Here is a 56,664-nt window from a genome sequence, read left to right on the forward strand (position 1 = left end):
TTCGAACAGCCGCGCAAGGGCTACGTGCTCTTCAACGCCGAACCGGAACTCGACGCGGCTAATCCCGCGCAGGCCGTCGCCGCGCTGAAGCAGGCGGAAATGGTCGTGGTGATGTCGCCGTTCAGGCACGGCATGGACTATGCGGACGTGCTGCTGCCGATCGCGCCGTTCACGGAGACGTCGGGCACGTTCGTCAACGCGGAAGGCACTGCGCAGTCGTTCAACGGCGTCGTGCGCGCGCTGGGCGAAACGCGTCCGGGCTGGAAGGTATTGCGCGTGCTGGGCACGATGCTGGGCCTGCCGGGCTTCGAGTTCGACACGGCCGAGGAAGTGCGGGTCGCCGCGCTCGGCACGGGCGAACTCGGCGCGCGTCTGTCGAACAAGACGACCGTCGCTGCGAAGCGCGTTGCATCGAATGTCGCGGTGAAGGGCGGCCTCGAGCGCCTCGCCGACGTGCCGATTTATCACGCCGACCCGCTCGTGCGCCGCGCGCCTTCGCTGCATCTGACCGCAGCGGCGCGCGACGCGAACGTCGCCGGCCTGCCGACGACGCTCTTCGACAAGCTCGGCCTGAAAGAGGGTGACGCCGTGCGCGTGCGCCAGGGCGATCTGTCGGTGGTGATGCCTGCGGTGCGCGACGCGAATCTGGCGGAATCGGTGGTCCGCGTGTCGGCGGCTACCGCGGCTGGCGCCGCGCTCGGCGGCCTGTTCGGTGAACTGGTAGTGGAGAAGGCGTAAATGGGCTTGTTCGATACGATCAACGCAGGCGGCACGCAGCTTCTCGGCGTTGCCTGGCCCACCGTGTGGGCGCTGGTGCGCATCCTCGTGGTTGCGGTTGTGATCCTGCTGTGCGTCGCGTACCTGATTTTGTGGGAACGCAAGCTCATCGGCTGGATGCACGTGCGTGTCGGCCCGAACCGCGTCGGCCCGGCGGGTTTGCTGCAGCCGATCGCGGACGTGCTGAAGCTCCTGCTGAAGGAAGTCATTCAGCCGACGCAGGCGAGCAAATGGATCTACGTGATCGCGCCGATCATGACCGTGGTGCCGGCGTTCGCGGTCTGGGCGGTCATCCCGTTCCAGGCGAAAGCGGTGCTCGGCAACATCAACGCGGGTCTGCTGTATGTCATGGCGATCTCGTCCATCGGCGTGTACGGCGTGATTCTCGCGGGCTGGGCGTCCAACTCGAAGTACGCGTTCCTCGGTGCCATGCGCGCGGCCGCGCAGATGGTGTCCTACGAAATCTCGATGGGCTTCGCGCTCGTCGTCGTGCTGATGGTCGCGGGCACGCTGAACATGTCGGATATCGTTGCCTCGCAGCAGCGCGGCATTTTCGCGGGCTTCGGCGTGAACATCCTGTCGTGGAACTGGCTGCCGCTCCTACCGATGTTCGTCGTGTACTTCATTTCGGGCATCGCGGAAACGAACCGTCACCCGTTCGACGTGGTGGAAGGCGAATCGGAAATCGTCGCGGGTCACATGATCGACTACTCCGGCATGGCGTTCGCGCTGTTCTTCCTCGCCGAGTACATCAACATGATCGTGATCTCGGCGATCGCCACGACACTGTTCCTCGGCGGCTGGGACGCCCCGTTCGGGTTCCTGTCGTTTATCCCCGGCGTGTTCTGGTTCGTGCTCAAGGTCTTCTTCCTGCTGTCGGTCTTCATCTGGGCGCGCGCCACGTTCCCGCGTTACCGCTATGACCAGATCATGCGTCTCGGCTGGAAGGTGTTCCTGCCGGTGTCGGTAGTGTGGGTGGTCGTGGTCGGCTTCTGGATCATGTCGCCGCTCAACATCTGGAAGTAGTCGAACGAAACCAGGGACAAGAGCGGACCAAACATCATGAACGCAATTCAGAACTTCTTTAAGACCTTCTTCCTGACCGAGCTGCTGAAGGGTCTCGCGCTGACGGGCCGTTACGCGTTCCAGCGCAAGATTACCGTGCAGTTCCCGGAAGAAAAGACGCCGGTGTCGCCGCGTTTCCGCGGCCTGCACGCGCTGCGCCGCTACGAGAACGGCGAAGAGCGCTGTATCGCGTGCAAGCTGTGCGAAGCGGTGTGCCCGGCGCTCGCGATCACCATCGAATCGGAAACGCGCGCGGATAACACCCGCCGCACGACGCGCTACGACATCGACCTGACCAAGTGCATCTTCTGCGGCTTCTGCGAAGAAAGCTGTCCGGTCGACTCGATCGTCGAGACGCATATCCTCGAATATCACGGCGAAAAGCGCGGCGATCTGTATTTCACGAAGGACATGCTGCTTGCAGTGGGCGATCGTTACGAGAAGGAAATCGCCGCATCGAAGGCGGCGGACGCTCCGTACCGTTGATGCGAACCGGTGCCGGCGTCGCGTGACAACGAGACCCTCGTTTCGCGCGCCGGTGCCGGGTCGAAGCGATTTAGCTGTTGCTGTTCGGCGCGGACTCGCAGAGTCCGGAGCGAGCGGATCGGACGCACCGCGCGCCGACACACCCTGCCTGATGATGGCCTAACGATGAACCGGTAATCATGGAATTCACAACCGTACTGTTCTATATCTTCGCGCTGCTGCTGACCGTGTCGGCGCTGAAGGTGATCACCTCGCGCAACCCGGTGTCATCCGCGCTTTTCCTCGTGCTCGCGTTCTTCAACGCAGCCGCGATCTGGATGCTGCTGCAAGCCGAATTCCTCGCGATCCTTCTGGTGCTCGTGTACGTCGGCGCGGTGATGGTGCTGTTCCTTTTCGTCGTGATGATGCTCGACATCAACATCGATGTCCTGCGGCGCGATTTCAAGCGCTTCGTGCCGCTCGCGACCCTCGTCGGCGCCATCATCGTGCTCGAAACGGCGCTCATCCTGTGGCACGGTTTCGGCGCAACGATGGCTCCGCTGCATGACGCAGGCGCCGCGGCAGGCGTGAGCGGCGCGGCATTGATGCCGAACACGCAGCTCATCGGCAAGGTCATCTACACCGACTACATCTTCGCGTTCGAAATCGCGGGTCTCGTGCTGCTCGTCGCGATCATCGCGGCGATCTCCCTCACGATCCGCGACAAGAAGGACAAGAAGACGCAAAACGTCAGCCGGCAGGTAAAGGTCCGCCGTCAGGACCGCGTGCGTATCGTCAAGATGCCGGCGGAAACGCAGGCACCGGACGCCTCCGTGGAACCGGCCGTGACCGGCAACATCGGCGCGGGCGCCGTGGACAACAAGGGCTGAGCGCAGCAGTTCTGGAAGGAGAGAAAACAAACATGTTGAGTCTTGCCCATTACCTCGTGCTCGGCGCGATCCTCTTCGCGATCAGCATCGTCGGCATCTTCCTGAACCGCCGCAACGTCATCATCATCCTGATGGCCATCGAGCTGATGCTGCTCGCGGTGAACACCAATTTCGTCGCGTTCTCGCACTATCTGGGCGACGTGCACGGCCAGATCTTCGTGTTCTTCGTCTTGACCGTGGCCGCAGCGGAAGCCGCAATCGGTCTCGCGATTCTCGTGACCCTGTTCCGTAGCCTCGACACGATCAACGTCGAGGACCTCGATCAGCTCAAAGGTTAATTTCAGGCTAGGCTGTTATGTCCACGACACTCAATGAAAACCTCCTGCTTGCGGTCCCGCTGGCGCCGCTTGCCGGCTCGCTGATCGCGGGGCTGCTCGGGAAGGCCGTAGGGCGCAAGGGCGCGCATCGCGTGACCATTCTCGGCGTCTTCATCTCGTTCATCCTGTCCGCGTTCGTCTTCTATGACGTGATGATGGGCGCGAGCTACAACGGCACCGTCTACGAATGGATGACGCTCGGCTCGCTGAAGATGGAAGTCGGCTTCCTCGTCGACTCGCTGACCGCGATGATGATGGTGATCGTCACCTTCGTCTCGCTGATGGTGCACATCTACACCATCGGCTACATGGCGGAAGAAGACGGCTACCAGCGCTTCTTCTCGTACATTTCGCTGTTCACGTTCTCGATGCTGATGCTCGTGATGAGCAACAACTTCCTGCAGCTCTTCTTCGGCTGGGAAGCGGTGGGCCTCGTATCGTATCTGCTGATCGGCTTCTACTTCACCCGGGAAAGCGCGATCTACGCGAACATGAAAGCGTTCATCGTGAACCGCGTCGGCGACTTCGGCTTTCTGCTCGGCATCGGCCTGCTGCTCGCGTTCGCGGGCTCGCTCAACTACGGCGACGTGTTCGCGCAGGGCGAAAAGCTCGCGGGCATGACGTTCCCGGGCACGAGCTGGGGCTTGCTGACAGTCGCGTGCATTTGCCTTTTCATCGGCGCGATGGGCAAGTCGGCGCAATTCCCGCTGCACGTGTGGCTGCCTGATTCGATGGAAGGCCCGACGCCGATTTCCGCGCTGATTCACGCGGCAACGATGGTGACGGCCGGCATTTTCATGGTGACGCGCATGTCGCCGCTTTTCGAGCACTCGGATGCGGCGCTGTCGTTCGTGACCGTCATCGGCGCGATCACCGCGTTGTTCATGGGTTTCCTGGGCGTCGTGCAGAACGACATCAAGCGCGTGGTCGCTTATTCGACGCTCTCGCAGCTTGGCTACATGACGGTCGCGCTCGGCGTCTCCGCGTACCCGGTGGCGGTGTTTCACCTCGGCACGCACGCGTTCTTCAAGGCGCTGCTGTTCCTCGGCGCGGGTTCGGTCATCATCGGCATGCACCATGACCAGGACATGCGCAACATGGGCGGCCTCGCGAAGTACATGCCGATCACATGGATCACATCGCTGATCGGATCGCTCGCGCTGATAGGCACGCCGTTCTTCTCGGGCTTCTATTCGAAGGACTCGATCATCGATGCGGTGAAGCTCTCGCATCTGCCGGGTTCGGGCTTCGCGTACTTCGCCGTGGTGGCGAGCGTGTTCGTCACGGCGCTGTACTCTTTCCGCATGTATTTCCTCGTGTTCCACGGCCAGGAGCGCTTCCGCGGTCCGAAGCATCCCGATTCGCCGATGGGCGCGGAAGAAGCAACGCACGGCCACGATGACCACGGCCACGGCCATGGTCACGATGACCACGGTCACGGTCACGCGCACGAGCCGCACGAAAGCCCGTGGGTGGTGACGCTGCCGCTGATCCTGCTGGCGATTCCGTCGGTGATCATCGGCGCGATCATGGTCGGCCCCATGCTCTTCGGCGACTTCTTCTCGCACGGCGTCGTGTTCGACAAGGTGATCTACATCGCCGAGAACCACGAAGGCATGCGCGAAATGGGCGAGGAATTCCACGGCTGGGTCGCGATGGCGTTGCACAGCATCGTCACGCCGGGCCCGGTCTGGCTCGCGGCGCTGGGCGTCATCGTCGCATGGTTCCTGTATATGAAGCGCCCGGACCTGCCGCCGGTCATCGCGAAGCGCTTCGGTCCGATCTACGCGTTGCTCGACAACAAGTACTACATGGACAAGATCAACGAAGTGGTCTTCGCGAAGGGTGCGGTCGCGATCGGCCGCGGGCTCTGGAAAGAGGGCGATGTGGTTGTCATCGACGGCATCGTCAACGGCAGTGCGCGGTTCATGGGCTGGTTCGCCGGCGTGATCCGCTTCCTTCAATCCGGTTACATCTATCACTACGCGTTCGCCATGATTATCGGCATGTTGGGGCTCTTGACCCTGTTTGTAACGCTCGGCGGCAAATAAGGCGAGGGACCCTATGCACTCTTTTCCGATTCTCAGTGTCGCGATCTGGTTGCCGATCGTCTTCGGCCTCCTGGTCCTGGCTGTAGGTTCCGACCGCAATCCGGCGCCCGCGCGCTGGATCGCGCTGATCGGCTCGGTTCTCGGTCTCATCGTCACGATTCCGCTCATCACCGGTTTCGATACGTCGAGCGCCGCGCTGCAGTTCGTCGAGCAGTCGAACTGGATCGAACGCTTCAACATCACGTATCACCTCGGCGTGGACGGCATCTCGATGTGGTTCGTCGTGCTGACCGCGCTCATCACGGTGATCGTCGTGATTGCCGGATGGGAAGTCATCACCGAGCGCGTGTCGCAATACATGGCCGCGTTCCTGATCCTTTCGGGGATCATGATCGGCGTCTTCTCGACCGCCGACGGCATGCTCTTCTACGTGTTCTTCGAAGCCACGCTCATTCCGATGTACATCATCATCGGCGTGTGGGGCGGCCCGAACCGCGTGTATGCGGCGTTCAAGTTCTTCCTGTACACGCTCGCCGGCTCGCTCCTGATGCTGGTCGCGTTGCTCTACCTGTACACGCAGACGCACACGTTCGATCTGGCCACCTGGCAGGCCGCGAAGATCGGCATGACGCCGCAGATATTGCTCTTCATCGCGTTCTTCCTCGCGTTCGCCGTGAAGGTGCCGATGTGGCCGGTCCACACCTGGCTGCCGGACGCGCACGTCGAAGCGCCTACAGGCGGCTCGGTCGTGCTGGCGGCGATCATGCTGAAGCTCGGCGCATACGGCTTCCTGCGCTTCTCGCTGCCGATCGCACCGGACGCGAGCCATTTCCTCGCGCCCGTCGTCATCACGCTGTCGCTGATCGCGGTCATCTACATCGGTCTCGTCGCGCTGGTGCAGGCGGACATGAAGAAGCTCGTCGCGTATTCGTCGATTGCGCACATGGGCTTCGTCACGCTCGGCTTCTTCATCTTCAGCCGGATGGGCGTGGAAGGCGCGATCATTCAGATGATTTCGCACGGCTTCGTCTCGGGCGCGATGTTCCTGTCCATCGGCGTGCTGTACGACCGCGTCCACTCGCGCCAGATCGCGGATTACGGCGGCGTCGTCAACACGATGCCGAAGTTCGCCGCGTTCTCGATGCTCTTCGCGATGGCGAACTGCGGTCTGCCGGGCACCTCGGGTTTCGTCGGCGAGTTCATGGTGATTCTGGCTGCCGTGAAGTTCAACTTCTGGATCGGCTTCCTCGCCACGTTCACGCTGATTCTCGGCGCGGCGTACACGCTGTGGATGTACAAGCGGGTGTATTTCGGCGCGGTCGCGAACGACCATGTCGCGAAGCTCGCGGACATCAACAAGCGTGAGTTCTTCATGCTCCTCGTGCTCGCGCTCTTCACGCTGTACATGGGCCTGCATCCGAAGCCCTTCACCGACGTGATGCACGAGTCGGTGGCAAACCTGCTCTCCCACGTCGCGCAGTCCAAGCTGCCGCTGGCTCAGTAACGCCGTGCGGAGGAACTAAAAGATCATGCAAAACGCCCCTATGAGTGTTCTGTTGCCCGACGGCATCCTGATGGCCGCCGTCGTCGTGGCCTGGCTGAACGACACGATGTTCGGCCCGTCGAGCCGTCGCGGAACGTATGCGATCGCGCTCGTGTCGACCATCGTCGTCGGCTTGTGGTTCGCCTTCAGCGCGCTCGATCCGACGCCGCACTACTTCTTCACGCGCATGTATGTCGTCGATCCGTTCGCGAGCGCCATGAAGGCGGTCGTGACGCTCGGCTATGCGGTGACGATCATCTATTCGCGCAGGTATCTCGAGGACCGCGACCTTTTCCGCGGCGACTTCTTCCTGCTCGGCCTCTTTTCGCTGCTCGGCCAGTGCGTGATGATCTCGGGCAACAACTTCCTCACGCTGTATCTCGGCCTCGAACTGATGTCGCTCTCGCTCTACGCGGTCATCGCGCTGCGCAAGGACGCGCCGCAGTCGAACGAATCGGCGATGAAGTACTACGTGCTCGGCGCGCTCGCGTCCGGTTTCCTGCTCTACGGCATTTCGATGCTGTACGGCGCGACCGGCTCGCTCGAACTGAACGAAGTGCTGAAGGCGATCGCTTCCGGCCACATCAACGATGCCGTGCTGCTCTTCGGCGCGATCTTCATCGTCGCGGGCGTGGCGTTCAAGATGGGCGCGGTGCCGTTCCACATGTGGGTGCCCGACGTGTATCAGGGCGCGCCGACCGCGATGACGCTGCTCACCGGCGGCGGCCCGAAGGTCGCGGCTTTCGCGTGGGGCCTGCGCTTCCTGGTGATGGGCTTGCTGCCGCTCGCCGTGGACTGGCAGGAAATGCTCGTGATTCTCGCGGCGCTTTCGCTGATCGTCGGCAACATCACCGGTATCGTCCAGAAGAACATCAAGCGGATGCTCGCGTACTCGGCGATCTCGAACATGGGCTTCGTGCTGCTCGGTCTGCTTGCGGGCGTCGTGGACGGCAAGGTGACGGGTGCGGCGGGCGCATACAGCTCGGCGATGTTCTACAGCATCATCTATCTCGTAACGACGCTCGGCACCTTCGGCATCGTGATGCTGCTCGCGCGCCGCGACTTCGAAGCCGAGCAGATCGACGATTTCAAGGGCCTCAACCAGCGCAGCCCGATCTTCGCGTTCGTGATGATGGTCATGATGTTCTCGCTCGCCGGCATCCCGCCGACGGTCGGCTTCTACGCGAAGCTCGCCGTGCTCGAAGCGACGATGAACGCCGGTCTGACGTGGCTCGCGGTGCTGGCGGTGCTGACGTCGCTGGTCGGCGCGTTCTACTACCTGCGCATCGTGAAGCTGATGTACTTCGATGCGCCGCAAGACGCATCGCCGATCGTCGCGGACGGACTCAATCGTTCGTTGCTCGCGTTCAACGGTCTTGCTGTTCTCGTGCTCGGCCTCGTGCCGGGTCCGCTGATGTCGGCTTGCCTGCAAGCGATCACGCATACGCTGCCGCTGTAATGTCCGCTGCGGGCTGGTTCATCGTGCTGTTGGCGCTCGTGGGCGCCAACGTCCCGTTCCTGAATCAGCGCCTTTTCGCCATCATGCCGCTGCGGCTCGCGGCACCGACGGGCCGCAAGCCGGCGAAGAAAAGCGCGTGGATCAGAATAGGCGAGTTGATCGTTCTCTACTTCGCGGTCGGCGCGCTCGGCTTCCTGCTGGAATCGCGCGCCGGCAATCGCTTCGAACAGGGATGGCAGTTTTACGCCATCACGTTCAGTCTTTTCGTGGTGCTCGCGTTTCCGGGCTTCACCTACCAATATCTCGTCAAACGCCGCTGACGGCTCGCTGCCGCCAGCGGCTTGTTTGCTTAACAGGCACAAGGCTCAAGATGGCAGACCAATCCACCATTTTCGGTAGCGACGAAGGCCTCATCGAGACGAAGGTCGAAAGCGTCACGCTTCACGAAGGCAAGTTTCTGACGCTGAAGCGCGATACGGTGGCGTTGCCCGACGGCAAGCATGCGACGCGCGAGTTCGTCGAGCATCCCGGCGCGGTGATGATCCTGCCGGTTTTCGACGATGGCCGCGTGCTGCTCGAGCGGCAGTTCCGCTATCCCGTCGGCCGCGTGCTGCTGGAGTTTCCCGCCGGCAAGATCGACCCGAACGAGGACGAGTTGACGTGTGCGAAGCGCGAACTGGAGGAAGAGACCGGCTATAGCGCGCGCGAGTGGACGTTTCTCACGCGCATTCACCCGGTCATTTCCTACTCGACGGAATTCATCGACCTGTATCTCGCGCGCGGCCTGACCGCCGGCGATGCCAAGCTCGACGAAGGCGAGTTCCTCGAAACGTTCATCGCCGACGAAGTGCAGTTGATGGCGTGGGTGAAAGACGGCACGATCAGCGACGTCAAGACGATCATCGGCGCGTTCTGGCTCGAAAAGATTCGTTCCGGGGAATGGCAACCCGGCGAGCCGGTTAAGGCGTGACGCGCGTCCTACTGATCGATGCGAAAGCGGCCGCCTGGCCGCTTTCGTCGTTTTGGCGCACGGAAAGCGGGCGCTGGCAGCGTGCGCCGCGCCGAGCGGCTAGAATTTGAGGTCCATCAGAAGACGCGAAGCAGGGCGGTCATCTCGCTATGTTCCGACTTTACGCACGACCGTTCACAACGCGCTTTTCTGAGATAAACTCCACCGAAGCCCCATCAGCATGAAGGTTCTCGATCTGAAGTGCTCGCGCGAACATCGCTTTGAAGGCTGGTTCGCTTCCACGGACGAGTTCGAGTCGCAACTGGCGCGCAAGCTCGTCGCGTGTCCGGTTTGCTCGGCCACGGATGTCAGCCGTATGCCGTCGGCGCCGCGGCTGAATCTGTCGTCGGCGCGCGGCGAAGCGCCTTCGCAGGCGCAGAAATCCGACGCATCGCCGGATGCCGCGGCGCTCCAGGCGCGTGCGCTTCAGTTCATGCGCGAGTTGATCGAGAAGACCGAGAACGTCGGCGAGCGGTTCGCGGAAGAAGCGCGGCGCATCCACTACAACGAGGCGCCGGCGCGCAACATCCGTGGCGTGACGACGCCGGAAGACGCCCACGCGCTGCTGGAAGAGGGAATCGACGTGATGCCGTTGCCCGTGCCCGCCGCATTGAAGGAGCCGCTGCAGTAACTCAAAAGCGCGGTTTCTCTTCGGGACGGTCGGCTGGCGGGCTGGTAACGGACCGGACTAAGGAGACGCCGCAATGAACCTGAACTACTCGCCCGCCGACGATGCATTCCGCGCCGATGTCCGCGCGTGGCTCGAAGGCAATCTCCCGGCCGCGCTGCGCGAGAAGGTTCTCAATCACAAACGTCTGAACCGCGACGACTACGCGTCGTGGCACAGGCTCCTCGGCGCGCGCGGCTGGTCAGCCGCCGCGTGGCCCGAAGAATTCGGCGGTCCAGGCTGGAACGCCACGCAGCGCCATATCTGGGACGAAGAATGCGCGCGCGCCGGCGCGCCGATCGTCTTGCCATTCGGCGTTTCGATGGTCGCGCCGGTGCTGATGAAATTCGGCAGCGAAGCGCAGAAGTCCTATTTCCTTCCTCGCATTCTCGACGGCACCGACTGGTGGTGTCAGGGCTATTCGGAGCCGGGCGCCGGCTCGGATCTCGCGTCGCTGCGCACGCGCGCCGACCGACGCGGCGATCGCTATGTCGTCAACGGGCAAAAGACGTGGACGACGCTCGGCCAGCACGCCGACATGATGTTCTGTCTCGTTCGCACGGACAGCGGCGCAAAAAAGCAGGAAGGCATTTCGTTTCTGCTCATCGATATGAGAACGCCCGGCATCACCGTGCGGCCGATCATGACGCTCGACGAAGATCACGAAGTCAACGAAGTCTTCTTCGAGGATGTCGAAGTGCCGATCGGCAATCTCGTCGGCGAGGAAAATCGCGGCTGGACTTATGCGAAGTTTCTGCTCGGCCACGAGCGGACGGGCATCGCGCGGGTCGGGCAGTCCAAGCGCGAGTTGTCGTTTCTGAAGCGCCTCGCGCTCGACAGAAGGAAGCGCGGCAAGCCGCTGCTGCACGATCCGCTTTTCGCGGCAAAAGTCGCCGCGCTCGAAATCGAGTTGATGGCGCTCGAAGTGACCGTGCAGCGCGTGGTGGCGAGTGAGGCCGGCGCGAAGGGTCCGGGCCCGGAAGCATCGATGCTGAAGATCAAGGGCACGGAAGTGCAGCAGGCGCTCACCGAACTGATGTTCGAAGCCATCGGCCCGCAGGCTGCCGCTTTCGATCCCGCGTTCCTCGAAGGCGAGCGCGAAACGAGCATCACCGGCGACGACTCCGCCGCGCCGCTCGCTGCGCACTACTTCAACATGCGCAAGACATCGATCTATGGCGGCTCGAACGAAATACAGAAGAACATCGTCGCGCAGATGATTCTCGGGCTTTAGGAGCAGCGCATGGACTTCGATTTCACCGATGAACAAACGCAGTTCCGCGACGCGCTGCGCCGCTATCTCGACAACGAGTACGGCTTCGATGCGCGCCAGAAAATCGTTTCGTCGGATGCGGGCGTCGATGACAAGCACTGGCGCGCATTCGCCGAACTCGGTCTGCTTGCGCTGCCGGTGCCACAGGCGCACGGCGGTTTCGACGGCGGCGCTGTCGATATGCTCGTCGTCATGCAGGAACTCGGGCGCGCGCGGGTCGTGGAGCCGGTCTGGGCGACGGCGGCGGGCATCGAGGCGCTGCGGCTCGCTGAGACGAGCGCAACCGACGTCGCCGGACCGTTGCTCGAACGCGCGGCGCGCGGGGAAGTGCGGCTCGCGGTCGCGTTCACGGAACCGCACGCACGCTACGATCTCTTCGACCTGCGCACGACAGCCGAAGCCGTTTCGGGGCGCCATGTGCTGTCGGGCACGAAGTCGATGGTGCAGCACGGCGCGCAGGCCGATGGCTGGATCGTGCCGGCGCGGCTGGACGGCGAAATCGCGCTTTTCCTCGTCGCGCGCGACGCGGCGAACGCGAACGTCACCGAATACCGGACCATCGACGGCCAGCGCGCGGCCACGCTCGTCTTCAGTGACACGCCCGCGACGCGGCTCGATGGCGCCAGCACCGGCGCGGCGACGCTCGAACGCATCGCGGATTACGCGACGTTTCTTCTATGCGCCGAAGCGCTCGGCGCGCTCGATGCGCTCAACCGCGCCACCGTCGCCTACACGAAGGAGCGCCAGCAATTCGGCGTGCCGATTGCGCGCTTCCAGGCGTTGCAGCATCGCATGGTCGATATGCTGATCCACACGGAACAGGCGCGCTCGATTACGTATCTCGCCGCCGCGCGCTATGACAGCCCCGACGCCGCGACGCGCGCGCAGGCGGTTTCGGCGGCGAAGGCGCGCATCGGTCAGGCTGCGCGCTTCGTCGGTCAGAACGCGGTGCAACTGCACGGCGGCATGGGCATGACCAACGAGTTACCGGTGGCGCACTGGTTCAAACGGCTGTCGATCATCGAGACGACGCTCGGCGACGTCGATCATCATCTCGAGCGTTTCGCGTCGCTGCCCGCATTCGCTGCGACCAATCTCTGACGTTCTATCGAGGACTTGCGCATGACATACAGCTTTGAGGATTTCGAGATCGGCTCCGCGGTGACGCTCGGCGCGCACACCTTCACGCGCGAAGAAATCGTGGAGTTCGCGAGCCGCTACGATCCGCAACCGTTCCATCTTTCGGAGGAAGCGGGCAGGGCATCGCATTTCGGCGGGCTCGTCGCGAGCGGCTGGAACACCTGTTCCGCGATGATGGGCGTTCTCGTGCGCGACATGCTCGCCGACTCCACGTCGATGGGCTCGCCCGGCCTCGACAATATCCGCTGGCTGAAGCCCGTGCGCGTCGGCGATTCGGTGCGGCTCACGGTGCGCGTGCTCGACAAGCGCGTGTCGAAGAGCAAGCCGGATCGCGGCATCGTGTCGACGCGCTGGGAAGCGCACAATCAGGACGGCGAACTGGTCCTGACCGTCGATTCCGCCGCGCTCTTCGGCTTGCGCGAGGCCGCTCGCGACGCGTGAGTTCAGCGCTTCGCGTATTGCGTCGCGCCGAAAAGCACTTCCTTCTCCTTGTCGGTGAACGGCTTGCGTTCGCGCGCGAGCACTTGCACGCCCCGCTCGGCCGCTGGCCGCGCGGCGATGGCATCGAACCAGCGCTTCACGTTCGGAAATTCATCGAGCACGATGCCCTGATTTTCCCAGGAGCGCGTCCACGGAAACGTCGCGATGTCGGCGATCGTGTATTCGCTTCCCGCGAGATACCGCGTCACGCCGAGCTGCTTGTCCATCACGCCATAGAGCCGGCGCGTCTCGTTCGTGTAGCGGTTGATCGCGTAGTCGATCCTCTCGGGCGCGTAATTGCGAAAGTGATGCGTCTGCCCGAGCATCGGCCCGATGCCGCCCATCTGGAACATGAGCCATTGCATCGTCGTGTAGCGGCCGATGGCGTCGGCGGGCAGGAATTTTCCGGTTTTCTCGGCGAGATAAACGAGGATCGCTCCGGATTCGAAGAGCGCGAACGGCTTTCCCTCGGGGCCGTCGTTGTCGATGATCGCGGGAATCTTGTTGTTCGGGCTGATCGCAAGAAAGTCGGGCTTGAACTGGTCGCCCGCGCCGATATCGACGGCATGCGCCCGGTATTCGAGGCCGGTTTCCTCCAGCATGATGTGAATCTTGTGGCCGTTGGGCGTCGGCCAGCTATACACGTCGATCATGTCGGCTCCTCGTTCGTGCAATCGTGATGCATGCGCGCGTCGCGCAAGGGAGCGAAAATTAGAGCATGTTTGCCGCGACCGTGCAGGACGCTCAGGCGCGCGGCGCGTCGTGCTTCGCGAGTTCGAGTTTCGCGATCGCGTTGCGATGCACTTCGTCCGGGCCGTCCGCGAGCCGCAGCGTGCGCGCCGATGCATACGCATACGCGAGCGGAAAGTCGTCGCAGATGCCGCCCGCGCCGTGCGCCTGAATCGCCCAGTCGATCACCTGACACGCGACGTTCGGCGCGACGACCTTGATCATCGCGATCTCGCCGCGCGCGCCCTTGTTGCCGACGGTGTCCATCATGTACGCGGCCTTGAGCGTAAGCAATCGCGCCTGCTCGATCATGATGCGCGCCTCGGCGATACGCTCCTGCGTCACGCCATGTTGCGCGATCGGCTTGCCGAACGCGACGCGCGACAGCGTGCGCTTCGTCATCATGTCGAGCGCGCGCTCGGCGAGCCCGATCAGCCGCATGCAGTGATGAATGCGGCCCGGCCCGAGCCGCCCTTGCGCGATTTCGAAGCCGCGTCCGGCGCCGAGCAGCATGTTCGTGGCGGGCACGCGCACGTTTTCGAGCGTGATGTCCATGTGGCCGTGCGGCGCGTCGTCGTAGCCGAACACGTTGAGCGGCCGCCGGACGGTGATGCCCGGCGCGTCTGCCGGCACGAGGATCATCGACTGCTGCGCGTGCTTCGGCGCATCGGGATCGGTCTTGCCCATCACGATGAACACCTTGCAGCGCGGATCGCCCGCACCGGAGGACCACCACTTGTGGCCGTCGATCACATAGCTGTCGCCGTCGCGCACGATGTTGCAGCGGATATTAGTCGCATCCGACGATGCCACTTCCGGCTCCGTCATCAGAAACGCCGAGCGGATTTCGCCGCGCAAGAGCGGTTCGAGCCATTGCGCCTTTTGCGCGGCCGTCCCGTAACGCTCGATGGTTTCCATGTTGCCCGTATCGGGCGCGCTGCAATTGAACACTTCGGGCGCCCACGGCACGCGGCCCATGATCTCGCAAAGCGGCGCGTATTCGAGATTCGTCAGGCCCGCGCCGCGCTCGGATGCGGGCAGAAAGAGATTCCACAATCCTTCGCCGCGCGCTGTCTCCTTCAGGCTTTCGATGAGACGCGTCGGCGTCCACGCGTTGCCCGACGCGCGGTTCGCGGCGATCTCGTCGGCGTAGGCGCGCTCGCTCGGGTAAATGTGCGCGTCGAAGAACGCGAGCAGCTTTTCGCGCAGCGCGTCAACCTTGAGCGTGTAATCGAAGTTCATGCGGTTGCCTCGCGGTTAGCGTTCATCGGCCGACTTTCTGCGCGTATTTCCACGCGAGTTCGGCCATCGGGCGGGCGCGCCGCCCCGCGTCGATGGCCTGCGCGCTCGCGGCGGTGCCATCCGTGACGCGCTTCATGATGCCCTGCAGGATCGCCGCGATGCGGAACATGTTGTACGCGAGATAGAAATTCCAGTCGCCATCGGGACGCAAGCCGGTGCGCTCGCCATATCGCGCGACGTAGGCCGCTTCATCGGGGATGCCGAGCGCGGCCCAGTCGAGTCCCGCGATGCCCCGGAACTGCGATGGATCCACATGCCACGCCATGCAGTGATACGCGAAATCGGCGAGCGGATCGCCGAGCGTCGAGAGTTCCCAGTCCAGCACGGCCAGCACGCGCGGCTCGTTCGGATGAAAGATGAGATTGTCGAGCCGGAAGTCGCCATGGACGACGGTGGCCTTGGCTTCGGGAGACGACGGAATGTGCCGCGGCAGCCACTCGATCAGGCGGTTCATGGCGTCGATCTTCTCCGTCTCCGATGCGACGTACTGCTTGCTCCAGCGCCCGATCTGCCGCTCGAAGTAATTGCCGGGCTTCCCGTAACCGGAAAGTCCCGCGGTTTCGACATCGACGCTATGGAGCGCGGCGATCACGCGGTTCGTTTCGTCGTAGATTGCGGCGCGTTCGGCCGGCGTCATGCCGGGCAGCGAAGGATCCCACAGCACGCGGCCTTCGACGAATTCCATCACGTAGAACGCGCGGCCCATCACGCTTTCGTCCTCGCACAAGGCGAGCATGCGCGCGACGGGCACATCGGTTCCGGCGAGCGCGTCCATCACGCGATACTCGCGCTCGATGGCATGCGCGGACGGCAACAGTTTCGCGGCGGGGCCGGGCTTCGCGCGCATTACATAGCTGCGCGACGGCGTGACGAGCTTGAACGTCGGGTTGGATTGCCCGCCCGCGAACTGCTCGACGGCAAGCGGTCCCGCGAAACCATCGACATGCGCGGCGAGCCATGCGGCGAGCGCGTGCTCGTCGAAACGCTGACGCTCCTGCACGGGCCGCGTGCCTTCGAATGCTGAAAAATCGGAGTGCTTGTTCTTATGCGTGTCGTTGTTTGCCATCGTCTCCTCCGTTCTTGTTTGCGCGGCGCGCGCCATGCCTAGTCCATGCCGCTCGCCTTGAATCGCACGAATTGCGCGTACAGCAGTTCCATGGTCGTGTTGCGGACGTCCGCATGCAGCGGCGAGGGCGGCGAATGATTGATCGCATGCACGACCCAGTCGCCGGGCTTGCCGCCGACGTCGAGCGCGTTGATGCAGCCGGTCGCCTGCGACAGATGCCCGAAGAACGCGCGTCCGCCAGCGGTAATTGCATGCGAGAGCAGCGCGCGGTTGACGCCGCCGTGCAGCACGAGCAGCACTGTGTCCCATGACGTGTCCGCGCGCAGCTTCGCCATCGCGGGCAACGCGCGGTCGAGCAATTCGCCGATGGTCTCGCCGCCGAGAAAGCGCGTCTCTTCGGGCACGACGCCGTCGAAAACGGAAAGAAACGCGCGCTCGATGTCGCTCGTCGAAAGATTGGCGAGCCGGCCGCCGCGAATCTCCTGCCATTCGGGCCAGATTTCCGGCTCGATTCGCTGGCCGGTTTCTGCAAGCACGCGCTGCGCGGTTTCGATGGTGCGCGGCAGGCCGCTCGCGATCACGCGGTCGAAGCGGATGTTCTGCGCCGCGAACTCGCGGCCCGCCGCGCTCGCTTCCTCGCGGCCGCGTTCGTTGAGCGGCACGCTTTCGGGATCGATCGCGCGGCCGGTGTCGTCGAAGTAGGTCACGTCGCCGTGACGCATCAGGAAGATGCGGCGGCGCTTGGGCAATTCGTAGTGAGCCATGCGTTCAGCGATAGTTCGGCTGGCGTTTTTCGAGGAACGCGGTGATGCCTTCGAGCGCATCGCCGCGATGGAGCGCATCCACGAAAGCGTCGCGTTCGAGATCGAGATGCGCGGCGAGCGGCTGCACGTCCGCCGCGTTGATGAGCGACTTGATGCGCGCGAGCGCCTTCGGCGACACGCTGCCGAGATCGTCGGCCCACGCGATGGCGGCATCGAGCGCGATGCCTTTTTTCGTCAGCCGGTTGACGACGCCGACTTCATGCAGACGCGGCGCGCCGATCGGCTTGGCTTCGAGCAGCACTTCGCTCGCGAGCGTGCGCGGCAATGCGCGCGCGAGCAGCCACGAAGCGCCGCCGTCCGGCGTGAGACCGACGCGCGCATACGACATGATGAATCTCGCGTCGTCGGCGGCGACGATCAAATCGCATGCGAGCGCAAGCGAGAACCCCGCGCCGGCCGCCGCGCCTTCGACGGCCGCGATCACCGGTTTCGTCGATGCCCTGAGCGCGCTGATCCATTCCGCCAGCATGTCGATGCTCTGCGCCTGCACCGACGGGTCTTTCGCGCGATTCTCCAGCAGCCGGTTCAGATTGCCGCCCGCGCAGAAAAAATTGTCGGCGCCCGTCAGCACGATCGCGCGCACGGAGTTGTCGCGCTCCGCCGTGGACAGCGCCTCGATGCCGGCCGCGTACATGTCGGGATGCAGCGCGTTGCGCGCGCCCGGATTCGACAGTTTGAGCACGAGCGTGGTGTCGCTGCCGGCGGGACGGTGAGTCAGCAATTCGGCGCTCATCTGAGCTCCTCGGTATGGGTGAGCGAAAGGCCGAGCTGCGCCCGGCGCGCGAGCCACGGAGACGGGCGGTAGCGCGGATCGCCGAGCACGCTTTGCATGTTGCGCAGAATGGTGAGGATGTTCGACGCGCCGAGCGAATCGCCGAGCGCGAGCGGCCCGCGCGGATAACCGAGCCCGAGCGTCACGGCGAGGTCGATGTCCTCGGGCGTCGCGATGCCTTGCTGCGCGATATCGCAACCGATGTTCACGATGGTCGCGACCACGCGCTGCGCGACGAAGCCGGTCGAATCGCGGATCACGGTGACGGGCACGCCGTCGAAGGCGAACAGCGCGTGCGCGGCGTCGCGCATGGCGGGCGTCGTCGCGGGCGTCGTCATGATCGTGCGGCGCGCGACGGTATCGAGCGGAAAGAGCGTGTCGACGGCGACGACGCGCGTGGCATCGAGATGTTCGGCGATCGCGCTCGTGGTCGCATCGAAGCCGAGCGGCGTGACGACGATGAGCGAATCCGGCTCCGGCGTGTGGCCCGCATCGATATGCACGGAGCAATCGCACTTGGCGATCAGCTTGAGCACTTCTTCGCGCCCGGCGTGGGAAGCGCGGCTGATCCACACGCGCGTCGGCAACTGCGTGGGCGCTGCGGGTTCGTCGGGCACTTGCTGCTTGCCATCGACATAACGATAAAAGCCTTCGCCCGCCTTGCGCCCGATGAGCCCGCCCGCGAGCCGCGTGCCGGTGATCGGCGACGGCGTGAAGCGCGGCTCTTCGTAAAACTGATGGTAGATGGATTCCATCACCGGATGCGACACGTCGAGCGCGGTCAGATCCAGCAGTTCGAACGGTCCGAGCCGAAAGCCCGCCTGTTCGCGCATGATGCGGTCGATGTCCGCGAAACTCGCGACACCTTCGCTCGCCACGCGCAGGCCTTCGGTGTTCATGCCGCGGCCCGCGTGGTTGACGATGAACCCCGGCATGTCCTTCGCGCGCACCGGCGTATGCCCGATGCGACGCGCGAATTCCATGAGCGCGTCGCCGGCCTGGCGATCTCCGCGCAGGCCGTCGATGACTTCGACGACGCGCATCAGCGGCACGGGGTTGAAGAAGTGAAAGCCCGCGACGCGTTCCGGTTTCGCGCAGCCGGCCGCGATCGCGGTGATCGACAGCGAAGACGTATTCGACGCCAGAATGCAGCGCTCGCCGACGACCGCTTCGAGTTCGCGAAACAGCTCGCGCTTGATATCGAGTTTCTCGACGATCGCCTCGATGACGACATCGCAATCGGCCAGCTCGCTCGTGTCTTGCGCGTCGTGCACGCGGGCGAGCGCGGCGTGCGCGTCCGTTTCCTTGAGCTTGCCCTTGGCGGCGAGCTTGCCGAGCGTATCGGAGAGATACGCGCGCGCGGCATCGAGCGCTTTCGGGTTCGTGTCGTAAAGACGCACGGTCAGACCGGCGAGCGCCGCAATCTGCGCGATGCCGCGTCCCATCGCGCCGCTGCCGACGATGCCGAGTGTCTCGATCCTGTATTCCTGGCCAGTCATGATGCGGTTCGACTCCTCGATGTTCTCTCTGTTGTCTATCGTGTCCGGCGGCAAGACGGCGTTTCTTGCTACAGCTTGCGCAGGCGGTCGAGCGCGAGCGCGAGTGTTTCTTCCTTCTTCGCGAAGCAAAAGCGCACGACGCCGGATTCATGGCTCTCGTGATAGAACGCCGACACCGGAATCGCCGCGACGCCGATCTCGCTCGTGAGCCATTGCGAGAACTCGGCCTCGGGCATGTCGCTGATCGCCGAATAGTCGACGCACTGGAAATACGTGCCGTCGCAGGGCAGAAGCGAGAAGCGCGTATCGGCGAGTCCCGCGCGGAAGAAGTCGCGCTTTTTCTGATAGAACGCGGGCAGTTCGAGATACGGCGTCGGGTCTTCGAGATAGTGCGCGAGACCGATCTGCATCGGCGTATTCACCGTGAACACGTTGAACTGATGCACCTTGCGGAATTCCGCGGTCAGCGCGGCGGGCGCGGCCACGTAGCCGATCTTCCAGCCGGTGACGTGAAACGTCTTGCCGAAGCTCGACACGACGAAGCTGCGTTCGGCGAGTTCGGGGTAGCGCGAGACGCTTTCGTGCGGCGCGCCGTCGTAGACCATGTGTTCGTACACTTCGTCCGAAACGATCAGCACATTCGTGCCGCGCACGATGTCTTCGAGCTTTCTCACGTCCGCTTCGCGCCACACGCGGCCCGTCGGATTGTGCGGCGTGTTGATCATGAGCAGGCGCGTCTTGGGCGTGATCGCGGCGGCGATCTTGTCGAACGGAAGCGCGTAGTCCGGCGCTTCGAGCGACACGAAAAACGGCTTGCCGCCCGCGAGCTCGATGGCGGGCACGTAGCTGTCGTACATCGGCTCGATCACGACGACTTCGTCGCCCGGATGCACGCAGCAGAGCACGGCCGTGAGCAGCGCCTGCGTCGCGCCGGCGGTGACGGTGATCTCGCGATCGGCGTCGTAGGCGCGGCCGTAGAGCGCTTCGATCTTGCGTGCGATCGCCTGGCGCAGCGGCGCGGCGCCGGCCATCGGCGGGTATTGGTTGTGGCCGTCGCGCATCGCGGACGCGACGGCATCGACGATGCGCGGGTCGCAGTCGAAATCGGGAAAGCCCTGACCGAGATTGACCGCGCCCTTTTGCGCGGCGAGCGCGCTCATCACGGTGAAGATGGTCGTGCCGACATTCGGCAGACGAGACGGAAAGGACAGCTCGGGTGACGCTTTGTGCAGTTCGTGCGTGGCGTTCATGGTCATGGTTGGCGTGGGCTGTGCGAATACCGGTGCGTGTGCGGGTGCGTGCGCGGGATCAGTCGACTTCGGCGATGCTGGCCTGCACTTGCAGTGCGGCGACGAAAGGCTTCGGCTCGGCGATGCGAAATGCGAAGTCGCGCGCGACGCGCCGCGCGAGCTTCAGCACCGCGCGGTCCTTCGAGACGAGCCAGTGTGCGTTCGATGCGTGCGCGAGTTCGAGGAACTTCTGGTCGTCGCGGTCGCGGCACTTGGGCAACGGGCGCTCGTCCGACGGCGCTTCGGGCGCGACGCGTTGCGACAGACGTTCGAGCGTGTCGAGCGCCGCCGCCTTGTCGACGGCCATGCGCACGAACTGCGGATAGTCGAGCACATGCGTGAGTTCGGCCAGGCATCGCGCGTCGATCAGCGCATCGATCGCGCGGGCTTCGAGCGCGGCGCGGATCGGGCGCGTGGCGGGATCGTCGAACACGAGAATGTCGATCCACACGTTCGAATCGAGCACTACGCGCGGGGTTTGGGACGGCGCGGCGGAATTGTCCATTCGATACAATCGGGGGTTTATGCCTATGTCGCCGGCGGGCTGCCGGCGAGCCTCCATGATAATCGTTCTCTCGCCCGCCAAATCGCTCGACTACGAGACGCCGCCTCACATCAGGAAACACACGCTGCCGGAATTCGTCGATGACGCCGCCGAACTGATCGACGGCTTGCGCCAGCTTTCGCCGCAGCAGATCGGCGGGATGATGGGCATCTCCGACCAGCTCGCGATGCTCAACTTCCAGCGCTATGCCGAATGGTCGAAGACGTTCGACGCGCACAACTCGAAGCAGGCGATGCTCGCATTCAATGGCGACGTGTACGAAGGCTTCGCCGCGAAAACGCTGACTTCCGCCGATCTCGACTTCGCGCAGAAACATGTGCGCGTGCTGTCGGGACTGTATGGATTGCTGCGGCCGCTGGATTTGTTGCAGCCGTATCGGCTGGAAATGGGCACGAGGTTTCAGAATGCGCGCGGAAAGGATCTGTACGCGTTCTGGGGCGAGCGCATTACCGACGCGCTCAACGATCAGTTCAGGCGGCAGCGCGGCTCGCGCGTGCTGGTCAACTGCGCGTCGGAGGAATACTTCAAGTCGGTGAAGCCGAAACTGCTCGACGTGCCCGTCGTCTCGCCGGTGTTCGAGGACTGGAAGGGCGGGCGTTACAAGATCATCAGCTTTCACGCCAAGCGCGCGCGCGGTTTGATGGCGCGCTATGCGGTGCTGAACCGGATCGACGAGCCGGATGCGCTCAAAGGCTTCGACAGCGAAGGCTACCGGTTCGACGAGAAAGCATCGAACGATACGACTTACGTGTTTCGCCGCCGCGTCGCGGACTGACAACGAGAACATCGCCATGAGCATTTCCATCACCAGCAATTTCGACGCGGGCGCGATCGAAGTCGTCGATGCGGGCAACCCCGCAAACATTCGTCTGCGTGTGCGGCCGGACACGCGCGCGCCGTTCGCGCAGTGGTTCTATTTCCGCGTTTCCGGTGCGCGCGGCGAGCGTCTCGTGATGACGTTCGAGAACGCGTCGCAGTGCGCGTTCGCCGACGGCTGGCGCGACTATCAGGCGGTCGCCAGCTACGATCGCGTGAACTGGTTTCGCGTGCCGACGCAGTACGACGGCCGCGTGCTGACCATCGATCACACGCCGGATTTCGACCGCATCTATTACGCGTACTTCGAGCCGTACAGCGAGGAGCGCCATTCGGAATTTCTCGGCGCGGTCCAGCAGATGCCCCACGCGACGCTCACGGAACTCGGACGCACCGTCGAGAACCGGCCGATGTCGCTGCTCACGCTCGGCCTCTCCGACGACACGCGCGCGCATCCGAAGAAGAACGTGTGGATCATCGCGCGCCAGCACCCCGGCGAAACGATGGCGGAATGGTTCGTGGAAGGGTTGGTCAAGCGCCTGGCCGGGTGGGGCGACTGGTCGGGCGATCCGGTCGCGCGGGCGCTGTTCGATCGCGCGGTGTTTCATATCGTGCCGAACATGAATCCGGACGGCAGCGTGCACGGCAACCTGCGCACCAACGCGGCGGGCGCGAACCTGAATCGCGAGTGGATGGAGCCGAGCGCGGAGCGCAGCCCCGAGGTCTTGCTCGTGCGTGACGCGATCCGCGCGACAGGTTGCGATCTCTTCTTCGATATCCACGGCGACGAAGCGATTCCCTATGTGTTCGTCGCGGGATCGGAAATGCTGCCGGGCTTTAGCGAGCAGCAGGCGAAGGAGCAGCGGGCGTTCGTCGAGTTCTTCAAGCAGGCGAGCCCGGACTTCCAGGACATCCACGGCTACGAGACGGGCAAGTATCGGTCGGACGCGCTCAAGCTCGCATCGAAATACATCGGCAACGAGTACAAGTGTTTGTCGCTTACGCTCGAGATGCCGTTCAAGGACAACGCTAATCTGCCCGACGAGCGCGTCGGCTGGAACGGCGAGCGCAGCGCGGCGCTGGGCGCGGCGATGCTTCAGGCGATCTTGTGGCACGTGCAGGCGTTTGCGGCCTAGCTGAAATCAACAAGGGCGTGGCCGTCTTCTCGATGACCACGCCCTTTGTTTCGCCGCTAGTCTCTCAGAAAGACTAGTGCTTCTTCGGCGCTTTCTTCGCGCCCGATGCCTTGCTTGTGGTCTTGCTCACGTTTTTCGCGGCGCTTTTCGCCGTGCCTTTTACGCCGCTATTCGCTTTGCCCGTCGCGGCGGCCTTCTTTCCGGATTTCGTCTTGCCCGCGTGGCGGCCCGTTGCGCCGCGCGTGGGCTGTGCTTCCGAATGCGCGCGCAACGGCGGCACGGGATCATTCCATCCGAATGCGAGCATCTGACTTCCGACATAGCCGCAGCGGAACTTGAGCGAAGCGGGATCACCGCCGCTTTTCGGCACGCCTTGTCCCTCGACGGTCACGACGTTATCGACCTTGATGCGCTGCTTCTTCTGGTCGAACGAGTCGTTCCACGGCTCGATGCTCGAGTGTGACGCGTCGAACGAGGTTGGCGGGAATTCCACATGGTCGAACGCCGCGGATGTGCTCGCAATGAAGTTGCCATGCGCGGCGCAATCCGCAACGAGCGGATTGGCTTTGAAATCGGTGACGAAGTGATGAACCAGTTCGTTGCGCTCATCGAGCGTATCGGCAAAGGCGGACACCGCGCATACAAGCGATGCGCATACCGCGAACCGGCCGGCGAGCCGCACGAGCCGGCGCAGTGCGTAGTTACTTTCCATCAATTTGGCGCTGAGAAGACACGGGCAAGTAAGATGCCTCGTGTGGGGAAGGAGTTCAATGTTATCGCACTTTAACCGCGTTTCCGACCGGCCGGCTCCCGGACGGACGCGCAGCAGTGCAACGAGATCGCGCTATTCACACGCGCGGACCGCGGTCGAGCCGGTAACGGCGCACGTCGTAGGTCGTAATCCACGCCGGCTTATACACGGTGATAAGGATGGTGAGCAGCCCGGTGAAGAGCGCTTCGCCAACGCCGAGCAGCAGCGCGCCGTGTGTGAAGGCCGCGGGCACGTTGACAGGATGGCCCGCGAGCGCCATCTCGAGCAGCATGGTTGCGCCACACGCGCCCGCGACAGCCGCAGCCGATGCAATGAAGCCGTGACCCACGATGAAGGTCAAGAGATTGCGTGGCAGGCACGCGTTGGACAGACGTTGAAGGAGCGTGGAGACCGCGACGGGCACGGCGCCGAACAGCAGATACGTGGTTGCCACTGAAAGCCACGATGCATCGAGCACGACGGCGGCGAGCCCCGTACTCGCGGCCGTGCCGATGAGCGCGAGCCGCCAGTCGAAGAGCGTGACCATGAGCGTCGCGCCCAGAAGATGGATGACCGGTCCGTCGTCGAACCATGCGTTGCAGGCCCATAGCACGGTTACCGAGACGATGACGCCAAGCCACACATGCTGCAGCGTGGCGTCTTGCAGGCGGCCGAACGGACGCTGCACCAGCACGAGTGCAAGCAGTCCCGCGGCGACGATCCAACTGCCGGCGGTCAGCCAAAGCGGTAGCGGTGTATAGAAGAACCCCATGCCTTGCATATTACTCGTTGCGTGTGAAACGTGTGCGCAATCGACGAACCCGGTCATCGCGATTGTTGCTAGAACGAAGCCTCGGGTTCTGCGGCCATCGGCAGCGATGAACCGTCGTCGTCTCTCATCGACGGATACTTCGCCCGGCGCTTGCGGATCGAAACGACATTGGACGGCGCCGGCGTTGCGACCTCGTCTTGCGCGTGCCCAATGCGCAGGATTTCGAGGTGCGCGTTCTGCACGCCATTGTAGATGGCGACCGCAGCCGCGCGGTTCGTCGCCCCGAGTTGTTGAAAGATGCTGGCGAGGTGGATCTTGACCGTGCCTTCGCTTATGCCAAGGGTCTTCGCGATCATCTTGTTGGTGCTTCCCATGTGGACGCAACGCATGATCTGTTGCTGGCGGGGCGACAAGGTCGGATGAACCTTCGTGCTGCGCGGAAGGGCAGCGTGCAGCGGCAGGCGGCGCAGAGGCAACTCGCGAAGCGGATGAAGATCGATGACGTCCGGCGGAACGTAATGGCCGCCGATGAGGACCATTTCCAGCGCGCGGAGGATGAGGATAGGTTCGAGCGTGCGAGGAATCACGCCCATCGCGCCTGCTCCCATGAGCATATAGACCTGCGCGGCGCCGGACCGGTCCACCATGACGGCGGCCGGTACGCCGGGAGCGTCGTCGAGCAATGTCTCCAGCTCGCTCAGGCGCATGGTGTCGGCCCAGTCGATCACGATCATGCGCGCTTCGATGCGCTCGAGCGCGGACTCGGCCTGACGCCAGTCTTTCACTTCGGTGAACTGTGCCTGGCGTGCAATACGGCGCAGCAATGTCTTAAGGCCCGCACGGCGCTCCGCGTCCGAACCCATGATGATAATTTTCATGCTTAACCTCTTGTCAATACATCCGACGCCAACTTGCGGCGGGACTCGGCACCGGCGAATGTCGGTGTCGGCGTGATATTGACAAACTTCCGGCGATTCCGCCCCCTATCCGAACGGTATAGGCAAAATGGACAAAACCCCGCGCGACGGGCGGGGTTTCGTTGAGCGCGGCGTGAACTTCGGGCGCTTCAATGGAAGTGGGGCTGCGCCGGTTCGGCGTCTTCGGGCATCTCCGCATGGACGATTTCACCGAGCGGGTCGGCATAGAGCGGCACGCCGCAGTCGTCGCAGAACTCGGGTTCGAAGCGGCCGGCGTGCCGGCGCACGTCGGAGACGCCCGCCTTCTTCAACAGTTCGACGATCTCCTCGACCGGGCCCTCGGCGTCGTCCGCTTCGACTTCTTCTTCCATGCCGACATCGCCGTTCTCCCGCCCATAGAGCGGCCACACGACGCCGTAGATCACATCGTTGCTGCCGCGCCGCGTGAAGCCGATGCGGTATTCGTCGATGCGCCGCTCCCCGAAGCCGGCGATGACTGCGCGCAAGTCTTGCGGCGCGGTGCCCAGCGTGTCGAACAGATAGCGCACGGCGGTGCGCACGGTATGCGGGCGCACTTGCTCGTCGGCATCTCGACAGGCGGAATAGTAGGCATCAGGCAGCAAACATTCGAATTCGCATCCGGGCAGGATCGTCGCGAAACTTGCGCCGCCCTGTGCCGCCCATTGCTCGAGGCATTGGCTGCGCTCGATACGGGCGCCGCTGTCCTCCTCTTGCCAGCGAAAGAGCGCCGTGCCAGCGGGCACGACGGCGACGGCCAGCAGGAAACGCGGGTCCGCGAGAATCGGCGAGGTTTCCGGCAGGTCCGACAGATTCAGGCGGGGCGTTGCGCCGCCAAGCGCGGTCTGCATCAATTGCTGCGCGAGCCGCGCCGTGTCGACGTGATGGCGCGGCAACTGGTCGATGCTGTACAGGTACGGCGCGACGGCGACGCGCGCGCCCGCGGCCAGGACGTGCGCCTGCAGTTGCGTGCGCAGGGCGTCGACGGTTTCGCTCTTGAGCGTGCCGGAAGGGATCGCATAGCGCGTCCAGGCCAGCACCGGCGCGGCAATGAGGAGCGCTTCGTGCGCGACGCCGTCGATGTCCATCCTGAACGATTCGCTATGCGTTTCGGCCATGTCGGCCAGCGCACCGTATGCATCGGGATGATTCTGCTGAAGATGATCCAGCGCGGCATCGAGCGTCGTCTGGTTGCCGTTGCGCACGAGCTTCGCGATGAGCGTGTCGAGGCGGGCTTCCCAGAAGCGGTCTTCGACGCGGCTGCCGGACGCGAAAAGCGCTAGGGAGAGACTGACGAGTTTGTCCGCGTCGGGAGGGATACGTTTTGCGGTTCGCGAGCGCATATCAATAGGAGTGTGTTTAGGCGGTGAACCTTTTATTGTAGTCGTTCGAGCGCTTGTTCCAGCGCACAGGGTTGGATGTGGCGGCGGGTCGATAGGCCGCAAGGCGAGGGCGCCGCTGCTCGCACCGCTTGCGGACATCGAATTTCTTGCATGCAGCCCCTTGCGGTTCGCGTTCGGAATAACTAGAATTCCGTTCCTTCGCATTCGAACGAACGCGAAGGGAAGCGGGAGTAGCGGTTTCAGGAAGGTGCTTGAAAAGCGAGGTTGAAAGTTTCAGGCGCAGTCAGCGAGTGAAGAGTTTCAAAAACTTGTTGACACCTTCTGAGGCGACGTTCATAATCTCGTTTCTCTGCTGCTGATGCAGCGACGCAAGACGGAAAGCAGGACAGTCTTGGCGCAATGCTCTTTAAAAACTAACAGCCGATAAGTGTGGGCGCTTGATGGCGAGTGCGGTTTCAGTCTTTCGGGGCTGAGGCGACAAGCAAAAGTAATCAAGAGTCTCACACGAAGTATCAGAGGAAGGTTGATCCGTCTTAGGATGGATTAATCATCGTCAGTACGTTGAGTGAGCGACCGGTTCTACGGAACCGAAAACAGTAACAGGCATTGAACTGAAGAGTTTGATCCTGGCTCAGATTGAACGCTGGCGGCATGCCTTACACATGCAAGTCGAACGGCAGCACGGGGGCAACCCTGGTGGCGAGTGGCGAACGGGTGAGTAATACATCGGAACGTGTCCTGGAGTGGGGGATAGCCCGGCGAAAGCCGGATTAATACCGCATACGCTCTAAGGAGGAAAGCGGGGGATCTTTCGGGACCTCGCGCTCAAGGGGCGGCCGATGGCAGATTAGCTAGTTGGTGGGGTAAAGGCCTACCAAGGCGACGATCTGTAGCTGGTCTGAGAGGACGACCAGCCACACTGGGACTGAGACACGGCCCAGACTCCTACGGGAGGCAGCAGTGGGGAATTTTGGACAATGGGGGCAACCCTGATCCAGCAATGCCGCGTGTGTGAAGAAGGCCTTCGGGTTGTAAAGCACTTTTGTCCGGAAAGAAAACCGCCGCCCTAATATGGTGGCGGGATGACGGTACCGGAAGAATAAGCACCGGCTAACTACGTGCCAGCAGCCGCGGTAATACGTAGGGTGCGAGCGTTAATCGGAATTACTGGGCGTAAAGCGTGCGCAGGCGGTCTGTTAAGACCGATGTGAAATCCCCGGGCTTAACCTGGGAACTGCATTGGTGACTGGCAGGCTTTGAGTGTGGCAGAGGGAGGTAGAATTCCACGTGTAGCAGTGAAATGCGTAGAGATGTGGAGGAATACCGATGGCGAAGGCAGCCTCCTGGGCCAACACTGACGCTCATGCACGAAAGCGTGGGGAGCAAACAGGATTAGATACCCTGGTAGTCCACGCCCTAAACGATGTCAACTAGTTGTTGGGGATTCATTTCCTTAGTAACGTAGCTAACGCGTGAAGTTGACCGCCTGGGGAGTACGGTCGCAAGATTAAAACTCAAAGGAATTGACGGGGACCCGCACAAGCGGTGGATGATGTGGATTAATTCGATGCAACGCGAAAAACCTTACCTACCCTTGACATGGTCGGAACCCTGCTGAAAGGTGGGGGTGCTCGAAAGAGAACCGGCGCACAGGTGCTGCATGGCTGTCGTCAGCTCGTGTCGTGAGATGTTGGGTTAAGTCCCGCAACGAGCGCAACCCTTGTCCTTAGTTGCTACGCAAGAGCACTCTAAGGAGACTGCCGGTGACAAACCGGAGGAAGGTGGGGATGACGTCAAGTCCTCATGGCCCTTATGGGTAGGGCTTCACACGTCATACAATGGTCGGAACAGAGGGTTGCCAAGCCGCGAGGTGGAGCCAATCCCAGAAAACCGATCGTAGTCCGGATCGCAGTCTGCAACTCGACTGCGTGAAGCTGGAATCGCTAGTAATCGCGGATCAGCATGCCGCGGTGAATACGTTCCCGGGTCTTGTACACACCGCCCGTCACACCATGGGAGTGGGTTTTACCAGAAGTGGCTAGTCTAACCGCAAGGAGGACGGTCACCACGGTAGGATTCATGACTGGGGTGAAGTCGTAACAAGGTAGCCGTATCGGAAGGTGCGGCTGGATCACCTCCTTTCTCGAGCTTCGCACACTAAATTAAGCGCTCACGCTTATCGGCTGTGGTTTGAAGAAACAGGCTTTGGGTCTGTAGCTCAGTCGGTTAGAGCACCGTCTTGATAAGGCGGGGGTCGTTGGTTCGAATCCAACCAGACCCACCACGAGTCAAGCAAGACACGGGGGGATTAGCTCAGCTGGGAGAGCACCTGCTTTGCAAGCAGGGGGTCGTCGGTTCGATCCCGTCATCCTCCACCAAGTCCTCAATGCTTAGGGTTGAGCTCAAGAGAGAGCGAACCTTAAGCATTGGCGATTGCGAGCCAGTTGATGCTGTAGGTAGTGAAGTAGACCTATCGGCTAAACGTTCTTTAACAATCTGGAAGAAGTAGTAAAGAGAATCTGCGAAAGCACTTAGAGATGGGTGCGAGTAGGAGATTCAGGGTAGTGATTGTATCAAGTATGAAAAGGTAATCGAAAGATTGCTTTGGAATACGGCACACACGTAGTGTGGGGTTCACGTAAGTGCTAAAGCACTAACGCGGACCGACACGCGAATACTCAGCCTATGGCGGGGCGGCTCGATGAGAGACGCACTCGTTATAGGGTCAAGCGAACAAGTGCATGTGGTGGATGCCTTGGCGATCACAGGCGATGAAGGACGCGGTAGCCTGCGAAAAGCTTCGGGGAGCTGGCAAACGAGCTTTGATCCGAAGATGTCCGAATGGGGAAACCCACTCCGTATGGAGTATCCATGACTGAATCCATAGGTCATGTGAAGCGAACGCGGTGAACTGAAACATCTAAGTAACCGCAGGAAAAGAAATCAACCGAGATTCCCAGAGTAGTGGCGAGCGAAATGGGATCAGCCTGTACTCTTTATCTGTGTTGTTAGCTGAACGCTCTGGAAAGTGCGGCCATAGCAGGTGATAGCCCTGTAAGCGAAAACAGCGTGGAAGAACTAGGGGTACGACAAGTAGGGCGGGACACGTGAAATCCTGTCTGAAGATGGGGGGACCATCCTCCAAGGCTAAATACTCGTGATCGACCGATAGTGAACCAGTACCGTGAGGGAAAGGCGAAAAGAACCCCGGGAGGGGAGTGAAATAGATCCTGAAACCGCATGCATACAAACAGTCGGAGCCTGGAAACGGGTGACGGCGTACCTTTTGTATAATGGGTCAGCGACTTACGTTCAGTAGCGAGCTTAACTGATTAAGGCAGGCGTAGCGAAAGCGAGTCCGAATAGGGCGATCAGTTGCTGGGCGTAGACCCGAAACCAAGTGATCTATCCATGGCCAGGTTGAAGGTGCGGTAACACGTACTGGAGGACCGAACCCACTAACGTTGAAAAGTTAGGGGATGAGCTGTGGATAGGGGTGAAAGGCTAAACAAACTTGGAAATAGCTGGTTCTCTCCGAAAACTATTTAGGTAGTGCCTCGTGTATCACCTTCGGGGGTAGAGCACTGTCATGGTTGTGGGGTCCATTGCGGATTACTACGCCATAGCAAACTCCGAATACCGAAGAGTGCAATCACGGGAGACAGACATCGGGTGCTAACGTCCGGTGTCAAGAGGGAAACAACCCAGACCGCCAGCTAAGGTCCCAAAGATTGGCTAAGTGGGAAACGAAGTGGGAAGGCTAAAACAGTCAGGAGGTTGGCTTAGAAGCAGCCACCCTTTAAAGAAAGCGTAATAGCTCACTGATCGAGTCGTCCTGCGCGGAAGATGTAACGGGGCTCAAGCCAGTCACCGAAGCTGCGGATGCGAGTTTAACTCGCATGGTAGGAGAGCGTTCCGTAAGCCTGCGAAGGTGCGTTGAAAAGCGTGCTGGAGGTATCGGAAGTGCGAATGCTGACATGAGTAGCGATAAAGGGGGTGAAAAGCCCCCTCGCCGTAAGCCCAAGGTTTCCTACGCAACGTTCATCGGCGTAGGGTGAGTCGGCCCCTAAGGCGAGGCAGAAATGCGTAGCTGATGGGAAGCAGGTCAATATTCCTGCACCATTGTTAGATGCGATGGGGGGACGGATCGCGGAAGGTTGTCCGGGTGTTGGACGTCCCGGTCGCTGCATTGGAGAAGGCACTTAGGCAAATCCGGGTGCGCAATTCAAGGGTGTGGCGCGAGCTTCTTCGGAAGCGAAGCAATTGGAAGTGGTTCCAAGAAAAGCCTCTAAGCTTCAGTCTAACGATGACCGTACCGCAAACCGACACAGGTGGGCGAGATGAGTATTCTAAGGCGCTTGAGAGAACTCGGGAGAAGGAACTCGGCAAATTGGTACCGTAACTTCGGGATAAGGTACGCCTCTGTAGCTTGACTGGCCTGCGCCAGGAGGGTGAAGAGGTTGCAATAAACTGGTGGCTGCGACTGTTTAATAAAAACACAGCACTCTGCAAACACGAAAGTGGACGTATAGGGTGTGACGCCTGCCCGGTGCCGGAAGATTAAATGATGGGGTGCAAGCTCTTGATTGAAGTCCCGGTAAACGGCGGCCGTAACTATAACGGTCCTAAGGTAGCGAAATTCCTTGTCGGGTAAGTTCCGACCTGCACGAATGGCGTAACGATGGCCACACTGTCTCCTCCCGAGACTCAGCGAAGTTGAAGTGTTTGTGATGATGCAATCTCCCCGCGGCTAGACGGAAAGACCCCATGAACCTTTACTGTAGCTTTGCATTGGACTTTGAACCGATCTGTGTAGGATAGGTGGGAGGCTATGAAACCGGAACGCCAGTTTCGGTGGAGCCGTCCTTGAAATACCACCCTGGTTTGTTTGAGGTTCTAACCTTGGTCCGTGATCCGGATCGGGGACAGTGCATGGTAGGCAGTTTGACTGGGGCGGTCTCCTCCCAAAGTGTAACGGAGGAGTACGAAGGTACGCTAGGTACGGTCGGAAATCGTGCTGATAGTGCAATGGCATAAGCGTGCTTAACTGCGAGACCGACAAGTCGAGCAGGTGCGAAAGCAGGTCATAGTGATCCGGTGGTTCTGTATGGAAGGGCCATCGCTCAACGGATAAAAGGTACTCTGGGGATAACAGGCTGATACCGCCCAAGAGTTCATATCGACGGCGGTGTTTGGCACCTCGATGTCGGCTCATCTCATCCTGGGGCTGTAGCCGGTCCCAAGGGTATGGCTGTTCGCCATTTAAAGAGGTACGTGAGCTGGGTTTAAAACGTCGTGAGACAGTTTGGTCCCTATCTGCCGTGGGCGTTGGATATTTGAAGGGGGCTGCTCCTAGTACGAGAGGACCGGAGTGGACGAACCTCTGGTGTACCGGTTGTCACGCCAGTGGCATCGCCGGGTAGCTATGTTCGGAAGAGATAACCGCTGAAAGCATCTAAGCGGGAAACTCGCCTTAAGATGAGATATCCCCGGGGCTTCGAGCCCCTTGAAGGGTCGTTCCAGACCAGGACGTTGATAGGTCAGGTGTGTAAGTGCAGTAATGCATTGAGCTAACTGATACTAATTGCCCGTAAGGCTTGATCCTATAACCGGTGTGTCTTAACCTGCGCCGGTTGAGTAAGCGACTGTGCCCAAACCAGTCACTACCCACTACTTCTTCCCAGATTGGTCGTGGCGCACCCCCGTGCGACGCGACAACCCGTCATGCCTGATGACCATAGCGAGTCGGTCCCACCCCTTCCCATCCCGAACAGGACCGTGAAACGACTCCACGCCGATGATAGTGCGGATTCCCGTGTGAAAGTAGGTAATCGTCAGGCTCCTCATGCTCCAACACAAAAACCCCACCCCACAAAGGTGGGGTTTTTGTGTTGGAGCGGCGGAAATCCTTATCGTCATCTCGCTCTAATTTCACGCCCTCCGTCTCAAAAGCCGTCCATCACGGCGTTCTCCTGCCCACCCGTCTCATCTCGAAATACTGTATAAATATACAGTACAAACAGAGGCCGCCACGCGTTCACGCGTGAGTGCACCCTGTGGCCGTCAGATGGGGAACTCATGGGCGCCGCACTGTCATTGCTCGATTTCGAACTGACGTCTCACTTGCAGAAGCAGCTTTGGCAAGGCGAGCACATCAGTGCCTCACATTCGAACGTCGTGTCGAGCGGCTACCGAATGCTCGATCACGTTTTGCCCGGCGCTGGCTGGCTGCCCGGCAGCGTGACCGAATTGCTGATCGAAGAGAGCGGCGTCGGGGAAATAAGGTTGCTCGCGCGCACGCTCCGGGAACTGACGACGGTTCAAAGCCGCTCCGTCGTGTTCGTTGCGCCGCCGTGGATGCCGAATTTTGCTGCTTTCCGCGCAATGCACATCGCGCCTCACAAGCTCGTCTGGGTCAAGGCGCCCGAGGATCAGGTGCCCTGGGCTGCGGAACAGTCGCTGAAGCAGGAAGGCATCGGCGCCGTGTTGATCTGGCTGCCCAAGGCGCGACCTGAGGCCTTGCGACGGCTTCAGGTCGCGGCCCAGGAGTCGCAGTCGCTGGCGTTTTTATTTCGTCCGCTGAACGCGGCGAAGCAATCCTCGGCGGCGCCGTTGCGCATCGTCTGTAAGCCGATGCTGCCGGCCACCGCGCAGACGATGAATCGCCGCGAATGGATGCAAGTCGTGATGCTGGAGCTCGACATCATCAAGCGGCGCGGTCCGCTGCTGCAAAAGCCGTTGCAGTTGCGCTTGCCGCTGCAGATGCCCGCGTTGCCCGAACATGTGCGGCGCGCGAGCCAGCAGAGGAAAGCACGGGAGGTCAAACATGTTGTGGATAGCGGTGACATTGCCGCTTTTATCGCTCGAAGCAGTCAGGCCGCCATCGATGCCATCCGCATCGGCAAATTCGATTTTGCCTGGAGCGAGGCCGACGCCTCATGAACACGCGCACGAGACCGATCAGCCGTGTTTCGCGCTCGCCGATCACGCGCGCATCCTGCTGCCGGATCTCATCGCGTATCGGCTGGGCGTGCGTCCCGGCAGCACGCGCTCGCACGCGTTCGCGCTGGCGCCGCGACTGACCTTGCTATCGGCCGATATCGACGAGGAGCAGCGCGCGCTCGAAGCGGTCGCGCTGGCATTGCTCGCGTTCACGCCGAAGGTCGTGCTCGCGCACGCGAATACGGTGTTGCTGGAAGTCGGCGCGAGCACGCGGCTTTTCGGCGGATTGCGTGTGCTGCTGGCAAAAGTGGCATCGACGGTGAAAGGATGCGGCTTCACGTCGCGCATGGGCTGTGCGCCGACCGCGTGGGGCGCGTGGCTGCTCGCGCACGCGCGCACGCGCCGCGTGGCGCGCCGGGTTCGCATCGTGAAGGAGACGACGCTCGTGCGCGCGCTCGACGCGTTGCCGGTATCGCTCGTGCCATCGGCGCAATCGCATGGGAACGCGTTCGAGCAGATCGGCTGCGCGACGCTCGCCGATCTGCGTCGCTTGCCGCGCAAGGGCGTCGCGCGACGATTCGGGCAGGGCATTCTGCAATGGCTCGCGCAGGCTTACGGGCAGGCGCCCGATCCGCGCGAGGCGTTTTGCGCGCCGGCATCGTTCGAGGCGCGGCTGGAATTGCAGGCGCGCGTCGAGAGCGCCGAGGCATTGTTGTTCGCGGCGCGCCGGCTCGTGCTGCAACTGGCCGGCTGGCTGAGCGCGCATCACGCGGCAGTGAGCGAATTTTCGCTGCTGCTCGAACACGAACTGACCGCGCGCCACGCGCCCAAAACCTCGACGCTCAGGATTGCGTGGGCGGTGCCGACGCGCGACGCCGATCACATCCTTTGGCTGCTGCGCGAAAAGCTGAATCAGGCGACGCTCGTCGCGCCGGTCATCGAGATGAAGTTGCTTGCCGACAAAGTGAGCGAGCACGCGCCGCCATCCGACACGCTGTTTCCGATGCCGAGTTCCGATAACGATTCGATGGCGCAATTGCTCGAGCGTCTGAGCGCGCGGCTGGGTGCGGAAAACGTCGTGCAACTGGTCGCGCGGGAGGATCATCGGCCGGAGGCGGCGATGACCGTCGAGCCCTATCAGGCGACGCGCGACAGCAAGCCCGCGCGCGCAAAGAAACAGAAGGCGTCGAAGGAGCCGCACGTCGAAGAAGCGCACGACGAAGAAGACGAAAAAGAAACCGCAGCCGAAGCCGAAGCCGACGAAGCGCTCCAGCTTCCCGATCGGGCCGTGCCTTCGCAGCCGCGCCCGTCGTGGATTCTCGAAACGCCGCAGAAGCTGAATCTGCGCAACGAGCGGCCGTTCTATCGCCGACCGCTCAAGCTGATCAGCCGGACGGAGCGCATCGAGGCGGGATGGTGGGACGGCAACGGCGTCCAGCGCGATTACTACGTCGCCTCGGACGATCGCGGCCGCATGTTCTGGCTGTATCGCGAGCGTTTGAGCGGCGACTGGTTCTTGCACGGATTTTTCGGATGACGCCGCGATGGACGACCTGAACGACATCATCGGCCTGGGCGGTGAGGACAATGGCAGCGGCAAAGGCTTCTCCGGCGCGGTGTCCGCATCGACGCTCCTGCCCGGCTACGCCGAACTGCACTGCCTGAGCAATTTCTCGTTCCTGCGCGGCGCGTCGCATCCGCAGGAACTGGCCGAGGCGGCGCTCGAACACGGCTACACCGCGCTCGCGATCACCGACGAATGTTCGCTTGCGGGCGTCGTTCGCGCGCACGCCGCAATCAAGCACATCGAGGCGAAAGTGCAGGCCGCGATCGACGCTGCGCGCCTTGCGGGCCAGCCGCTGCCCGACAAGTCCACGTTGAAGCTCATCATCGGCAGCGAATTGCATCTGACCGATGCCGACGGCGCGCCGTTTTGCACGCTGATCGCGCTCGCCACCGATCGCGAAGGCTACGGCAACCTGTCGGAACTGATTTCGCTCGCGCGTTCGCGTTCGCCGAAGGGCAACTATCGGATCGGACCGGAAGATTTCACCGATCCCGCCGCATCGTCCGATGCCAGCGACGCCACCGATCTGCGCGGCGATATCGCGCACCTGAAGCATTTGCCCGGTTGCCTGCTGATTCTCGTGCCGCAGCGCTCGGCGACGCTCGCCGACACGCTCGATCGCGCGCACTGGCTCGCGAGTTTCGCGGCGGGCCGGGCGTGGCTCGCGCTCGAACTCTGGCAGGACGGCAGCGACGACGAGCGCCTCGCCTCGTGCCGCGTGATTTCCGAAGCGAGCGGGCTGCCGCTCGTCGCGGCAAGCGGCGCGCTGATGCACGCACGCTCGCGCAAGCCCTTGCAGGACACGCTGAGCGCCATCCGCCTCGGCCGGCCGCTTGCGGAATGCGGCTATGCGCTCGAAGCGAATGCGGAGCGGCATCTGCGCACGCGGCTGCGCATCGGCGCGCTTTATCCGAAAGCGGCGATCGCGGAAACGCTGAAAGTGGCCGCGCGCTGCACGTTCCGGCTCGACGAGCTTCAGTACGAATATCCGGAGGAACTCGTGCCGCCCGGCGAGACGCCCGGGAGTTATCTGCGCAAGCGCGTGATGGCGGGCGCGAAACTGCGCTGGCCGAATGGATTCGATGCAGAGACGATCGGGCAGATCGACAAGGAACTGGAACTCGTCGCCGACCTGAAATACGAGAAGTATTTCCTGACGGTCTACGACATCGTCGCGTTCGCGCGCAGCAGGAAGATCCTGTGTCAGGGCCGCGGATCGGCGGCAAACTCGGTCATCTGCTTCTGCCTGTTCATCACCGAGCTCGATCCCATCCGGATGGGCCTGCTGGTCGAGCGTTTCATCTCGCGGGCGCGCAACGAGCCGCCGGACATCGACGTCGATTTCGAGCATCAGCGGCGCGAGGAAGTCATCCAGTACATCTATCGGAAGTACGGGCGGCATCGCGCGTCGCTGGCGGCGTCGGTCACGACGTATCACACGCGAAGCGCGCTCAAGGACGTCGGCAAGGCGCTCGGCCTCGATGCGTCGCTGATCGAGCGTATCGGCAAGTCGCAGCAGTGGTGGGACGGGCCGTCGGCGGTGGCCGGGTATCTGAAGGAAGCGGGCTTTAGCGAAGACTCGCACATCACGCGGCATCTCATTCGCTTGACGCGCGAGTTGCGCGGATTTCCGCGTCACTTGTCGCAGCACGTCGGCGGTTTCGTGATCGCGCGGGAACGTCTGTCGCGGCTCGTGCCGATCGAAAACGCCGCGATGAAGGACCGCTGCGTGATCCAGTGGGACAAGGACGACATCGACCAGCTCAAGCTCCTGAAAGTCGATGTGCTCGCGCTCGGCATGCTGTCGGCCATCCGCCGCGCGCTCGAATTCGTCGCGCTGCGGCGCGGCGTGCCGGACTTCGGCATTTCGCATATCCGGCGCGAGGACAAGGCGGTCTACGAGATGTGCTGCCGCGCGGACACCATCGGCGTGTTCCAGATCGAGTCGCGCGCGCAGCAGAGCATGCTGCCGCGCTTGCGGCCGCAGACGTACTACGACCTCGTGATCGAAGTGGCGATCGTGCGTCCCGGCCCGATCCAGGGCGGCATGGTGCATCCGTATCTGCGTCGCAAGCAGGGTCTGGAGGAAGAGGAATATCCGAAGGAGGAACTTCGGCCCGTGCTTGGCCGCACGCTCGGCGTGCCGATTTTCCAGGAACAGGTGATGAAGCTCGCGATGGTCGCGGCGGGCTATTCGGCGGAAGAAGCCGACCAGTTGCGTCGCGCGATGGCCGCCTGGCGACGCGGCAGTCATCTCGAGAAATATCAGGCCGATCTCATGAAGAAGATGCTCGCGCGCGGCTACGAGCACGATTTCGCGGCGCGCGTGTGCAAGCAGATCGAGGGTTTCGGCGAATACGGGTTTCCCGAAAGCCATTCGGCGAGCTTCGCGCTGCTCGTGTATTTCAGCGCGTGGATCAAGCGCTACGAACCGGCGGCGTTTCTCGCCGGCCTTTTGAATAGTCAGCCGCTCGGTTTCTATTCGCCGTCGCAACTCGTGCAGGACGCGCGGCGTCATGGCGTCGACGTGTTCGCGCCCGACGTTTCGCTGAGCGACTGGGAATCGGTGCTGGAACTCGCGCCCGGCAAAGGCGAGCGCGTCGTATTCGATCCCGGCCGGGAGGGGCGGCGCCAGCAGTTCTACGGCACGCCGTTACCGGATCAGGTATTTCGCAAGACCACGCGACGCGGTGCGCGCAAGCTCGCCGCGCGCATCGGGCTGCCGACGCGGAAATACGGAGCGGGAGGGCCGGGCGTGCGCATCGGTCTGCAACTCATCAAGGGTTTGCCGCAGGCCGCCGCCGAGCGAATCATGATCGCGCGTGCGCAAGCGCCTTTCGCCGATGTCGACGATCTCACGCGCCGCGCCGCGCTGTCGCGTCGGGAACTGGAAGCGCTCGCGGCCGGCAACGCGCTCGCGAGCATTGCGGGGCATCGGCGTCAGGCGTGGTGGGCGGTGACCGCGCAGCAGCGCGCGCCCGAACTGCTCCGCGACGCCCCGATGACCGAAGCGCCGCTCGAATTGCCGCAGGCATCGGAAGGCCGCGAGATTGTCGACGACTACGCGAGTCTCGGGCTCACGCTCAACCGCCATCCGCTTGCGCTGCTGCGCGCCAAGCTCTCGGGCCTGCGCTTTCGGACGGCCGCCAACCTCGCGGAACTCAAAACCGGGCGCATCGTGCGCGCGTGCGGCATCGTGACGGTGCGCCAGCGCCCGGGTACCGCCAACGGCACCATCTTCGTCTCGATCGAGGACGAAACCGGCGCGATCAATGTGATCGTGTTTCCGGGGCTCGTCGAGAAACAGCGCAAGGTGCTGCTCGGCGCGTCGCTGCTCGGCGTTCATGGCGTGTGGCAAAACGAGGGCGACGTGCGCCATCTCGTCGCGCAGCGGCTCGAGGATCACACCGCGCTCCTCGGGCGTCTCGCTGCGTCGAGCCGCGATTTTCACTGAGCCATCATGCGGCGGCAGTGTCGGGCAGCGCCGGATAACGCGCGAGCAAGCGCGCAATCGCCGTATCGAATGCCGTGCGCCGGCCGATGCCGAGCGCTTCCAGCCGCCCGGAATCCAGGTGGCAATTGCGCGGACGCGGCGTGGAGTCGGTCGGCTCACGCTGCGCGACGAGTTTCGCGTCCACCCCCAGCACGCGCGCAATGCGCCGGGCGATGTCAAATTTCGTCATCGGCTCGTCGCCGGACCATTGCGCGATGCCGGAAATCGTCGCGCCCCGCGCGTGATGCGCGAGCATGCCGCGGATCACGACGGCGACATCGGGCGTGTACGTGGGATAGCGCGTCGCCCACGCGTCCATCGCGGCAGACGGGTTCGAAGAATCGGCGGAGGCGACGATCGCGGGCGTCAGGCTCGTCACGGCCGATTCGCTCCAGTCGGCGACCGGCCCGTAAAGCAGCGGCAGGCGCAGCACGCAGGCGTTGGGATCCGACGCGAGAAGCGCGCGCTCGCCGTCGAGCTTGCTGCGGCCGTAGGCGTTGAGCGGCGCGGGCGCATCGTCGGGAAAGTAGGGCGGAGACGTGCCGTCGAAGACATAGTCCGTCGAAATCGACAACACCCATGCGCCGAGCGCGCGCGCCTCGCTGGCAATGATGCTCACCGCGTCGACGTTCAACGCGCGGGCGAGCGCCGGATCGCGCTCGCAGACGTCCGGCCGGCGCTCCGCCGCCGCGACGACGATCGCGTGCGGCGTTTCCCGGCGCAGGAAGGCGCGCACGGCTTCCGCGTCGCGGATATCGAGCGGGACGCTTTGCCCATCCGCGCGCCGATGCGCGGTGCGAACGACGCGCCAGTCCCGCGCATCGACGGCGTGCGCGAGTTCCGCGGCGACCGCGCGCCCGAGAAGCCCGGACGCGCCGATGAGCGCAACCGTGAAGCGTCCGTCGCGCTTCATGCCGATGCGACGCCGACCACGGTATAACCGGCTTCGTCGATGGCGTCCTTCAGCGCGGCTTCGGATTGCTCGGACTGCACCGCGACCTTGCCGCTCGCCAGATCGACGCGAACTTGCGCTTGCGGATCGATCTCCTGAATCGAGCGCGTGACGGCGGCCACGCAGTGTTGGCAGCTCATGCCTTGAACATCGAATTCGGTCATGAAGGATTCCCTCTTGAAAATGAGTTGGACATCGACATCGTATACCTTGCCATTATGGGAAGGTGTAGAGTCGAACGGAAAAATCGAGGAGCACGCGATGAACATTGGCGAAGCGGCCCGCGCGTCGGGCGTCACGGCGAAGATGATTCGCTACTACGAGAGTGTTGGACTTCTGACCCCGGTGAGCCGCACGTCGTCGGGATATCGCGTCTACGGCGAACAGGAAGTGCATGCGCTGCGCTTCGTGCGGCAGGCGCGGCGGCTCGGCTTTCTCGTAGAGGACATCCGCAAGCTGCTCGCGCTGTGGCAGGACCGCTCGCGCGCGAGCGCCGAAGTGAAGGCGATCGCGCTGGAACACGTCACCGAGCTGGATCGGCGCATCGCCGAACTGACGGATATGCGCGACACGCTTTCGCACCTCGCAAGACACTGCCACGGCGATGAACGACCGGATTGCCCGATTTTAGACAAGTTGGCGCAATGAATGCACCGAATTGGTGCTCAGACTAATGGCTGCGCACTATTCCGAACAGGAATGCACCGCATGCAACCAATTCACTACCGCCAGTCCAAGAACGCCGTTATACTTCGGGTTATCCCTAACACGGGTTATCCCTGACCCGAACTGCCAGGGACAGCAAAATCCTTGGAGAACATCATGTTTGCAATCCTGCTCGAAAAACTCAGCATCTGGTTTGAAGCCGCCGAACAGCGCCGCCGCGAGGAATATCTTGCGCAGTCGTCGGACGTAGCGCAGCTCGAAAAGCGCATCCGCTCGCTCGAGAACAACGGCTACAACTTCTAAGACGCCTCGCGCGATACCACGCCAGACGCAGAACTCAAGCCCCGCATTGCGGGGCTTTGTTGTTTTCACGGCGGAATGTCAGCGCGTCGGCCGCGATCTCGAAGCCATTACCGATGCGCGGGATGCGCCGCCATCCACTGCTTCATGTAGGCGATTTCCTTGTCCTGAGCCGCGATGACGTCCTTCGCCAGCTTGCGCAACTTCGCGTCCTGGCCGTACTTCAATTCGATCTTCGCCATCGCCACAGCGCCCTCGTGATGCGGAATCATGTGTGCGACGAAGTCGCGGTCCGCGTCGCCCGTGTACTCGATGCCGGACATCGCTGACATCATCGCCTCGTCCGCGGATTGAAACGCCGCGGTCGAAGGCGCATCCGTCGCCGATTCGTCATGCTGCTCCACGTTCATCCCCGCCATGTTTCCGTGCGCGGGCGGTGCGTTCTGCGCGATGGCGCCAGCGCTGAACAGGACCATGAGCGCGGCAATGACGACACTCGTTTGTCTCATCGGGATTTCCTCGAAAGGGCGGTTACGGGGTGAAGCGCCTAGCCTAAAGGTTGCCACCGGGGTAAGGTAAAGCCGTTTTGTCTAAAGAAGCGGACAAGGGACAACCGATGCAAGCGCATATCCCCGAGGGAACGAAGATCCGTCACCGCAGATTCGTCGCGATCGCGCCGCGCTTCGGCGCTTTTCTCGCTTCGTGTTTCTTGTGTCCGCTTGCGCAGGCCGTACCGGGCGGCGAACCGCTCGTGCTCGACACGCAAGCCGGCATTCACAGCGGTGCCGGCGGGACGATTCTGCAGAGCGCGCCGCTCGGTGCGGCCGGCATGGTGCCCATGGCGACGTTGCCGGGACTTAAGCAGGAGCAGCAGCCCATCGTCGTTTCGCCGTATGTCGAATATGGCGGCCAGAGCACGACGCCCGCGACCAACAGCGGGAAGCATCGGCGGAAACCGCGCGCGCCGTATCCTTGAGCACGCGTTTTTTCGCGCGCACTTAATCTGCGCGGTGCTCGAGCTTGAACGACGCGCTCGCGTCCTGACCGAGTGCATCGACGAGAAAGGGCAGCGCCTGCTTCAGTTCGCCCGCGAGCTTGTATGGCGGATTCAATATGAACATGCCGCTTCCGAAAAGTCCCAGACCGTCCGCGGGCGGCGCCTTGACGGTGAGCGTGGCGTGCAGCCATCCATTTGGCTGAATGGCTTTCAGTTGTTCCGCGAAGCGCTGTGATTCCATGCGCGCGACCTGTGGATACCAGACCGCGTAGGTGCCCGTGGCGAACCGCTTGAGGCACTCGCCGAGGCACGCGAGCGTGCGCGCGTAGTCGCGCTTGTCCTCATACGATGGATCGATCAGCACCAGCGCGCGGCGCGGCGGCGGAGGAAGAATGGCCTTGATGCCCTCGAAGCCGTCGCTGTCGTAGATCATCGCGCGCCGGCCGGCGTCGCGGAAATTGTGGCGCAGCACGTCGATTTCCGTACTGTGCAGCTCGAAAAGCCGCATGCGGTCCTGCTCGCGCATTGCGCGCCACGCGAGGTAGGGCGAGCCGGGATAGAAACGCAGGCTGCCGTCCGGATTCAGCGCTCTCACTTCATCGACATATTCGGCGAGAAGCGGCGGCAAGTCGGCGCGATCCCACAAACGGGCGATGCCCGATTCGAATTCGGCATTCTTCGCGGCGAACCCTTCGGTGAGCGAGTACACGCCGGCCCCGGAGTGCGTATCGATGTACCAGTACGATTTGTCCTTCAGGCCCAGATAGTGAAGCATCTGGATGACGAGCGCGTGCTTGAGCACATCGGCGTGATTGCCCGCATGGAAGCCGTGACGGTAACTGAGCATGACGTTTAGCCCGCAAGAGCGATGAAAGGGCGAAAGCGCTGCATTGTAGCGGAGCGCGTGCCTGCGGCTTTGCAGCCCCGGCGCGCGGCTGCGGTGCGCTGCTTCGTTCATGCACAATAGCCTTTCCAGGTCGTGCCGGAACAGTCGGCCGAATGGCCTAGGCGCTTTCGTCATCCGCGCGCGAATCTTCCTAGGCCGAACGGCCAGCTTGATGGCCGCGCCCATCGCATGTTGTCATTCAGTCACCCCAACGGAGGTTTGCATGTCACAGAACGGTAAGCTCGACGGCAAGACGGCAGTGGTCACGGGCGCGGCAAGCGGCATCGGCCGCGCGATCGCGTTCACGCTCGCGGGCGCCGGAGCAGCGGTCGCCATCGCGGACCTGAATCAGGCCGGCGCGGATGCCGTTGCGGAGGAAATCCGCGGAAAAGGCGGAAAAGCCATCGGCATCGCGATGGACGTGACGGACGAAGCGGCCGTGGACCAGGGCATCGACCGAGTGGCGGCGGAACTCGGCTCGGTGGACATCCTCGTGTCGAATGCGGGCATTCAGATCGTCAATCCGATCGAGAACTACGCGTATGCGGACTGGAAGAAGATGATGGCGATCCACGTCGACGGCGCGTTTCTCACCACGCGCGCGGCGCTCCGACACATGTACAAGGACGACCGCGGCGGCGTGGTCATCTACATGGGTTCGGTGCATTCGCATCAGGCATCGCCGCTGAAATCCGCTTACGTGACGGCCAAGCACGGCTTGCTCGGGCTCGCGCGCGTGCTCGCCAAGGAAGGCGCGCCCCATAACGTGCGCTCGCATGTCGTTTGTCCGGGCTTCGTGCGCACGCCGCTCGTCGACAAGCAGATACCCGAACAGGCGAAGGAACTGGGCATCAGCGAAGAAGAGGTCATCAAGCGGGTGATGCTGGGCGGTACGGTGGATGGCGTCTTCGCCACCGTGGAGGACGTCGCGCAGACGGTTCTTTTCCTGTCGACCTTCGAAACGGCCGCGCTGACCGGGCAATCGTTCGTCGTGAGCCACGGCTGGTACATGCAATAGAGGGATAGCGCGCAATGTCCGAAATCGCAAGCAACGAACGGCTGCAACGGGAACTGAGTCCGGAAGAAGCGCCCATCGCGCAGAAGCGCATCGCCTTGCCGCCCTACGAGACCGTTGCGCTTCTGCTGCAAGGCGGCGGCGCGCTCGGCGCCTATCAGGCGGGCGTTTATCAAGGGCTGAACGAAGCTGACATCCATCCGAACTGGATCGCCGGTATCTCTATCGGCGCGCTCAACACGGCAATCATCGCGGGCAATGCGCCCGAGCATCGCGTGGCGCGGCTGCTGGAGTTCTGGGAAACGATCTGTCAGCCGGCCTTCGGCTTCCCGCTGCCCGCGTTCGTCGAGCGGGCGTTTTTCGATTCCACCGACGAAATCCGCAAGGCATTCACCGCGCTGCAGGCGTTCGACGCGCTCGTCGAAGGGCAAAAGGGCTTCTTTGTTCCGCGCTTTCCGCCGCCATCGGCGGTGACCGCAACCTCGCCCAATACCGCGAGCTATTACGACACGACGCCGCTCAAGGCCACGCTCGAGCGTCTGTGCGACTTCGACCGCATCAATTCCGGCGAAACGCGGGTTTCGGTTGGCGCGGTGAACGTCGAAACGGGCAACTTCGCCTATTTCGACAACACGCAAATGCAACTGCGCGCAGAGCATTTCATGGCGTCCGGTGCGCTGCCGCCGGGTTTCGCGGCGGTGGAAATCGACGGAAAGTTCTACTGGGACGGCGGCCTCATGTCTAATACGCCGCTCTACGAAATCGCGCAGGCCACGCCGCGACGCGACACGCTCGCGTTTCAGGTCGATCTCTGGAGCGCGCGCGGGCCGGCGCCCGACAGCATCGTCGATGTGATGGGACGCATCAAGGACGTGCAGTACTCGAGCCGCACGCGCCTCGTCACCGATGAGATGCATCGCGCGCAGCGTTATCGCAATGTGCTGCAGCACGTCCTCGACCTCGTGCCGGAGGCGCTTCGCGAGACCGACGAATGGTGCCGCCGTGCCGCCGAACTGGCGTGTTCGAAGCGCTACAACGTCATCCACCTGATCTACCGTCAGAAGGAATACGAGGGCCATTACAAGGACTACCAGTTCGGCCTCTCCACCATGCGCGAGCACTGGGAAAGCGGTCTCTCCGACATTCGCCGCACGCTTTCGCATCGCGACTGGCTCGAAATGCCCAACGGGGAAAGCGGCTTCGTCACGCACGACATCCACCGCGCGCAAGGCTGACGGGCGCCACGGGCGTCCGGGCGCGCTCGGACGCCCCTTTGTATAATCCGAGCGCATCGGGGGCGCGCGGGTTGGCCCGTCCGCCGTCCGCCGTCGCAACACTCATTTATTCGTCCCTGCTCGATGAACTCGATCGCCGTCTGCTTCGTGTGCCTCGGCAACATCTGCCGGTCGCCCAGCGCCGAAGCAGTCATGCGCGCGCTCGTCGAGGAGGCGAAACTGGCGGACCGCATCGTCATCGATTCGGCGGGAACGGGCGACTGGCACATCGGTCAGCCGCCCGACGAGCGCGCGCAGCGCGCGGCCAGAAAGCGCGGCTACGACCTGTCGAACCTGCGCGGCCGTCAGGTCGCGGCGGACGATTTCGCCCGCTTCGATCTCTTCATCGTCATGGATGACGCCAACGCCGCCGCGCTCGCGTCGGTCTGCCCCGCGCAGTACCGCGACAAGATCCGCCTGCTCATGGAGTTCGCCGCGCGCGACGACAGCCGCGTCGTCGTCGATCCCTATTTCGGCGGCGACGATGGCTTCGAGCGCGTGCTCGACCAGTGCGAGGACGCCTGCGAGGGCTTGCTCAAGGCGCTGCGGACGCAGCTCGTCGCGTAACGCCCGGCCCCGCGCCGCGCGGCCGACGCCGCGTGGAAAAAGTCCCGTAAATCGCTACATATTCCGCCCGGGATACTTGACTAAAACTGTGGGATATTTATACTTGACGAAAATCATCGAGTATTAGCGTTCGCCCCCATTATGAGACTCACCACGAAAGGCCGTTTCGCCGTCACGGCGATGATCGACCTGGCGTTGCGCCAGGAGCAGGGCCCGGTGACGCTGGCAGGCATCAGTCAGCGCCAGCGCATCTCGCTGTCCTACCTCGAACAGTTGTTCGGCAAGCTGCGGCGGCACGAAATCGTTGAGTCGGTGCGCGGGCCGGGCGGCGGGTACAACCTTGCGCGCCGCGCGGAAAACGTCACGGTCGCCGACATCATCATCGCGGTGGACGAGCCGATCGACGCCACGCAATGCGGCGGCAAGGGCACCTGCGAAGGCACCAAGCAGCACGACGGCCACTGCATGACGCATGAACTTTGGGCGACGCTCAATCAGAAGATGGTCGAGTATCTCGATTCCGTCTCGCTGAAGGATCTGGTCGACCAGCAGCGCGCGCGCGAAGGCTCCGCTGCGGTGCTGCGCGACCGGCGCGCGGAACCGGCGGGCGTCGAGGCCGCGCGTATCGTGCCCAAGGGTCCGAATTCCATTTTCAATCTGGCTGGCTGACCTGGGCCGCCGCGCGCGCACCGTTCGCAGCGCGGCGACGAGCGGCAAGCCACACGATTTGACCGATTTTCCCGGAGCGATTGATGAACAACGATATCCCCCACCTGCCCATTTACATGGATTACAGCGCGACGACGCCGATCGATCCGCGCGTGGTGGACAAGATGATTCCGTATCTTCGCGAGCAGTTCGGCAATCCGGCCTCGCGTAGCCACCAGTACGGCTGGGACGCGGAGCGTGCGGTCGAGGAAGCCCGCGAAAACGTCGCGGCGCTGGTCAACGCCGATCCGCGCGAAATCATCTGGACGTCGGGCGCGACCGAGTCGGACAACCTCGCCATCAAGGGCGCGGCGCACTTCTACAAGAGCAAGGGCAAGCACATCATCACGGTGAAGACCGAGCACAAGGCCGTGCTCGACACCACGCGCGAACTCGAACGCGAAGGCTACGAAGTCACGTATCTCGACGTGAAGGACGACGGCCTCATCGACCTGGAAAAGTTCAAGGCGGCGATCCGCCCGGACACGATCCTCGTTTCCGTGATGAGCGTGAACAACGAGATCGGCGTGATCCAGGACATCGAGGCGATCGGCGAGATCACGCGCGCGAAGGGCATCATTTTTCACGTCGATGCGGCGCAGGCCACCGGCAAGATCGAAATCGACCTGCAAAAGCTGAAGGTCGACCTGATGTCCTTCTCGGCGCACAAGACGTATGGGCCGAAGGGCATCGGCGCGCTCTACGTGCGCCGCAAGCCGCGCGTGCGCATCGAAGCGCAGATGCACGGCGGCGGTCACGAGCGCGGCATGCGCTCGGGCACGCTCGCGACGCATCAGATCGTCGGCATGGGCGAGGCGTTTCGCATTGCGCGTGAGGAAATGGCGACGGAAAACGAGCGCATCCGCATGCTGCGCGACCGTCTGTTGAAGGGTTTGCAGGACATCGAAGAGGTGTACGTCAACGGCGACATGGAGCGCCGCGTGCCGCACAACCTGAACATCAGCTTCAATTTCGTCGAGGGCGAGTCGCTCATCATGGCGGTGAAGGATGTCGCCGTGTCGTCGGGTTCGGCGTGCACGTCGGCCTCTCTCGAGCCGTCCTACGTGCTGCGCGCGCTCGGCCGCAACGACGAACTGGCGCACAGCTCGATCCGCTTCACGGTCGGCCGCTTCACGACCGAGCAGGATGTCGATTACGTCATCAACCTGCTCAAGAACAAGATCGCGAAGCTGCGCGAACTGTCGCCGCTCTGGGAAATGCACAAGGACGGCATCGACATTTCGACCATCCAGTGGGCCGCTCACTAAGCGACACGCGTCACGAACATACGGAGAGTTTGAATCATGGCTTATAGCGACAAGGTTCTGGACCACTACGAAAATCCGCGCAACGTCGGCTCTTTCGCCAAGGACGACGACACCGTCGGCACCGGCATGGTCGGCGCGCCGGCTTGCGGCGACGTGATGAAGCTGCAGATCCGCGTCGGCGCGGACGGCGTCATCGAGGACGCGAAGTTCAAGACTTACGGTTGCGGTTCGGCGATCGCGTCCAGCTCGCTCGTCACCGAGTGGGTGAAGGGCAAGACGCTGGATCAGGCGCTGTCGATCAAGAACACGCACATCGCCGAGGAACTGGCGCTTCCGCCGGTGAAAATCCACTGCTCGATTCTCGCGGAAGACGCGATCAAGGCAGCGGTCGCCGACTACAAGCAGCGCCACGGCGCGGCTGCGCCGCAAGCGGAAGACGCGCAGGCGAAGCAGCAGGCGGCGTAAGCGGGACGTCCGGTCCGGACGCACGGAACAGCAGTACGGCACAGTGCGGCAGCAGCGCCGCCCGAGCAGGGCGGGCGCGCTGCCCGAGAGAGATTTGAGCGCGAGAGACGCGACGACTATGGCAATCACGTTGACGGAGAAGGCGGCACAACACGTGCAGAAGTATCTGACGCGGCGCGGCAAGGGCGTGGGCCTGCGCCTGGGCGTGCGCACGACCGGCTGCTCGGGTCTGGCCTACAAGCTCGAGTATGTCGACGAACTGGCGGCGGAAGACACGGTGTTCGAATCGGCGGGCGTGAAGATCGTCGTCGATCCGAAGAGCCTCGCCTATCTCGACGGCACCGAGCTCGACTTCGCGCGCGAAGGGTTGAACGAAGGATTTCGCTTCAACAATCCGAACGCGAAGGACGAGTGCGGCTGCGGCGAATCGTTCCGCGTCTGACGCGAACGGCGCCGGCGGTTTCGGCAAAAGAGGCGGCGCGGGCCGCCTTTTTCGTTCTCGCCGGGTGATCGCCTGCTTCCCGCTTCGTCCGCGCATCCTGAATCTACTGACAACGTCATGGCAACGCTCACCGACAGCCACTTCGATCTCTTCGGCCTGCCGCCGGTTTTCGCCGTCGATCAGCACGCGCTCGACGACGCCTACCGCACCGTGCAGGCGCAAGTGCACCCCGACCGCTTCGCCGCTGCCGGCGATGCGCAGCGCAGGCTCGCGATGCAATGGGCCACGCGCGCGAACGAGGCGTATCAGACGCTGCGCGATCCGCTGAAGCGCGCGCGCTACATGCTGTCGCTGCGCGGCATCGACGTGGGCGCGGAGAGCAACACCGCGATGGAGCCAGCGTTCCTCATGCAGCAGATGGAATGGCGCGAAAATATCGAGGATGCGGCGGCGGCCAGGAATATCGGCGCGCTGGAAGCACTGCTCGACGAATTGCGCGACGAAGAGCGCGTGCGCTTCACGAAACTCTCCGCGCTGATCGACAGCCACGCCGATCAGGCCGCGAGCGAAGCGGTGCGCCAGCTCATGTTCATCGAGCGCGTCGCGCATGAGATCGGCGCGCAGATCGAGCGGCTCGAAGGCTGACGAGAAAACACGCCGCACACAACCCCACAAGACCAACGATGGCTTTACTGCAAATCTCAGAACCCGGCATGGCGCCCGCGCCGCACCAGCGGCGCGTGGCGGTCGGCATCGATCTCGGCACGACGAACTCGCTCGTGGCCGCGGTGCGCAACAGCGTCCCCGAAGCGCTGCCCGACGAAGATGGCCACACGCTGCTGCCGTCGGTCGTGCGTTATCTGGAAAAGGGCGGGCGGCGCATCGGCCGGATCGCGAAGGAAGAAGCCGCGACCGACCCGCGCAATACGATCGTCTCCGTCAAGCGCTTCATGGGCCGCGGCAAGAGCGAAGTGGAAGGCGCGGAGAACGCGCCCTACGATTTCGTCGATGCGCCCGGCATGGTGCAGATACGCACCGTCGATGGCGTGAAAAGCCCGGTCGAAGTGTCGGCGGAGATTCTCGCGACGCTGCGCTACCGCGCGGAAGACACGCTCGGCGAGGATCTCGTGGGCGCGGTCATCACGGTTCCCGCTTATTTCGACGAAGCGCAACGCCAGGCCACGAAAGACGCCGCGAAGCTCGCGGGCCTCAACGTGCTGCGCCTGCTCAACGAACCGACGGCGGCCGCGATCGCATACGGTCTCGACAACGCCGCCGAAGGTCTCTACGCGGTCTACGACCTGGGCGGCGGCACCTTCGACCTGTCGATTCTCAAGCTCACGAAAGGCGTGTTCGAAGTGCTCGCGGCGGGCGGCGATTCCGCGCTCGGCGGCGACGACTTCGACCACGCGCTCTATCGGCATGTGCTCGCGCAGGCGGGAGTGCAGCCGCAAGCGCCGCAGGACGTGCGGCTTCTGCTCGATCGCGTTCGCACCGCAAAGGAAGCGCTGTCGTCGGCGAGCGAAACGCGCGTGCAGGCCACGTTGTCGACGGGCGTGCAAATCGATGTCGCCGTGTCCGAAGCGCAGTTCGCCGCGCTCGCCGAGCCGCTCGTCGCGCGCACGCTCGGGCCGACGAAAAGGGCGCTGCGCGACGCGAAGGTGACGCCCGCCGATATCAAGGGCGTGGTGCTCGTCGGCGGCGCGACGCGCATGCCGGTCATCCGGCGCGCGGTCGAGGCGTTTTTCGGCCAGCCGCCGCTCGTCAACCTGGACCCCGATCAGGTCGTCGCGCTCGGCGCGGCGATTCAGGCCGATTTGCTCGCGGGCAACCGTCGCGGAGAAGGCGACGACTGGCTGCTGCTCGACGTGATTCCGCTGTCGCTCGGCGTCGAGACGATGGGCGGCCTCACCGAGAAGATCATCCCGCGCAATTCCACGATTCCGACCGCGCGCGCGCAGGACTTCACGACCTTCAAGGACGGCCAGACCGCCATGGCGATCCACGTCGTTCAGGGCGAGCGCGAACTGGTCTCGGACTGCCGCTCGCTCGCGCGCTTCGAGTTGCGCGGCATTCCGCCGATGGCCGCGGGCGCCGCGCGCATCCGCGTCACGTATCAGGTCGATGCGGACGGTCTGTTGTCCGTGTTCGCGCGCGAGCAGACGTCGGGCGTGGAGGCGTCGGTGGTGGTGAAGCCGTCCTACGGCCTCGCCGACGACGACGTCGCCCGCATGCTCGAAGAGAGCTTCAAGACCGCCGAGACCGACATGCGCGCCCGCGCGCTGCGCGAGGCGCAGGTCGAGGCCGACCGGCTGATCGAGGCGACGCACGCCGCGCTCGCCGCCGACGGCGAGCTGCTCGACGACGCCGAACGCGCACGGATCGAAGCGCTCGCGGCCGAACTCGCGGGCATCGCGAAGGGCGAATCGGCCGGGCAGATCGAGGACGCGACCAAAGCGCTCGCCGCCGCCACCGACGAATTCGCCGCGCGCCGCATGAACAAGAGCATTCGCCGCGCGCTCGCCGGCCGCAAGCTCGACGACGTCTGACACCATCCCAAGCATTCACGGAAAACCATGCCTCAAATCGTTGTGCTGCCTCATGTCGAGCTTTGTCCGGACGGCGCGGTGATCGACGCCGATGTCGGCAAGAGCATCTGCGACAACCTGCTCGAACACGGCATCGAAATCGAGCACGCGTGCGAGAAGTCGTGCGCGTGCACGACTTGCCACGTCATCATCCGCGAGGGCTTCAACGCGCTCGAACCGTCCGGCGAGGACGAGGACGACCTGCTCGACAAGGCGTGGGGCCTCGAGCCGGCATCGCGGTTATCATGTCAGGCACTGATGCCCGCCGAGGATGACCTCGTGGTCGAGATTCCCCGGTACTCCATCAATCACGCCAAAGAAAATCACTGACAGGAGGCTCGCCCATGAAGTGGACAGACACGCAGGAGATCGCGATGGCGCTCACCGACGCGCATCAGGATGTCGATCCGCAATATGTGCGTTTCACGGACCTGCACCGCTGGGTGACCGAACTCGACGGTTTCGACGACGATCCGCAAAGCTCAAACGAAAAGATCCTGGAAGCCATTCAGGCGGCGTGGATCGAAGACGCGGATTACTGATTCGCCCTGCACCTGTTTCACCGGCGGCGGCCCTCGAAAGAGCGCCGCCGTTTTTCATTTGGCGCACCCGATCGCGCATTCGCACAACCGCGAATTCTTGACAGAACTTGACGCCGCGCGCGTTGTTCGACGTTTCCCCGCGGCTTAAAATCGCGCCCGCTGCGCGCTGGCAGACATCGTCAGCCGCACGTCCACTACGCCCGGACGCCATGAGCCGCGCGTCCATGCTTCGCATTGCAAACGAATTTGACATTTCCGCGCCGAGGCCGCGCGCGGCCGCCCGCTCGTGCGGGCGTTCCGGGGCGTTCATTCAAGGAGAAGTACATGGGGAAATCCGGCCTGTCGCGTCGCGGCTTTCTGAAGGCGGGCGCGCTCGCGGGCGTGTCCGTATTCATTGCGCCCCTGGGCAGCCGCGCTTTTGCGGCGCTATTCGAAGAGAAGATTCTCACGCCCATCGAGCGCGATGCGGCGAGCGGCTATCCGAAGTTCCGCATCGACGGCATCGCGAAAGTCACGGGGGCGAAAGTGTTCGCTCGCGACATCCGCGCGAAGGACATGCCGCATTGGCCGCAGCAGCAGTCGCACGCGCTGATTCTGCGCACGACGCTCGCGGACCGCGTCTACGAAGGCATCGATCTTTCGTCGCTCGGCGAGGCGCTTTCGCCCGATCGCATCGTGACGGCGGACGACCTCGCGCGCGACAAGCTCGCGTTCCCCGCGTTCTACGGCGACGACATGCTTCTGCCCGCCGGCAAGACGCCCGCGTACCTGGGTCAGGCGGTCGCGCTGCTGATTTATCACGACTTCGCGCGCTTCCGGCTCGCGAAGGACAAGCTCCAGTTCCGCGACGGCGTCATCCGTTATGGCGAGCGCACGCCGCTTGGCGAGCGCGATCCGTGGGCGTCGTTTCGCTTCGTGCGCGTCGGCGGCAAGACGCCGTTCGACGACGACACGTTCTCCAGCATGAAGGATTCGCCGCTCTTTCCGCACATGATGAAAAAGCGCGAGCCGGTCTGGGCGGACGCCGACGAACACGGCAAGCTCGACGAGCAGGGCATGTTCCACGCGCAGGCCATCGCCGATGCGCTCGATCATCCGCCGGCGGAATGGCTCGTCGTGGATCGCGAGTACAAGACGCAATCCGTCGATACAGCCGCGCTCGAGCCGGACAACGCGAACTGCTGGTACGACGCGGCCACGCAATCGCTGCATATGGTCGTGCCGACGCAAGGGCCGTATGAAGTCGCGCAGAGCGCGCTCGAAATGGCGGCCAAATCGCATTTTCCGGTGAAGAACCTGTTCCTTCACCCGTGCTACACGGTCGGCTACGGCTCGAAGGACCATTACAACGTGCCGTTCTACGGCCTGGTCGCGGCGATGTACGGCGACGGCCGCCCGGTGCGCCTCGCGTTCGACCGTTTCGAGCAGTTCCAGTCGTCGCTCAAGCGGCACGCGTTCGACATGCGCTACCGCATGGCGGTCGATAAGAAGACCGGCCGCATTCAGGCGTTCAAGGGCGATCTCGTCGCGAACGGCGGCGGCCGCTGCAACTTCTCGCCGTCCGTCGCGATGGTCGGCGCGACCGCCGCGCAGTCCATCTATTACATCCCGCAAAGCGACCTGACGGCGATCGCGGCGGCATCGCGCGCGGTCGATGCCGGCTCCGCGCGCGGCTACGGCACGCTGCAAAGCATGGCCGCCACCGAAATGATGATGGACGACATCGCCGCGCAGCTCGGCATGGATTCGATCGACCTGCGCTTGGCCAACGTGATGCGCACCGGCATGAAGAACACGCAAGGCGCGATTCCGGCCGGCGCGGTGCGTGCCGAAGAGGTGCTGCGAAAGGCGAAGGCGCATCGGCTGTGGACCGGGCGCGCGAAGCGCAAGGCCGAATTCGAGGCGGCGAATCCCGGCATGCGCTATGGCGTCGGCTTCGCGTGCGTGCAGAAAGACTTCGGCACCGGCGCCGAAAGCGCGTTCGCGAAGGTCGAGTTCACGGCGGACGGGCGCATCGCGCTGTCGCACTCGGGCGCGGAAATCGGCACGGGAGCGTCGACGGCGCAGGCGCTCGTCGTCGCGAAATGGCTCGGCAAGCCGGCAACGGACGTCCACATGGCCGTCACCGACTGGACGGATTTGCCTGTCGTCGCGAGCGGCGATCCGTACATCATGTCGCAGGCGCAACAGGACGCGCTCGCGGCGAATCCGCGCTGGTCGCCCACGTACATGTCGCCGGCGAGCGCGACCAACTCCGCGTACTACTTCTCGCATGCGACGCGCGAAGCGGCGCGCGTCGTGTTTCGTCACGGCCTGTGGCCGGCGGCGATGGCGATCTGGGGGCAGGGCATCGGCGGCGGTCAGGCGGCATCGTTCGTCGTGCGTATCGAAGACGCCCGCTGGATCGACGGCACGCTCACCGCCGATGGCCTCGCGCCGATCGCATTCGACGTGTTGGCGAAGAAGGCGCACGAACTCGGCCTCGCGACAGGCGCGGTCGTGCACACGTTCAACCGCTGGCAGTGGAGCGAGGCGCAGTTCGACATCGCGGGCAGCGTGGAGCAGCTTCCCGTCGATGGCTTGTCCGTGCGCTTCGGCGGCGAGCCTGCGCGCAAGTCCGGCAGGGCGACGAAGAACGGCTACGACGTGCTCGACCGCAAGCGCGTGATGATCCCGCCCGTGCAACGCAACAACGCGACGGTCACGTATTACAGCGCGGTCGGCACGCTCGTCGAAATGTGCGTGAACGAGGCGAGCGGCAAGGTGGAATTGCTGTCGCATCACTCGATCATGGAGTGCGGCAACCAGATCGCGCCGGCGCTCGTATCGGGCCAGTTGCAGGGCGGCCTCGCGATGGGCATCGGACACGCGCTGCACGAATATCTGCCGCTCTACGAGGACGGTCCGGGCAACGGCACGTGGAACTTCAACCGCTATCGCCTGCCGCTCGCAAGCGATGTCGCCGTGTGGAAGCAGACCGGCGAAGTGCTGCCGCCGCTCAGCGAGACCGATCCGCCGAAGGGCATCGCCGAAGTAGTGATGATTCCGGTGGTCGGAGCCATCGTCAACGCGATCGCGCATGCGATCGGCCATCGCTTCACCGCACTGCCGGTGACGCCGCAAAACATTCAGGAGGTGCTCGCATGACGGCGATCCAATCCGCCGCGGGCGTCGAGATGCGCTCGCTCTCGATGACCATCAACGGCAACAAGGTCGGCCCGATGCAAGTGCCCGCCGGCCTGCCGATGATCGATTTCCTGCACGAGTACGTCGGGCTGACCGGCTCGCGGCTCGGCTGCGGGCAAGGCGTGTGTCATGCGTGCGTGGTTATCGTCGATCGCGTGGACGGCACGAGCGAGGAAGTGCGCAGTTGCATCAACGGCGCGCATTTCTTCGATGGCAAGACGGTGCGAACCATCGAAGGACACGCGAAGCGCAACGAGCACGGCGAAGTCGTGGAACTCGCGCCGGTGCAGCAGAAGTTTCTCGAACACTTCAGCTTCCAGTGCGGCTACTGCACGCCCGGTTTCGTCAACGCGGCGACAGTGCTGCTCGAAAGATTGAAGCGCGAGCCGATCACGAAAGACCGCATCGAAGCGACGATCATGGACGCGCTCAACGAGCACATCTGCCGCTGCACAGGCTACGTGCGTTATTACGAGGCCGTGAAGGATCTCGTGCTGTCCACGCCCGGACTCGTGAAGGACGCCGCATGATGCGCTCGCCATTCACCCGTTCCCGGTTGCGCGCCGTCGTTCTCGCGCTCGTCGCGTCCGGCGCTTGTGCGCTGAGTGCGTGCGACAGTCATCGCGAAAACGCGACGCCGAACGCATCTTCGCCCGCGCTCCTCGCTCGCGGACGCTATCTCGCGCAAGCCGCCGATTGCGCCGCATGCCACACGGCGACAGGCGGCGCGCCGTTCGCGGGCGGCGTGAGGCTCGAATCGCAGTTCGGCACGTTCTACGGCACGAACATCACGCCGGACACGCAGTACGGCATCGGCAAGTGGAGCGCGGACGAATTTCACGCGGCGCTGCACGACGGCAAGACGCCGCACGGCAAGCTGTATCCGGCGATGCCGTACACGTCGTATCGGCAGATGTCGCGCGCGGACAGCGACGCGATCTACGCGTATCTCATGGCGCAGAAGCCCGCAGCGGTGCCGAACATCCGCGCGGATCTCAGATTCCCGTACAACGTGCGGTTCGCCGTGCGGTTGTGGGACATGCTGTTTCTCAAGGACGCGCTGCCCGATGCCTCGGCCGGGCACTCGGCCGACTGGACGCGCGGCCGTTATGTGGCCAACGCGCTCGGCCATTGCGCGGAATGCCACACGCCGCGCGGCGCGTTCGGGCAGCTTCAGGACGCGAAGACGTTCGAGGGCGGAGCGCTCGGGCGCATCGGCGCGCCGGACATCACGCCCGCCGCGCTCGCGGCGCGCGGCTGGTCGGCGGCGGATCTCCAGTCGTTCTTTTCGACGGGCGTCGCGCGTCAGGGATCGGCGTTTGCCGAGATGCATCCGGTCGTCACGCTGAGCACGCAGCATCTGAACGCCGACGATCTGCGCGGCCTCTCGACGTACCTTCTCGGCGACGCGCCCGCCGCGCCCGCGCCGCTGGCCGTGAAGACCGGCGATGCCGCGCAGTTCGTCGTGGGCCGGAACCTGTACCTCGATTCCTGCGCGGGCTGCCACGGACGCGAAGGCGAGGGCAAGCCTCACGTCGCGGTGGCGATGAACGGCAATTCCACGCTGCGTCAGACGGATGCGCGCAATCTCGTCGTCTCGATGCTGGACGGCATCGACGCGCAGCCGTTCCCCGGCGTCGAAAACATGCAGCGCATGCCCGCGTTCGCCAGCACGTACAGCGACGAGCAACTCGCGCAACTCGCGAACTATCTGCGCGTGACGTGGGGCGGGCAGCCGGGCGATGTCACCGCCGACGCCGTCAAATCATTGCGCTGAACGCGCGCCGCTGAGCGTTCACAAGAACGAAGGC

General features: G+C 63.2%; 52 protein-coding genes, 2 tRNA genes and 3 rRNA genes (1 of these 57 only partly in view). 41 read left to right on the forward strand and 16 right to left on the reverse strand.

The window, feature by feature from the left end; translation table 11 throughout:
* From nuoG to LDZ27_RS05935, 14 genes are all read left to right on the forward strand, one after another.
* Positions 1-738, forward strand: the 3' end of a protein-coding gene (gene nuoG, locus LDZ27_RS05870) for an NADH-quinone oxidoreductase subunit NuoG (protein ID WP_244815763.1). 1,599 nt of this gene lie to the left of the window's left edge; the window shows 738 of its 2,337 coding nt (coding positions 1,600-2,337); its start codon lies beyond the left edge, outside the window; its stop codon occupies positions 736-738.
* On the forward strand, positions 739-1,803 hold the full coding sequence (nuoH, locus tag LDZ27_RS05875) for an NADH-quinone oxidoreductase subunit NuoH (protein ID WP_244815764.1): 1,065 nt from the start codon (positions 739-741) through the stop codon (positions 1,801-1,803).
* A gap of 36 nt (positions 1,804-1,839) precedes the next feature.
* A complete protein-coding gene (nuoI, locus tag LDZ27_RS05880) occupies positions 1,840-2,328 on the forward strand; it encodes an NADH-quinone oxidoreductase subunit NuoI (protein WP_244815765.1) in 489 nt (162 codons plus the stop codon).
* 179 nt (positions 2,329-2,507) lie between these two features.
* Positions 2,508-3,197, forward strand: coding sequence for an NADH-quinone oxidoreductase subunit J (locus tag LDZ27_RS05885; RefSeq protein ID WP_244815766.1), 690 nt, complete (start codon positions 2,508-2,510; stop codon positions 3,195-3,197).
* 32 nt (positions 3,198-3,229) lie between these two features.
* Positions 3,230-3,535, forward strand: coding sequence for an NADH-quinone oxidoreductase subunit NuoK (gene nuoK, locus LDZ27_RS05890; protein ID WP_007588140.1), 306 nt, complete (start codon positions 3,230-3,232; stop codon positions 3,533-3,535).
* 17 nt (positions 3,536-3,552) lie between these two features.
* Positions 3,553-5,625 (forward strand): NADH-quinone oxidoreductase subunit L, encoded by a 2,073-nt coding sequence (gene nuoL, locus LDZ27_RS05895; RefSeq protein ID WP_244815767.1) that lies wholly within the window; start codon positions 3,553-3,555, stop codon positions 5,623-5,625.
* A gap of 13 nt (positions 5,626-5,638) precedes the next feature.
* On the forward strand, positions 5,639-7,129 hold the full coding sequence (locus tag LDZ27_RS05900) for an NADH-quinone oxidoreductase subunit M (RefSeq protein ID WP_244815768.1): 1,491 nt from the start codon (positions 5,639-5,641) through the stop codon (positions 7,127-7,129).
* A 25-nt stretch (positions 7,130-7,154) separates the two neighbouring features.
* Positions 7,155-8,627, forward strand: a complete 1,473-nt coding sequence (gene nuoN, locus LDZ27_RS05905; RefSeq protein ID WP_244815769.1) for an NADH-quinone oxidoreductase subunit NuoN — start codon at positions 7,155-7,157, stop codon at positions 8,625-8,627.
* Positions 8,627-8,947 (forward strand): DUF2818 family protein, encoded by a 321-nt coding sequence (locus LDZ27_RS05910; protein WP_244815770.1) that lies wholly within the window; start codon positions 8,627-8,629, stop codon positions 8,945-8,947. The genes nuoN and LDZ27_RS05910 overlap by 1 nt, the downstream gene beginning before the upstream one ends.
* Positions 8,948-8,997: 50 nt before the next feature.
* Positions 8,998-9,597, forward strand: a complete 600-nt coding sequence (locus tag LDZ27_RS05915) for an NUDIX domain-containing protein (RefSeq protein WP_244815771.1) — start codon at positions 8,998-9,000, stop codon at positions 9,595-9,597.
* 220 nt (positions 9,598-9,817) lie between these two features.
* Positions 9,818-10,267: a DUF1178 family protein gene (locus LDZ27_RS05920; protein WP_244815772.1), complete on the forward strand. Its 450-nt coding sequence runs from the start codon at positions 9,818-9,820 to the stop codon at positions 10,265-10,267.
* A gap of 73 nt (positions 10,268-10,340) precedes the next feature.
* Entirely contained in the window at positions 10,341-11,537 is a 1,197-nt protein-coding gene (locus LDZ27_RS05925) for an acyl-CoA dehydrogenase family protein (protein ID WP_244815773.1), read from the forward strand.
* 9 nt (positions 11,538-11,546) lie between these two features.
* A complete protein-coding gene (locus tag LDZ27_RS05930) occupies positions 11,547-12,677 on the forward strand; it encodes an acyl-CoA dehydrogenase family protein (protein ID WP_244815774.1) in 1,131 nt (376 codons plus the stop codon).
* A 21-nt stretch (positions 12,678-12,698) separates the two neighbouring features.
* Positions 12,699-13,157, forward strand: a complete 459-nt coding sequence (locus LDZ27_RS05935) for a MaoC family dehydratase (protein WP_244815775.1) — start codon at positions 12,699-12,701, stop codon at positions 13,155-13,157.
* 2 nt (positions 13,158-13,159) lie between these two features.
* Here LDZ27_RS05935 and LDZ27_RS05940 read toward each other — a convergent pair whose 3' ends face one another.
* The 8 genes from LDZ27_RS05940 to LDZ27_RS05975 all read right to left on the reverse strand — a co-directional run bounded on the left by LDZ27_RS05940 (position 13,160) and on the right by LDZ27_RS05975 (position 21,182).
* The gene (locus tag LDZ27_RS05940) at positions 13,160-13,849 is read right to left on the reverse strand and encodes a glutathione binding-like protein (RefSeq protein ID WP_244815776.1); all 690 of its coding nucleotides are present in this window, start codon (positions 13,847-13,849) and stop codon (positions 13,160-13,162) included.
* 91 nt (positions 13,850-13,940) lie between these two features.
* Positions 13,941-15,167, reverse strand: coding sequence for an acyl-CoA dehydrogenase family protein (locus LDZ27_RS05945; RefSeq protein WP_244815777.1), 1,227 nt, complete (start codon positions 15,165-15,167; stop codon positions 13,941-13,943).
* A gap of 22 nt (positions 15,168-15,189) precedes the next feature.
* Complete coding sequence (locus tag LDZ27_RS05950) at positions 15,190-16,293, reverse strand: phosphotransferase (protein WP_244815778.1); 1,104 nt, start codon at positions 16,291-16,293, stop codon at positions 15,190-15,192.
* A gap of 38 nt (positions 16,294-16,331) precedes the next feature.
* A complete protein-coding gene (locus LDZ27_RS05955) occupies positions 16,332-17,057 on the reverse strand; it encodes a histidine phosphatase family protein (protein ID WP_244815779.1) in 726 nt (241 codons plus the stop codon).
* Between the two features lie 4 nt (positions 17,058-17,061).
* Positions 17,062-17,850 (reverse strand): oxepin-CoA hydrolase, alternative type, encoded by a 789-nt coding sequence (locus LDZ27_RS05960; RefSeq protein WP_244815780.1) that lies wholly within the window; start codon positions 17,848-17,850, stop codon positions 17,062-17,064.
* A complete protein-coding gene (locus tag LDZ27_RS05965) occupies positions 17,847-19,388 on the reverse strand; it encodes a 3-hydroxyacyl-CoA dehydrogenase (protein ID WP_244815781.1) in 1,542 nt (513 codons plus the stop codon). Before LDZ27_RS05965 ends, LDZ27_RS05960 begins: the two co-directional genes overlap by 4 nt.
* A 68-nt stretch (positions 19,389-19,456) precedes the next feature.
* The gene (locus LDZ27_RS05970; RefSeq protein ID WP_244816050.1) at positions 19,457-20,638 is read right to left on the reverse strand and encodes a pyridoxal phosphate-dependent aminotransferase; all 1,182 of its coding nucleotides are present in this window, start codon (positions 20,636-20,638) and stop codon (positions 19,457-19,459) included.
* A 58-nt stretch (positions 20,639-20,696) separates the two neighbouring features.
* Positions 20,697-21,182 carry a putative toxin-antitoxin system toxin component, PIN family gene (locus tag LDZ27_RS05975; RefSeq protein ID WP_244815782.1) on the reverse strand — a complete coding sequence of 162 codons (486 nt, stop codon included), beginning with the start codon at positions 21,180-21,182 and terminating at the stop codon, positions 20,697-20,699.
* A gap of 55 nt (positions 21,183-21,237) precedes the next feature.
* Between LDZ27_RS05975 and yaaA the strand changes: the two genes are divergently transcribed.
* Together yaaA and LDZ27_RS05985 are read left to right on the forward strand one after the other, a co-directional pair.
* Positions 21,238-22,017 (forward strand): peroxide stress protein YaaA, encoded by a 780-nt coding sequence (gene yaaA, locus LDZ27_RS05980; protein ID WP_244815783.1) that lies wholly within the window; start codon positions 21,238-21,240, stop codon positions 22,015-22,017.
* Positions 22,018-22,033: 16 nt separating this feature from the next.
* Positions 22,034-23,194, forward strand: coding sequence for a M14-type cytosolic carboxypeptidase (locus LDZ27_RS05985; RefSeq protein WP_244815784.1), 1,161 nt, complete (start codon positions 22,034-22,036; stop codon positions 23,192-23,194).
* A 73-nt stretch (positions 23,195-23,267) separates the two neighbouring features.
* Here LDZ27_RS05985 and LDZ27_RS05990 read toward each other — a convergent pair whose 3' ends face one another.
* The 4 genes from LDZ27_RS05990 to LDZ27_RS06005 form a co-directional block, all read right to left on the reverse strand.
* Positions 23,268-23,906: a BspC domain-containing protein gene (locus LDZ27_RS05990; RefSeq protein WP_244815785.1), complete on the reverse strand. Its 639-nt coding sequence runs from the start codon at positions 23,904-23,906 to the stop codon at positions 23,268-23,270.
* Positions 23,907-24,042: 136 nt separating this feature from the next.
* Positions 24,043-24,717, reverse strand: a complete 675-nt coding sequence (locus LDZ27_RS05995) for an energy-coupling factor ABC transporter permease (RefSeq protein WP_244816051.1) — start codon at positions 24,715-24,717, stop codon at positions 24,043-24,045.
* A gap of 68 nt (positions 24,718-24,785) precedes the next feature.
* On the reverse strand, positions 24,786-25,595 hold the full coding sequence (locus tag LDZ27_RS06000) for a response regulator transcription factor (protein WP_244815786.1): 810 nt from the start codon (positions 25,593-25,595) through the stop codon (positions 24,786-24,788).
* Between the two features lie 188 nt (positions 25,596-25,783).
* Complete coding sequence (locus LDZ27_RS06005) at positions 25,784-26,995, reverse strand: DUF2863 family protein (protein ID WP_244815787.1); 1,212 nt, start codon at positions 26,993-26,995, stop codon at positions 25,784-25,786.
* A gap of 608 nt (positions 26,996-27,603) precedes the next feature.
* Here LDZ27_RS06005 and LDZ27_RS06010 point away from each other — a divergent pair.
* From LDZ27_RS06010 to LDZ27_RS06045, 8 genes are all read left to right on the forward strand, one after another.
* Positions 27,604-29,137, forward strand: a 16S ribosomal RNA gene (locus LDZ27_RS06010).
* Between the two features lie 65 nt (positions 29,138-29,202).
* Positions 29,203-29,279 (forward strand) — tRNA-Ile (locus tag LDZ27_RS06015).
* A gap of 18 nt (positions 29,280-29,297) precedes the next feature.
* Positions 29,298-29,373, forward strand: a tRNA-Ala gene (locus LDZ27_RS06020).
* Positions 29,374-29,718: 345 nt separating this feature from the next.
* Positions 29,719-32,600 (forward strand): 23S ribosomal RNA (locus LDZ27_RS06025).
* A 122-nt stretch (positions 32,601-32,722) separates the two neighbouring features.
* A 5S ribosomal RNA gene (rrf, locus tag LDZ27_RS06030) occupies positions 32,723-32,835 on the forward strand.
* Together the 16S, 23S and 5S rRNA genes with 2 tRNA genes alongside form the textbook arrangement of a ribosomal RNA operon.
* A 238-nt stretch (positions 32,836-33,073) precedes the next feature.
* Positions 33,074-33,937, forward strand: a complete 864-nt coding sequence (gene imuA / locus LDZ27_RS06035; protein ID WP_244815788.1) for a translesion DNA synthesis-associated protein ImuA — start codon at positions 33,074-33,076, stop codon at positions 33,935-33,937.
* Positions 33,882-35,474, forward strand: a complete 1,593-nt coding sequence (locus LDZ27_RS06040; protein ID WP_244815789.1) for a DNA polymerase Y family protein — start codon at positions 33,882-33,884, stop codon at positions 35,472-35,474. Before imuA ends, LDZ27_RS06040 begins: the two co-directional genes overlap by 56 nt.
* A 7-nt stretch (positions 35,475-35,481) precedes the next feature.
* A complete protein-coding gene (locus tag LDZ27_RS06045; RefSeq protein ID WP_244815790.1) occupies positions 35,482-38,958 on the forward strand; it encodes an error-prone DNA polymerase in 3,477 nt (1,158 codons plus the stop codon).
* A gap of 4 nt (positions 38,959-38,962) precedes the next feature.
* Here the strand turns inward: LDZ27_RS06045 and LDZ27_RS06050 are convergent, their stop codons facing one another.
* Together LDZ27_RS06050 and LDZ27_RS06055 are read right to left on the reverse strand one after the other, a co-directional pair.
* Positions 38,963-39,910 carry an SDR family oxidoreductase gene (locus LDZ27_RS06050; protein WP_244815791.1) on the reverse strand — a complete coding sequence of 316 codons (948 nt, stop codon included), beginning with the start codon at positions 39,908-39,910 and terminating at the stop codon, positions 38,963-38,965.
* Positions 39,907-40,113 carry a heavy-metal-associated domain-containing protein gene (locus LDZ27_RS06055; protein WP_244815792.1) on the reverse strand — a complete coding sequence of 69 codons (207 nt, stop codon included), beginning with the start codon at positions 40,111-40,113 and terminating at the stop codon, positions 39,907-39,909. Before LDZ27_RS06055 ends, LDZ27_RS06050 begins: the two co-directional genes overlap by 4 nt.
* Before the next feature lie 97 nt (positions 40,114-40,210).
* Between LDZ27_RS06055 and cueR the strand changes: the two genes are divergently transcribed.
* Together cueR and LDZ27_RS06065 are read left to right on the forward strand one after the other, a co-directional pair.
* Positions 40,211-40,597, forward strand: a complete 387-nt coding sequence (cueR, locus tag LDZ27_RS06060) for a Cu(I)-responsive transcriptional regulator (RefSeq protein WP_244815793.1) — start codon at positions 40,211-40,213, stop codon at positions 40,595-40,597.
* A gap of 174 nt (positions 40,598-40,771) precedes the next feature.
* Positions 40,772-40,918, forward strand: a complete 147-nt coding sequence (locus tag LDZ27_RS06065) for a DUF3563 family protein (RefSeq protein ID WP_244815794.1) — start codon at positions 40,772-40,774, stop codon at positions 40,916-40,918.
* A 107-nt stretch (positions 40,919-41,025) separates the two neighbouring features.
* Here LDZ27_RS06065 and LDZ27_RS06070 read toward each other — a convergent pair whose 3' ends face one another.
* On the reverse strand, positions 41,026-41,424 hold the full coding sequence (locus LDZ27_RS06070) for a DUF305 domain-containing protein (protein WP_244815795.1): 399 nt from the start codon (positions 41,422-41,424) through the stop codon (positions 41,026-41,028).
* Positions 41,425-41,531: 107 nt separating this feature from the next.
* Here LDZ27_RS06070 and LDZ27_RS06075 point away from each other — a divergent pair, with 107 nt between their 5' ends.
* Positions 41,532-41,891, forward strand: a complete 360-nt coding sequence (locus LDZ27_RS06075) for a hypothetical protein (RefSeq protein ID WP_244815796.1) — start codon at positions 41,532-41,534, stop codon at positions 41,889-41,891.
* A gap of 22 nt (positions 41,892-41,913) precedes the next feature.
* Here the strand turns inward: LDZ27_RS06075 and LDZ27_RS06080 are convergent, their stop codons facing one another.
* Positions 41,914-42,759, reverse strand: a complete 846-nt coding sequence (locus LDZ27_RS06080) for a 23S rRNA (adenine(2030)-N(6))-methyltransferase RlmJ (protein WP_244815797.1) — start codon at positions 42,757-42,759, stop codon at positions 41,914-41,916.
* Positions 42,760-43,021: 262 nt separating this feature from the next.
* Between LDZ27_RS06080 and LDZ27_RS06085 the strand changes: the two genes are divergently transcribed.
* From LDZ27_RS06085 to LDZ27_RS06150, 14 genes are all read left to right on the forward strand, one after another.
* Positions 43,022-43,816, forward strand: a complete 795-nt coding sequence (locus LDZ27_RS06085) for a 3-hydroxybutyrate dehydrogenase (RefSeq protein WP_244815798.1) — start codon at positions 43,022-43,024, stop codon at positions 43,814-43,816.
* Positions 43,817-43,830: 14 nt separating this feature from the next.
* A complete protein-coding gene (locus LDZ27_RS06090) occupies positions 43,831-45,048 on the forward strand; it encodes a patatin-like phospholipase family protein (RefSeq protein WP_244815799.1) in 1,218 nt (405 codons plus the stop codon).
* 123 nt (positions 45,049-45,171) lie between these two features.
* A complete protein-coding gene (locus LDZ27_RS06095) occupies positions 45,172-45,654 on the forward strand; it encodes a low molecular weight protein-tyrosine-phosphatase (RefSeq protein WP_244815800.1) in 483 nt (160 codons plus the stop codon).
* Positions 45,655-45,795: 141 nt separating this feature from the next.
* A complete protein-coding gene (gene iscR / locus LDZ27_RS06100; protein WP_244815801.1) occupies positions 45,796-46,323 on the forward strand; it encodes a Fe-S cluster assembly transcriptional regulator IscR in 528 nt (175 codons plus the stop codon).
* Positions 46,324-46,406: 83 nt separating this feature from the next.
* Positions 46,407-47,630: an IscS subfamily cysteine desulfurase gene (locus LDZ27_RS06105; protein ID WP_244815802.1), complete on the forward strand. Its 1,224-nt coding sequence runs from the start codon at positions 46,407-46,409 to the stop codon at positions 47,628-47,630.
* A gap of 36 nt (positions 47,631-47,666) precedes the next feature.
* Positions 47,667-48,095: a Fe-S cluster assembly scaffold IscU gene (iscU, locus tag LDZ27_RS06110; protein ID WP_244815803.1), complete on the forward strand. Its 429-nt coding sequence runs from the start codon at positions 47,667-47,669 to the stop codon at positions 48,093-48,095.
* Between the two features lie 118 nt (positions 48,096-48,213).
* Positions 48,214-48,537 carry an iron-sulfur cluster assembly protein IscA gene (iscA, locus tag LDZ27_RS06115; RefSeq protein ID WP_244815804.1) on the forward strand — a complete coding sequence of 108 codons (324 nt, stop codon included), beginning with the start codon at positions 48,214-48,216 and terminating at the stop codon, positions 48,535-48,537.
* A 117-nt stretch (positions 48,538-48,654) separates the two neighbouring features.
* Positions 48,655-49,182 carry a Fe-S protein assembly co-chaperone HscB gene (gene hscB / locus LDZ27_RS06120; RefSeq protein ID WP_244815805.1) on the forward strand — a complete coding sequence of 176 codons (528 nt, stop codon included), beginning with the start codon at positions 48,655-48,657 and terminating at the stop codon, positions 49,180-49,182.
* Positions 49,183-49,220: 38 nt separating this feature from the next.
* Positions 49,221-51,086: a Fe-S protein assembly chaperone HscA gene (gene hscA / locus LDZ27_RS06125; protein WP_244815806.1), complete on the forward strand. Its 1,866-nt coding sequence runs from the start codon at positions 49,221-49,223 to the stop codon at positions 51,084-51,086.
* Between the two features lie 27 nt (positions 51,087-51,113).
* On the forward strand, positions 51,114-51,455 hold the full coding sequence (gene fdx / locus LDZ27_RS06130) for an ISC system 2Fe-2S type ferredoxin (RefSeq protein WP_244815807.1): 342 nt from the start codon (positions 51,114-51,116) through the stop codon (positions 51,453-51,455).
* Between the two features lie 14 nt (positions 51,456-51,469).
* Complete coding sequence (gene iscX, locus LDZ27_RS06135) at positions 51,470-51,667, forward strand: Fe-S cluster assembly protein IscX (RefSeq protein ID WP_244815808.1); 198 nt, start codon at positions 51,470-51,472, stop codon at positions 51,665-51,667.
* Between the two features lie 324 nt (positions 51,668-51,991).
* Complete coding sequence (locus LDZ27_RS06140; protein WP_244815809.1) at positions 51,992-54,814, forward strand: xanthine dehydrogenase family protein molybdopterin-binding subunit; 2,823 nt, start codon at positions 51,992-51,994, stop codon at positions 54,812-54,814.
* Positions 54,811-55,383 (forward strand): (2Fe-2S)-binding protein, encoded by a 573-nt coding sequence (locus tag LDZ27_RS06145; RefSeq protein ID WP_244815810.1) that lies wholly within the window; start codon positions 54,811-54,813, stop codon positions 55,381-55,383. The genes LDZ27_RS06140 and LDZ27_RS06145 overlap by 4 nt, the downstream gene beginning before the upstream one ends.
* The gene (locus LDZ27_RS06150) at positions 55,380-56,630 is read left to right on the forward strand and encodes a cytochrome c (protein WP_244815811.1); all 1,251 of its coding nucleotides are present in this window, start codon (positions 55,380-55,382) and stop codon (positions 56,628-56,630) included. Before LDZ27_RS06145 ends, LDZ27_RS06150 begins: the two co-directional genes overlap by 4 nt.
* Positions 56,631-56,664: the final 34 nt, after the last annotated feature.

Origin of the sequence: Caballeronia sp. Lep1P3 (assembly GCF_022879595.1) — a bacterium.
Lineage (GTDB): Bacteria > Pseudomonadota > Gammaproteobacteria > Burkholderiales > Burkholderiaceae > Caballeronia.

Coding starts and splice junctions, on each gene's coding strand:
- nuoH (WP_244815764.1), top strand. CDS start 739: ATGGGCTTGTTCGATACGATCAACGCAGGCGGCACGCAGCTTCTCGGC.
- nuoI (WP_244815765.1), top strand. CDS start 1,840: ATGAACGCAATTCAGAACTTCTTTAAGACCTTCTTCCTGACCGAGCTG.
- LDZ27_RS05885 (WP_244815766.1), top strand. CDS start 2,508: ATGGAATTCACAACCGTACTGTTCTATATCTTCGCGCTGCTGCTGACC.
- nuoK (WP_007588140.1), top strand. CDS start 3,230: ATGTTGAGTCTTGCCCATTACCTCGTGCTCGGCGCGATCCTCTTCGCG.
- nuoL (WP_244815767.1), top strand. CDS start 3,553: ATGTCCACGACACTCAATGAAAACCTCCTGCTTGCGGTCCCGCTGGCG.
- LDZ27_RS05900 (WP_244815768.1), top strand. CDS start 5,639: ATGCACTCTTTTCCGATTCTCAGTGTCGCGATCTGGTTGCCGATCGTC.
- nuoN (WP_244815769.1), top strand. CDS start 7,155: ATGCAAAACGCCCCTATGAGTGTTCTGTTGCCCGACGGCATCCTGATG.
- LDZ27_RS05910 (WP_244815770.1), top strand. CDS start 8,627: ATGTCCGCTGCGGGCTGGTTCATCGTGCTGTTGGCGCTCGTGGGCGCC.
- LDZ27_RS05915 (WP_244815771.1), top strand. CDS start 8,998: ATGGCAGACCAATCCACCATTTTCGGTAGCGACGAAGGCCTCATCGAG.
- LDZ27_RS05920 (WP_244815772.1), top strand. CDS start 9,818: ATGAAGGTTCTCGATCTGAAGTGCTCGCGCGAACATCGCTTTGAAGGC.
- LDZ27_RS05925 (WP_244815773.1), top strand. CDS start 10,341: ATGAACCTGAACTACTCGCCCGCCGACGATGCATTCCGCGCCGATGTC.
- LDZ27_RS05930 (WP_244815774.1), top strand. CDS start 11,547: ATGGACTTCGATTTCACCGATGAACAAACGCAGTTCCGCGACGCGCTG.
- LDZ27_RS05935 (WP_244815775.1), top strand. CDS start 12,699: ATGACATACAGCTTTGAGGATTTCGAGATCGGCTCCGCGGTGACGCTC.
- LDZ27_RS05940 (WP_244815776.1), bottom strand. CDS start 13,849: ATGATCGACGTGTATAGCTGGCCGACGCCCAACGGCCACAAGATTCAC.
- LDZ27_RS05945 (WP_244815777.1), bottom strand. CDS start 15,167: ATGAACTTCGATTACACGCTCAAGGTTGACGCGCTGCGCGAAAAGCTG.
- LDZ27_RS05950 (WP_244815778.1), bottom strand. CDS start 16,293: ATGGCAAACAACGACACGCATAAGAACAAGCACTCCGATTTTTCAGCA.
- LDZ27_RS05955 (WP_244815779.1), bottom strand. CDS start 17,057: ATGGCTCACTACGAATTGCCCAAGCGCCGCCGCATCTTCCTGATGCGT.
- LDZ27_RS05960 (WP_244815780.1), bottom strand. CDS start 17,850: ATGAGCGCCGAATTGCTGACTCACCGTCCCGCCGGCAGCGACACCACG.
- LDZ27_RS05965 (WP_244815781.1), bottom strand. CDS start 19,388: ATGACTGGCCAGGAATACAGGATCGAGACACTCGGCATCGTCGGCAGC.
- LDZ27_RS05970 (WP_244816050.1), bottom strand. CDS start 20,638: ATGAACGCCACGCACGAACTGCACAAAGCGTCACCCGAGCTGTCCTTT.
- LDZ27_RS05975 (WP_244815782.1), bottom strand. CDS start 21,182: ATGGACAATTCCGCCGCGCCGTCCCAAACCCCGCGCGTAGTGCTCGAT.
- yaaA (WP_244815783.1), top strand. CDS start 21,238: ATGATAATCGTTCTCTCGCCCGCCAAATCGCTCGACTACGAGACGCCG.
- LDZ27_RS05985 (WP_244815784.1), top strand. CDS start 22,034: ATGAGCATTTCCATCACCAGCAATTTCGACGCGGGCGCGATCGAAGTC.
- LDZ27_RS05990 (WP_244815785.1), bottom strand. CDS start 23,906: ATGGAAAGTAACTACGCACTGCGCCGGCTCGTGCGGCTCGCCGGCCGG.
- LDZ27_RS05995 (WP_244816051.1), bottom strand. CDS start 24,717: ATGGGGTTCTTCTATACACCGCTACCGCTTTGGCTGACCGCCGGCAGT.
- LDZ27_RS06000 (WP_244815786.1), bottom strand. CDS start 25,595: ATGAAAATTATCATCATGGGTTCGGACGCGGAGCGCCGTGCGGGCCTT.
- LDZ27_RS06005 (WP_244815787.1), bottom strand. CDS start 26,995: ATGCGCTCGCGAACCGCAAAACGTATCCCTCCCGACGCGGACAAACTC.
- imuA (WP_244815788.1), top strand. CDS start 33,074: ATGGGCGCCGCACTGTCATTGCTCGATTTCGAACTGACGTCTCACTTG.
- LDZ27_RS06040 (WP_244815789.1), top strand. CDS start 33,882: ATGCCATCCGCATCGGCAAATTCGATTTTGCCTGGAGCGAGGCCGACG.
- LDZ27_RS06045 (WP_244815790.1), top strand. CDS start 35,482: ATGGACGACCTGAACGACATCATCGGCCTGGGCGGTGAGGACAATGGC.
- LDZ27_RS06050 (WP_244815791.1), bottom strand. CDS start 39,910: ATGAAGCGCGACGGACGCTTCACGGTTGCGCTCATCGGCGCGTCCGGG.
- LDZ27_RS06055 (WP_244815792.1), bottom strand. CDS start 40,113: ATGACCGAATTCGATGTTCAAGGCATGAGCTGCCAACACTGCGTGGCC.
- cueR (WP_244815793.1), top strand. CDS start 40,211: ATGAACATTGGCGAAGCGGCCCGCGCGTCGGGCGTCACGGCGAAGATG.
- LDZ27_RS06065 (WP_244815794.1), top strand. CDS start 40,772: ATGTTTGCAATCCTGCTCGAAAAACTCAGCATCTGGTTTGAAGCCGCC.
- LDZ27_RS06070 (WP_244815795.1), bottom strand. CDS start 41,424: ATGAGACAAACGAGTGTCGTCATTGCCGCGCTCATGGTCCTGTTCAGC.
- LDZ27_RS06075 (WP_244815796.1), top strand. CDS start 41,532: ATGCAAGCGCATATCCCCGAGGGAACGAAGATCCGTCACCGCAGATTC.
- LDZ27_RS06080 (WP_244815797.1), bottom strand. CDS start 42,759: ATGCTCAGTTACCGTCACGGCTTCCATGCGGGCAATCACGCCGATGTG.
- LDZ27_RS06085 (WP_244815798.1), top strand. CDS start 43,022: ATGTCACAGAACGGTAAGCTCGACGGCAAGACGGCAGTGGTCACGGGC.
- LDZ27_RS06090 (WP_244815799.1), top strand. CDS start 43,831: ATGTCCGAAATCGCAAGCAACGAACGGCTGCAACGGGAACTGAGTCCG.
- LDZ27_RS06095 (WP_244815800.1), top strand. CDS start 45,172: ATGAACTCGATCGCCGTCTGCTTCGTGTGCCTCGGCAACATCTGCCGG.
- iscR (WP_244815801.1), top strand. CDS start 45,796: ATGAGACTCACCACGAAAGGCCGTTTCGCCGTCACGGCGATGATCGAC.
- LDZ27_RS06105 (WP_244815802.1), top strand. CDS start 46,407: ATGAACAACGATATCCCCCACCTGCCCATTTACATGGATTACAGCGCG.
- iscU (WP_244815803.1), top strand. CDS start 47,667: ATGGCTTATAGCGACAAGGTTCTGGACCACTACGAAAATCCGCGCAAC.
- iscA (WP_244815804.1), top strand. CDS start 48,214: ATGGCAATCACGTTGACGGAGAAGGCGGCACAACACGTGCAGAAGTAT.
- hscB (WP_244815805.1), top strand. CDS start 48,655: ATGGCAACGCTCACCGACAGCCACTTCGATCTCTTCGGCCTGCCGCCG.
- hscA (WP_244815806.1), top strand. CDS start 49,221: ATGGCTTTACTGCAAATCTCAGAACCCGGCATGGCGCCCGCGCCGCAC.
- fdx (WP_244815807.1), top strand. CDS start 51,114: ATGCCTCAAATCGTTGTGCTGCCTCATGTCGAGCTTTGTCCGGACGGC.
- iscX (WP_244815808.1), top strand. CDS start 51,470: ATGAAGTGGACAGACACGCAGGAGATCGCGATGGCGCTCACCGACGCG.
- LDZ27_RS06140 (WP_244815809.1), top strand. CDS start 51,992: ATGGGGAAATCCGGCCTGTCGCGTCGCGGCTTTCTGAAGGCGGGCGCG.
- LDZ27_RS06145 (WP_244815810.1), top strand. CDS start 54,811: ATGACGGCGATCCAATCCGCCGCGGGCGTCGAGATGCGCTCGCTCTCG.
- LDZ27_RS06150 (WP_244815811.1), top strand. CDS start 55,380: ATGATGCGCTCGCCATTCACCCGTTCCCGGTTGCGCGCCGTCGTTCTC.